The sequence below is a fragment of the Mesorhizobium sp. B2-6-1 genome (assembly GCF_006440475.1).
Classification (GTDB): domain Bacteria; phylum Pseudomonadota; class Alphaproteobacteria; order Rhizobiales; family Rhizobiaceae; genus Mesorhizobium.
Window position 1 is genome coordinate 283927 of sequence record NZ_VFUH01000004.1, and the last position, 57432, is coordinate 341358.

A 57432-nucleotide genomic window follows, 5' to 3' on the forward strand; every position below is an offset into this window, starting at 1 on the left:
GCCCTCTGGCGATGCTCGCCGGAGTATGCCAGCGCGGAAGCCGTCGTTGTAAAAATTGATGTGTTGGCGGGACAGCGCCCCCCTCTGCCCTGCCGGGCATCTCCCCCTCGAGGGGGGAGATTGGCAGCTTCACCGACAACGCTCAGATCATCTCCAGCCCGCGTTTGCGGCTCGGCGGCGGGAAGGCGCGGTCGAGGTCGGCGAGGTCTTCGCGCGTAAGCTCGATGTCGAGTGTCGCGACATTCTGGCGGACATGGTCCTGGCTGCTGGCCTTGGGAATGGCGATGACGCCATCCTGGTGCATCACCCAGGCCAGTGCGATTTGCGCCGGTGTCACGCCATGGCGGGCTGCGACCGCGTCTAAACTGGCGTTGCGCGCCAAGGCGCCCTGCTCGACCGGCGAATAGGCCATCAGAGGAATTCCGCGTTTCCGGCTCCAGGGCGCCAGATCGAACTCAAGGCCGCGCCGGACCAGATTGTAGAGCACCTGGTTGGTCTGGACGTTGCCGCCGTCGGGCAGGCCGACCAGCTCTTCCATCTCCCCGGTGTCGAAATTGCTGACGCCCCAGTGGCGGATCTTGCCGGCTTTCTTCAGCGCCTCGAAGGCTTCGACCGTTTCCGCCAGTGGCACGCTGCCCGGCCAATGCAGCAGATAAAGATCGATGCGGTCGGTCGCGAGGCGCTTCAGGCTGTTCTCGCAGGCGCGCTGCACGCCGGCGCGCGAGGCGTTGGACGGCAGCACCTTCGAGACCAGGAAGACCTCGGCACGCTGCCCGGCAATGGCTTCGGCCACCACCTCCTCGGCGCCGCCGCTGGCGTACATTTCGGCGGTGTCGATCAGCTTGACGCCGAGATCGAGACCAAGCTTGAGGGCATTCACCTCCTCCGCGCGGCGGCGCGAATCCTCGCCCATTTTCCAGGTGCCCTGGCCGAGAACGGGGATGGCTTCGCCGCAAGGCAGCGTGGTGGTTCTGACGCTCGATGGCATGGCAGGCTCCAGTTGAGACGGGATCGCATCACAGGCCGGACGAGAAATTCAGAGGCGTTCTCGCCGAGCCGCGAAAGCTTACTTCACCGGATGGGCGGCGAGCCAGTCCTGCATCTGCTTGATCTCGGCTTCCTGCGCCGCGATGACCGCCTCGGCCAGCTTGCGGATCTCGGGGTCCTTGCCGTTGGCGAGTTCGACCCTGGCCATGTCGATGGCGCCCTGGTGGTGAGGGATCATGCCGCGGACGAAATCGACGTCGGCATCGCCGGTGTATTTGGAGGCCATCATGTCGGCGTGCATCTTGTCCATCGCCGCCTTGTAGCCTGCGGTCGACGGGCCTTCCGCCCCCGTCGCCATGCCGGCCATGTCGTGCTTCATCTCCTCGCTTTGTGCGGGAACGCTTTCGAGAAAGACGGCAACCAGCATTCCAGCCGCCATCAGCAGCAGCACGATTTTCTTGGCCAAGGTCATTGATGGTCTCCTGTTGATCGGGTTTCGTATTTGGGGGATCGGCTCAAAGTTTCAATGTCCTCAGCCGCAACGCATTGGCGATGACCGAGACCGACGACAAGCTCATCGCCGCCGCCGCCAGCATCGGCGACAACAGCGTGCCGGTCAGCGGATAGAGCACGCCGGCCGCGACCGGCACGCCAAGCACATTGTAGAGGAAGGCGAAGAACAGGTTCTGCCTGATATTGCGGATGGTCGCCTGCGCCAGTGTGCGGGCACGCACGATGCCGTTGAGGTCGCCCTTGACCAAAGTGATGCCGGCGCTTTCGACGGCGACATCGGCGCCGGTGCCCATGGCGATACCGACATCGGCGGCGGCCAAGGCCGGTGCGTCGTTGACGCCGTCGCCGGCCATGGCGACGCCGGCGCCCTTGCCGCGCAATTCCTCGACCAGCGCGCCCTTCTGTTCCGGCAACAGGCCGGCGCGGACTTCGTCGATGCCGAGACTCCTGGCGATCGCGTTTGCCGTGCGCTCATTGTCGCCGGTCGCCATGATGATCCTCAAGCCGCTGTCGTGCAGGGCCTTGATCGCCTCGGCGGTGGTCGCCTTGACCGGATCGGCGACGGCCACGATGCCGGCCAATTTCCTGTCCACGACGACGAACATCGCCGTCTTGCCATCGCCTTGTAGCGCTTCGGCCGCGGCCGAAACGGTGGACACGTCGGCACCGAGATCACGCATCATCGCGGCGTTGCCGAGCGCTACATTCCTGCCCGAAACGGCACCGGAAACACCCTTGCCGGTGACCGCCTCGAAGCCATTGGCTTCGGCGACCCTTACACCGCGGGTCGCGGCGCCTTCGACAATAGCCTCGGCCAGGGGATGCTCCGAGCCCTTCTCCAGGCTCGCGGCGAGGCCCAGCAATTCCTCCTCCGAAAACCCATCGGCCGCCACGACATCCGTCAGTTTCGGCCGGCCTTCGGTCAGTGTCCCCGTCTTGTCGACGATCAGCGTATCGACGGAAGCGAAGCGTTCGAGCGCGGCGGCCTCCTTGATCAGCACGCCGGCGTGGGCGCCACGTCCGGTGGCGGTCATGATCGACATCGGCGTGGCGAGGCCGAGTGCGCAGGGACAGGCAATGATCAACACCGAGACCGCCGAGACGATGGCGAAGATCAGGCTGGGCGTGGGCCCAAAGATCGCCCAGGCGACAAAGGCAGCGATGGCGACCAGAACGACAGCCGGGACGAAGTAGAAGGAAACGCGATCGGCCAACCCTTGTATCGGCGCGCGCGAGCGTTGCGCCTTGGCGACCAGCTCGACGATGCGCGAGAGCGTGGTCTCGGCGCCGATCCGCTCGGCGCGCATGATCAGCGAGCCATTCTTGTTGAGCGTGCCGCCGGTGAGGGCATCCCCTTCGGCCTTCTCGACCGGCAACGGTTCGCCGGTGATCATCGATTCATCGATGGAAGAGCGGCCTTCGAGCACGGTACCGTCGACCGGCACGGCATCGCCGGGCCGGATGCGCAGGCGCTCGCCGGCCTTGACGCTGTCCAGCGGCACATCGCTCTCGGAACCGTCCTCTCCTATGCGGCGGGCGGTCTTGGGCGCAAGGTCGAGCAGGGCGCGGATCGCCGAGCCGGTCTTTTCGCGGGCGCGCAGTTCCAGCACCTGGCCGAGAAAGACCAGCGCGACGATGACGGCTGCGGCCTCGAAATAGACCGGCACCGCCCCGCCATGGCCGCGGAACTGATGCGGAAAAATGTCCGGGAACAGCGTCGCGACGACGCTGTAGAGATAGGCCGCACCGACGCCGAGCGAAATCAGCGTCCACATGTTCGGGCTGCGGTTGCGGATCGAGTCCCAGCCGCGATGAAAGAACGGAAATGCGGCCCAAAGCACGACCGGGCTTGCGAGCGCCAGCTCGATCCAGACCTTTGTCCGGTCCTCGATCAGGTTCTCGAACGACAGACCGATCATCGGCGCCATGGCGACGATGAGAAGGGGCACCGAGAGCACCGCACTGACCCAGAACCGCCTGGTGAAATCGACCAGTTCGGGATTTGGCCCCTCATCGCCTGTCGGCACGCCCATCGGCTCGAGCGCCATGCCGCAGACCGGGCAGGAGCCGGGCTTGTCGCGGACGATCTCGGGATGCATCGGGCAAGTGTATTGGGTGCCTTTCGGCATCGCTTCCGGCGCCGGTCTGTCGCCGAGATAGGTTTGCGGCGCCGCCTCGAATTTCGACTTGCAGCCGGCGGAGCAGAAATAGAAGCCCTGGCCGTCATGGCGCAGAAAATGCTTTGCCGTGGCGCGGTCCACGCTCATGCCGCAGACGGGGTCGGTGGCGGTCAGGTATTGTTTCGGCTCGGCTTGGAACTTTGTCCGACAGCCTTCGCTGCAGAAATGATAGAGGCGGCCAGCATGCTCCGATACCGGCTTGCCGGCGGCTGGATCGACGATCATGCCGCAAACCGGATCGCGCGTGACGGCGCCGGCATCCACGGCCGCGCCTTTTGCCGCGCAGCAACCACCATGCGCGTGATGATCGTGATCTGAATGCGTCATTTCGAATGCCTCTATCAAACTGCTTCGAGCCGGAGGTAGTCCTTCCAGTAACTGGAAGGTCAAGGACTGGCTTGAATTTTATTGTCGCGGGTGTCCCGCACCATGGAAACGCGTCAACCCGCCCCCATACCCAGCGCCGCGGAAACGCGCTATAGACGCCGCCCAAAAGGCAAGGCCAACCGGTACCATGGCGAAAATCTCCCTGAAGCTCGATGAACTGATCGACGGCGACGCCTTGCGCCGCGAGATGACCGCGCTGACGGCGGCCACGACCGGGGACGGCTCCGGATCGGCCGCCCGCGCCGGGGTTCTCCAGCTTCTCAAGGGCCGGCTCGCCGCGGGCCGCAAAACAGCCGAGGCCATGCTGAAGCAGGATGGCGGCGGCAATGCCTGCGCCGAGCGGCTGTCGCATCTGATGGATGAGCTGATCCGGGCGCTCTACGATTTTGTCGCGACCCATGTCTACCGGGTAAAGAACCGGTCGGTGGCCGAACGCATGGCCGTCGTCGCGGTCGGCGGCTATGGGCGCGGCACGCTGGCGCCGGGATCCGACATCGACCTCCTGTTCCTGTTGCCCTACAAGCAGACGCCGTGGGGCGAACAGACAGTCGAATACATGCTCTACATGCTGTGGGACCTGGGGCTGAAGGTCGGCCACGCGACCCGCAACATCGAGGAATGCCTGCGGCTGTCGCGCACCGACATCACCATCCGCACCTCGATCCTGGAAGCGCGCTTCCTGTGGGGTGAGCAGAAGCTCTACGACGAACTGATGCTGCGCTTCGACCATGAGGTGGTGCGCACCACCGGACCGGAATATGTGCAGGCCAAGCTCGCCGAACGCGACGAGCGCCATGCCAAGGCCGGCGAAAGCCGCTATCTGGTCGAGCCCAACGTCAAGGACGGCAAGGGCGGCCTGCGCGACCTGCAGACGCTGTTCTGGATCGGCAAATATTTCTACCGGGTGCGCACCGGCGAGGAGCTGGTCGAGAAGGGCGTCTTCACGCAGGCCGAATACCGCGAATTCCAGAAGGCCGAGGATTTCCTGTGGGCCGTGCGCTGCCACATGCATTTCCTCACCGGCAAGGCCGAGGAGCGGCTGCATTTCGACATCCAGCGCGAGATCGCGGAGCGGCTGGGCTACACCACGCATCCCGGCCTGTCGGCGGTCGAGCGCTTCATGAAGCACTATTTCCTCGTCGCCAAGGATGTCGGCGACCTGACCCGCATCTTCTGCGCCGCGCTCGAAGAGGAGCAGGCCAAGCATGTGCCGGGCTTCAACCGCATCTTCCTCACCTTCCAGCGCCGCAAGCGCAAGCTTGCCGGCACGTCGGATTTCATCGTCGACAACCACCGTATCAACATCGCCGACGACCAGGTGTTCGAGCGCGATCCGGTCAATCTGCTCAGGCTGTTCTGGTTCGCCGACAAGCACGGGCTGGAGTTTCACCCCGACGCGCTGAAGCTGCTCACCCGCTCGCTCGGCCTGGTCAACAAATCGCTCCGGCGCGACGAGGAGGCCAACCGGCTGTTCCTCGACATCCTGACCTCGGACCGCAACGCCGAGCTCAATCTGCGCCGCATGAACGAGGCGGGGCTGCTCGGCCGGCTGATCCCCGATTTCGGCAAGATCGTCGCCATGATGCAGTTCTCGATGTACCACCACTACACGGTCGACGAGCATCTGATCCGCTGCATCGGCGTGCTGGCCGAGATCGAGCGCGGCGACGGCGAGAAGGTGCATCCGCTGTCGCATTCGCTGATGCCGGGACTGAGAAAGAGCCGCGAGGCGCTCTACGTCGCCGTGCTGCTGCACGACATCGCCAAGGGCAGGCCGGAGGACCATTCGGAAGCCGGCGCCCGGATCGCCCGGCGCATCTGCCCGCATATGGGACTTTCGACCACCGACACCGAAACGGTGGCCTGGCTGGTCGAGAACCATCTGGTCATGTCGATGACGGCGCAGACGCGCGATCTCAACGATCGCAAGACGATCGAGGACTTCGCCTCGATCGTGCAGTCCGTCGAGCGGCTGAAGCTGCTTCTCATCCTCACCGTCTGCGACATCAGGGGCGTCGGACCGGGCGTCTGGAACGGTTGGAAGGGCCAGTTGCTGCGCACGCTGTACTACGAGACCGAACTGCTGCTCACCGGCGGCTTCTCGGAAGTGTCGCGCGCCCAGCGCACGGCGGCGGCGCGCGAGTGCCTGGCCGAAGCGCTCGCCGGCTGGCCCGACAAGATCCGCAAACGCTATGTCGGCCTGCACTATGAGAATTACCTGCTGACCGTCGACCTGCCGGACCAGCTTCGCCACGCCGAATTCATCCGCGAGGCGGATGCGTCCGGCAACAAGCTTGCCACCATGGTCAAGACGCACCAGTTCGAGGCGGTGACCGAGATCACCGTTTTGGCGCAGGACCATCCGCGCCTGCTGTCGGTGATCGCCGGCGCCTGTGCGGCGGCCGGCGGTAACATCGTCGACGCGCAGATCTTCACCACCTCGGATGGCCGCGCACTGGACACGATCCTGATCTCGAGGGAGTTCGACCGCGACGAGGACGAGCGCCGGCGCGCCGAGCGCGTCGGGCGGCTGATCGAGGACGTGCTGTCGGGCAAGAGCTGGCTGCCGGAGATGATCGAGAAGCGCACCAAGCCCAAGCGCGGCGCCAAGGTCTTCCGGATCGCGCCGCGCGCCGAAATCCGCAACACGCTGTCGAACCGATTTTCGGTGATCGAGGTCGAGGGGCTGGACCGGCCGGGTCTGTTGTCGGAGATCACCGGAACGCTGTCCGACCTGTCGCTCGACATCGCGTCGGCCCACATCACCACCTTCGGCGAAAAGGTGATCGATACGTTCTATGTCACCGACCTCACCGGCCAGAAGATCGACAGCCCGTCACGCACCACCACCATCCGCAACCGGCTGACGGCGACGCTCGAGGGCACGGCCTCCGAACGCGGCAGCAGGACCAAGGCGGCCGCCGAGTGAGCGCCACCATCACTTTGTCCCAATCGCGCAGGCAGTCTCCAAACGCATGAGCCTCGTCAAGAAATTCGCAACGGTCGCTTCCGGCACGCTGATGAGCCGCGCGCTCGGTTTCGGCCGCGAGATGCTGATGGCGGCAGCACTGGGCACCGGACCGGTGGCCGACGCCTTCAACGCCGCCTTCCAGTTTCCCAACACCTTTCGCCGGCTGTTCGCCGAAGGCGCCTTCAACGCCGCCTTCGTGCCGCTGTTCGCCAAGGAGATCGAGACGCACGGCACCGACGGCGCCAAGCGCTTTTCAGAGGAAGTGTTCGGGGTGCTGTTCACGGCGCTGCTGGCGCTGACCATCGCCATGGAACTGGCGATGCCGCTGATCGTGCGCTACCTGGTGGCGCCGGGTTTCGCCGACACGCCGGGGAAGTTCGAGACGACCGTCACGCTGGCGACGATCATGTTCCCCTATCTCATCTGCATGTCGCTGGCCGCCATGATGGCGGGCATGCTGAATTCGCTGCGCCGCTATTTCGCCGCGGCGATCGCGCCTGCCTTTCTCAACATCATCCTGATCAGCGTGCTTGGCTATGCCTGGTATCATGGGCTGGATGCGCATGCCGTCGGCTTCAGCCTGTCCTGGGGCGTTCTGGCGGCGGGCCTCGTGCAGCTCGCCATCGTCTGGGTGGCGGTTCGCAACGCCGGCATCTCGATCGGTTTCCGCCGGCCGAAGATGACGCCGAACGTGAAGCGGCTCCTGATCCTGGCGCTGCCGGCGGCGATCACCGGCGGCATCACCCAGATCAACCAGCTGATCGGCACCGCCATCGCCTCGGCGCAGGACAGCGCCGTCTCCTCGCTCGCCTATGCCGACCGCGTCTACCAGCTGCCACTTGGCGTGGTCGGCGTCGCCGTTGCGATCGTGCTGTTGCCGGAACTGTCGCGGGCGCTGAAGTCGGGCAATCTGATCGAGGCGGCCAATCTGCAGAACCGCTCGGTCGAATTCACCTTGTTCATGACCTTGCCGGCTGCGGTGGCGCTCTGGGTCATGTCTGAGCCGATCGTGCGGCTGGTCTATGAGCGCGGCGCGTTCGCCGCCAACCATTCGACGCCTGTCGTGGCGGCGATCCTGGCGATCTTCGGGCTCGGCCTGCCGGCCTTCGTGCTGATCAAGGCGTTCACCCCGGGCTATTTCGCCCGCGAGGACACACGCACGCCGATGATCTTCGCCGCCATCTCGGTGGCGGTGAACGTCGCCACCGCGCTGACGCTGTTTCCGAGGATGGGCGCGCCCGGCATCGCCGTGGCCTCGGCGGTGGCCGGCTGGGTCAACGCGCTGATGCTGCTCGGGGTGCTGATCCGGCGCGGCCATTGGGGCCGCGACGTGCCTCTTTTGAAGCGCATTCCGCGTCTGGTGCTCTCGGCGGCGGTGATGGGCGTCGCCCTCTATTTCGCCGAACACTGGCTGAGCGCCAGGCTCGGCTCCGGCTCGCCGCTGGTCGTCAAGGCGACGACGCTGCTGGGGCTGGTGGCCGGCGGGGCGCTGCTCTACTTCGTCACGGCCTTTGCCAGCGGCGGCGCCGATTTCGGCATGATCCGCCGCAATGTGAAGCGCGGCTCAGGCAAAGCGACACCACCAGCCGTAAACGCCGAGCTGGACGAGTAGGCCGGGCAGCCCGACTGCAATAGCAGTCTTGATCGCAGCGTCATGTTCGTCCATAAGCGCGCCGTCGCAAGACTTTCGCCGCACGCGGTTTCCAGCCGCGTGATTGGCTCCGAAAAGTCTGCAACTTTTCGGAATCACGCTTATACGGCCCTCCACAAGCCACGAGGAAACCATGTCCGCCTTCAAGCCACTCGTCTTCTCCGGCGTCCAGCCGACCGGCAATCTGCATCTTGGCAACTATCTCGGTGCCATCAAGAAATTCGTCGCCCTGCAGGAGACGTCCGACTGCATCTACTGCGTCGTCGACCTGCATTCGCTGACGGCCCAGCTGGTTTATGACGACCTCAAGGACCAGACGCGCTCCATCACCGCGGCATTCCTGGCCTCCGGCATCGATCCGAAGAAGCACATCGTGTTCAACCAGTCGCGGGTGATGCAGCACGCCGAGCTCGCCTGGATTTTCAACTGCGTGGCGCGCATCGGCTGGATGAACAAGATGACGCAGTTCAAGGACAAGGCCGGCAAGGACCGCGAGAACGCCTCGCTCGGCCTGCTTGCCTATCCCTCGCTGATGGCAGCCGACATCCTGCTCTACCGCGCCACCCATGTGCCGGTCGGCGAGGACCAGAAGCAGCATCTGGAACTGACGCGCGACATCGCCCAGAAATTCAACAACGACTTTTCGGACCGCATCGCCGGTCTTGGCGTCGGCGTCGAGATGCAGGTCGGAGAGGAAATTGTGAACGGCTACTTTCCGATCACCGAGCCGGTCATCGGCGGGCCGGCGGCGCGCATCATGAGCCTGCGCGACGGCTCCAAGAAGATGTCGAAGTCGGACCCGTCGGATCTGTCGCGCATCAATCTGACCGACGATGCCGACGCCATCTCCAAGAAGATCCGCAAGGCCAAGACCGATCCGGAAGCCTTGCCGAGCGAAGTGGACGGCCTCGCCACCCGGCCGGAAGCGGAAAACCTGGTCGGCATTTATGCCGGCCTTGCGGACATATCGAAAGAGGCGGTGCTGAAGGAGTTCGGCGGCCAGCAGTTTTCGGTGTTCAAGCCGGCACTGGCCGACCTGGCAGTCGAAAAACTGGCTCCCGTCGCCGCCGAAATGCGCCGCATTTCCGATGACCGCGCCTATGTCGACGCGGTACTGCGGGACGGCGGCGAGCGCGCCGGCGTGCTGGCCGAAGCGACGATGAAGACGGTGCGCGACATCATCGGGCTGCTGCAGGACTGATCCGCATCCTTATGCCCCGCACCATACCGGCCAAAGACCGGCGGCTTGCCGCCGGTCAGCCGCAGTGGCAGATTGCGGCCGAAATGACATCGAGTAAATAGACATGGTCTCCAAACGCCTCAGCCGCGAAGCCGGACATCGCCGGAAGTTCCTGGCGATCATCGACGATACGCCCGAATGCGAGCGCGCCGTCGCCTACGCCTCGAAGCGGGCGCTGAGCACCAGCGGCGTGCTGGTGCTGCTCTATGTCATCGAACCGGACGATTTCCAGCACTGGCTGGGCGTCGAGAAGATCATGCGCGAGGAGGCGACCGCCACCGCACGCACCGCGCTCGACAGCTACGCCAACAAGGTGCGCCAGAAGCTCGGCATCGAACCCGAGATGGTGGTGCGCGAGGGCAAGCCCACCGAAGAGATCCACAAGCTGATCGAGGAAGACCAGGATATTGCCATCCTGGTGCTGGCGGCCGGCGCCGGCAAGGAAGGGCCCGGGCCGCTGGTCGGCGCGGTGGCCGGCAAGGGCGCCGCCTTCCCTATCCCGGTGACCGTGGTGCCGCAAAACCTTTCGGACGAGGAGATCGACAGCCTCGCCTGAAGTGTATCGATATTCGGGTGATGCCGGCCTACAAATGGCGGGTTCCTGCGCTTCCGGTGCTCACGTACTTCAAGTACGCTCCGCTCCGGTTCTCGGAAACCACCATTTTCGACTCGGCCTGACCCGAATCTCGACACACTTCATAGTGGCAGGAGTCGCAAAAACATTCCGCCAGCCAGCCATTCGGGCGACGCGTTTCGCTTGAATGTCCAGCCGATAGGGCTTATTTAGAATTATTCCAAACTATCTGCCCGAGACGGGCACGGAGACGGCCATGTTCATCCAGACCGAATCGACGCCAAACCCGGCGACGCTGAAATTCCTGCCCGGCAAGGAAGTGCTTTTGGAAGGCACCGCCGATTTCCGTGATGCCGATAGCGCGGCGACGGCCTCGCCGCTGGCCGGCCGGCTGTTCGAAATACCGGGCGTCACCGGCGTCTTCTTCGGCTACGACTTCATCACCGTGACCAAGGACGGCCCCGACTGGCAGCATCTGAAGCCAGCGATCCTGGGCGCCATCATGGAGCATTTCATGTCCGGCGCGCCTGTCATGGCCAACGCCGGCCCGGCCGCGGAGACCAGCCAGACCGGCGAGTTCTATGACAAGGCCGACGAGGAACTCGTCATCACCATCAAGGAGTTGCTCGACACGCGGGTGCGCCCGGCAGTGGCCCAGGATGGCGGCGACATCACCTTCCGCGGCTTCGAGAACGGCACCGTGTTCCTGCACATGAAGGGCGCCTGCGCCGGCTGCCCGTCATCGACGGCAACGCTGAAGCACGGCATCCAGAACCTGCTCCGCCACTTCGTTCCCGAGGTCCAGCAGGTCGAACAGGTCGCCTGACCATTCGTCTTCGCCGAGCGCGGCGACGATTCTCAAAAAGCAAGCAACAAAAAACCGGGCCGAATTGCCCGGTTTTTTGTTGGGGACGTCCGTTGTTGCCTAGACGGTCCGCGTACGAACGGTTTTGACCATGAACCTCGCGGTCACGGTCAGAGAACGATGACCTTGGCGCCGACCTCGGCGCGATCGTAAAGGTCGATGATGTCCTGGTTCATCAGCCGGATGCAGCCCGACGACATCGCCTTGCCGATCGAGTTCCATTCCGGGCTGCCATGCAGGCGATAGCCCATGTCACCGCCCTTGTTGAACAGGTACAGAGCGCGCGCGCCGAGCGGGTTCTTCAGGCCCGGCTCCATGCCGCCGGCGAACTTGGCGAGTTCCGGCTGGCGCTTGATCATCTGCGACGGCGGCGTCCAGGTCGGCCATTCGCGCTTGATGGCGACATGGGCGGTGCCATGCCACTCGAAGCCCTCGCGGCCGACGCCGATGCCGTAGCGAATTGCCCGGCCGTCACCCTCGACGAAGTAGAGGAACTTGTTCTGTGTATCGACGATGATGGTGCCCGGCTTTTCCTTGGTGTCGTAGTTCACCTCCTGCCGGTGATACTTCGCGGGCACCTTTTCGATCGGGATGCGCGGCAGCTGGTAGCCGGCGTCGGTCACCGCGCCATAGCCGTTGGAGAATATCTGCCCGCCAATGGTGCTGCAACCGGCGAGTGCGGTCGACAGCGCCAGTGCGGCAATTACTGCAAGCGACTTCATGCGCATGAGGTGATCCGTGCCCCGCCAAACATCCGCGGCACGAGTCGGCCGCTTTCTTGCCATCATTCATGCTGGCATTTGCTTTGCTTGCCAAGTACGCGATGCCTATATGCAAGACCTCACCTGCCGGTAAGCCAGCAACTGCGGCATTTCGGCAACAGCCTTCACCGGATTGTGAAGGAAATTCAATGGCCATGACTCTCGGGCCAGCAGGAATCGAGGAACAACCATGAATGTCGGCGACGCCGCCCAGCGTTCCGGTCTGCCAGCCAAGACCATCCGCTACTATGAGGAAATCGGCCTGATCGCGCCTGCGCGTGCCGGCAACGGCTATCGCGACTATTCGGGCGACGACATCCATCGGCTGACCTTCCTGCGCCGTGCCCGCAACCTGGGCTTTTCCATCGACGATTGCCGCCAGTTGATGGCGCTTTACCAGGACCGCAGCCGCGCCAGCCACGACGTGCGCGAGATCGCCACCGCCCATGTCAGGGCGATCGAGGAGAAGGTGCGCGAGCTGCAGTCGATGCGATCGACCCTGCAGAAGCTCGTCCAGGCCTGCCATGGCGACGACCGGCCGGACTGCCCGATCATCGATGACATTGCGGGAACCGCGCCGCTCGGCGATAAAGCCGTCACGGTCGCATAGATCCGTGCCGGCCAGGCCCGACGCCTCTCGGCTACGGAGGGAGGATGCCGATGGCCTCGATGACTGTCGAACTGCACAATGTCGAAGGCACCGAAGCCGCCATGGGCTGGGCCGGCGGCCACACGATCGTCGTCGACCGGCCCGAGGGCAAGGCCGGCGGCATGGGCCTGGGCTTCAATGGCGGCCAGCTGCTGGCGCTGGCGATTGGCGGCTGCTTCTGCAACGACCTTCGCTATGTCGCCGACGAGATCGGCGTGAAACTCGGCAGGATCGCCGTCTCGGTGAGGCTTGATCTCGACGGCAAGCCCCTGCTGGCGACCGCAGCAAGGATGACGGTTTCCTGCGAGACCTTGGACGGGTCCGATCCCCAAAGGATCATTGACCGTGCCAGCGCGGTTTCGACGGTCAGCAACTCGTTGCGCCAGGGCGTGCCGGTTACGATCGAAACGACGGGGCCTGGTCGCTCATAAACGCCAGGACTTCTCCCGCGCCGTAGGTCGTCCCGCCACGTTCACCCATCACGGAAAGTGAAGGTGGCCATACGGTTCTCCGTGCCTGCTCATGCCATCGAGCACCCATTGATTTGGGTGGCCACCAAATGAGCGGTACGGGTTCAAATCGTGAACAAAATCTGGCATGGTCCCGTCATGCCAATCATCTCACCGATTCCCCTGAACCCGCTCATCGATGGCCGCCAGTCTGAACGCGCCATGCTGGTGCGGCGCGGGGTGCAGCGCCTGCTCCGCGAAATGGGCGCGCATGTGCTGCCCGAACTGTCCCTGGCGACCGGCCGCCGCGCCGACCTCGTGGCGCTGACCCGCCAGGGCGACATCTGGATCATCGAGATCAAGTCCTCGGTCGAGGATTTTCGCGTCGACCGCAAATGGCCCGACTACCGGCTGCACTCGGATCGCTTCTTCTTCGCCACCCATCCCGGCGTGCCGGCGGAGATTTTTCCCGAAGAATGCGGCTTCATCCTCTCCGACGGCTATGGCGCCGAGATTTTGCGCGAGGCGCCCGAGCACCGCATGGCGGCGGCTACGCGCAAGGCGCTGATGCTGCGCATCGCGCGGGCCGGTGCCGCGCGGCTTTTGGCGGCGGAACTCGCCGGAGTGGCCGTGCCGGCGCTGGAGGGGGAGAGCGAGTAGGCTGCCTCGCAGAACCTGCGCTTGTGGACCTCTACTCCTCGCCTTCATCCGCCCCGCTCGCCGCCGGCGCCATCAGCAGGACGGCCGCGCCGAGCAGCGCTGCGACCAGGGAGCCGGAGAGAATGCCGACCTTGACCGCGTCCTGCAGCGCCGTGTCGCTGGCGAAGGCGAGCAGGCCGATGAACAGGCTCATGGTGAAGCCGATGCCGCACAGCAGCGAGATGCCGATCATGTGCAGCCAGCCGGCATGGGCCGGCAGGTCGGCGAGACCGAAGCGGATGGCAAGCGCGGAGGAGCCGAACACGCCGACCAGCTTGCCGACGACGAGGCCGGCGGCAACGCCGAGTGTCAGCGGCTCGAACAGCGCGCCGACGCTGAGGCCCGCCAGCGAAACGCCGGCATTGGCAAAGCCGAAGATGGGGATGACGACGAAGGGCACTATTGCGTGCAGGCCGTGCTCGAGCCGGTGCAGCGGCGAATGGTCGAGATCGTGTTCGATGCCGGCTGTGCGTTCGAGCGGAATGGTTAGCGCCAGCGCCACGCCGGCAAGCGTGGCATGCACACCCGACTTCAGCACCAGCACCCACAGGATCGCACCGAGCACGAGGTAAGGCACGAGGCTCATCACCCGCATGCGGTTGAGCACGACAAGCGCGGCGATCACCGCGAAGGCGGCGCCCAGATAGGCAAGCGACAGACCGCTCGTGTAGAAGATCGCGATGATGATCACCGCGCCGAGATCGTCGATGATGGCAAGGGCGGTGAGAAAGATTTTCAGCGAGGCCGGCACGCGGCTGCCAAGCAGCGATAGCACGCCGAGCGCGAAGGCGATGTCGGTAGCGGTCGGGATCGCCCAACCGGACAGCGCGCCCGCATTGTCACGGTTGATGGCGACATAGGCCAGCGCCGGCACCACCATGCCGCCGGCCGCCGCGATGCCGGGCAGCACCCTGCGCGGCCAGGTCGAGAGCTGGCCGTCCAGCATCTCGCGCTTGATCTCCAGGCCGACGAGCAGGAAGAATACCGCCATCAGCCCGTCATTGACCCAATGCGACACGCTGAGCGGGCCGAGATAGGCGTGGAGGACGGCAAAATAGGTTCCGGAGAGCGGTGAGTTGGCGACGATCAAGGCCAATGCCGCCGCTACCATCAGCATGATGCCGCCGGCCGCCTCGCTGTCGAGAAATTCGCGCAAGACGGAAACCGGCCGCTGTTTCAAGTCCCGCATGTCACCCTCCGTTGCCTTTCCAAACGCTGGCGCCGCCCCTCACCTGCCTGCCGGCATCCTCTCCCCGTATAGTGACGGGGAGAGGGACGCTGTCATCGCCGGTTTCGCCAATCGCCAGCGTTGCGGAATGGGCGCCAGCGTTGCGGCCAGCCTCTTTCTCCCCGTCACTATACGGGGAGAAATGCCCGGCAGGGCAATGAGGGGCGGGGCCGAGTTCGACAATTGGATGCTTCCCCGTAAGCAGAAACCGGTCCGAAGGAATGCTCAGCGCATCGCGCTCCTAGCGCGGCGCGCGCTTGGCCAGGATGCGCTGCAGGGTGCGGCGATGCATGTTGAGGCGGCGCGCGGTCTCGGAGACGTTGCGCTCGCACATTTCGTAGACACGCTGGATGTGCTCCCAGCGCACGCGGTCGGCCGACATCGGATTTTCCGGGGGTGCGGCGCGCTCGCCGGCCGTGCGGGTGAGCGCGGCAAAGACGTCGTCGGCGTCGGCCGGCTTCGATAGATAGTCGACGGCGCCGAGCTTCACCGCCGTCACCGCGGTGGCGATGTTGCCATAGCCGGTCAGGATAATCGCGCGGGAATCCTCGCGCTTCTCACGGATGGCGGCCACGACGTCGAGGCCGTTGCCGTCGCCAAGCCGCATATCGACCACCGCGTAGGCGGGCGGATTGGCGCGTGCCTTGCCGACCGCCTCCTCGACGCTCTCGGCCGTTTCGACCACGAACCCCCTGGTTTCCATGGCGCGGGCCAGACGGGTCAGGAACGGTTTGTCGTCGTCGACGATCAGAAGCGAGGTGTCCTCGCCCTCAACCATTGCGCCACTGTTTTCATCGCCTGTCATCGTCTTGAAATTCCTGCTGCCTTAATTTTACGCAGATATAGTTTTGCGTCGCGATTGTCCAATTTACGCGGTGTCAAACATCGTCGCGGGCGCCGATTCCGGGTTCAGGAAAACATTTCTGGGCCATGAAATCCGCACCATGGCGCCCTCGCCCAGTCCGCTCGAATTGCGAAAGTCGAGCGTGGCGCCCGATCGCTCGAGCAATGTCTTGGCGATGAACAGGCCCAGCCCCAGCCCGCCGCCGGCCTCCGTGCCCTGGCGTGTCGACATATAGGGCTCGCCGATGCGGTCGATGATCTCGGGCGGAAAGCCGGGACCGTCATCGATGATCGAGAAGGAGACGGTGGCCTCGTCCCAGTTCCAGCGCACGGTGACGCTCTCGCGGGCGAAATCGACGGCGTTCTCCACCAAATTGCCAAGGCCGTAGATGACGCCGGGATTGCGGCGCCCGACCGGCTCGGGGCCGCTGCGCTCGCCGGGCCTGAGCTTGATCGAAATGCCGAAGTCGCGGTGCGGCGCGGTGACCTCCTCGACCAGCGAGGTCAGCGGCAGGCGGGACAAATGCGCCTCTCCCTCGGACGACAGGCTGGTCAGGCGCTTGAGGATCTCGCGGCACCGCTCGCTCTGGGAGCGCAGCAGCGTCACATCCTCCCCGTATTTCGCGTCCTTGCCGAGCGCCTTTTCCATCTCCTTGGCGACAAGCGCGATGGTGGCGAGCGGTGTGCCCAGCTCATGCGCGGCGGCGGCGGCCAGCCCGTCGAGTGCCGACAGATGCTGCTCGCGCTGGAGCACCAGTTCGGTGGCGGCGAGCGCATTGGCCAGGAGGCGGGCTTCCGCGGCCACGCGGAAGGCGTAAATGGCGGTGAAGGCGATCGAAGACAGCACCGCCATCCACATGCCGGCAACATAGATGAAGGGCATCGCCAGCGGCGCGCCTTCATGCCAGGGCAATGGCAAGTGGAAAAAGACCAGCAAGGTCGCCGTCGTCATCACCAGCCCCCCAAGCACCGCGGTCAGGCGCAAGGGCAGCGACGTCGCCGAAATGACCACGGGCACCGTCATCAGCAGCGAGAACGGATTGGTAAGGCCGCCGGTCATGTAGAGCAGGCCGGCAAGCTGGAGGCTATCAAAGATCAGGATGCCGAAGGCGGCGAACGGCGTGAGCCGGTGCGCGGCCGGGAACCGAAAGGCAAGGAGCAGGTTCATCCAGGCCGAACAGGCGATCAGGGCAAAGCACAGGCTGACCGGCAGTGGGAATTTCAGGCCGTAGGCGACGAAAAGCACCGTCACGCTCTGGCCGACAATGGCAAGCCAGCGCAGCCGGATCAGCGTGTTGAGGCGCAGTCGCTGGCTCTGCTGGAAGTCGGGAGAACGCAATACGTTGATCATGGCCATGAAATACAGCCGCGAAGCGGCCAGCGCTAGGTGGATGACGAAGCGATGGCGTTTGCGCCAATCGCCAAGCAACTACGTCCCGCGCGGCTTGGCGCGGCTGGTGGCGGCGGCGAGCAGCGGATTTTCCGGCCATACGTGTTTGGGGTAGCGGCCGCGCATGTCGGCGCGCACATCGGCCCAGGAGCCGCGCCAGAAACCGGGCAGGTCGCGCGTCGTCTGGATCGGCCGGTGCGCGGGCGACAGCAGTTCGAGCGTCAGCGGCACGGTGCCGCCTGCGATTGCAGGGTGCCGGTCGAGGCCGAACAGTTCCTGGACACGAACCGCCAAAACGGGCCATTCGCCGTCATAGCGGATCGGCACGCGACTGCCGGACGGCACGTCGAAATGGGTCGGCGCAAGCGCGTCGATCCGGCGCTGCAAATCGTGCGGCACAAGCGCCGTCAGCCCGGCCGGGACGACACCCGGATCGATGGCCGAGAAGGATGCGGCACCCGACAGGAACGGCAGCAGCCAGTCGTCGAGGCGATCGATAAGTGCCGTGTCGGACATATCGGGCCACGGCGCCCCAAGGCCGCGATGCAGCCAGGACAGGCGCTGGCGCAGCGTCTCGGCCTCCTTGCTCCAGCTCAGCAGCGAAAGTCCATGTTCGCGCAAGGCGTCAAGCATGGCGCGGTCGGCCTCATTGCCGGTTGGCGGAGGCAGCATGCGCTCGGCCAGCGTGATAGCGCCGAGGCGTACGGTTTCGCGCACGCGCACGGCGCGGCGCTCGCGATCGAAGCTCGTTTGCCTGCGGGTTTCGATCCTTTCCGCCAGTGCTGAACGAATATCGTCCTCGCTGATCGCCGCCGCCGCCGTGATGCGCGCATTCTGCGCCTTGCCCTGCAGGTCGGCGACAACCAGAAACGCCTCGCCGGCAAGCGGATCGGCAGCATCGAGCATGGCACCGGAGCCGTTGGCCAGCACGAAACGCCCGCGCTCGCCGCGCGCCTTGGCGACGCGGTCGGGCCAGGCATGGATGAGGAGAGGACCAGCGCTGCCACCCTCCCCCTTGTGGGGAGGGTCGGCGCGTAGCGCCGGGGTGGGGGTGCGGCGCCAAAGCCCCCCGCCCCGCTCCGCTTCGCGGATCGACGTTCCGGGGCGAGCCACGGGTCTCGCCCGTCCTTCGGACCCCCATAAGGGGGAGGGTGAAGAGGCCTGCCTCGCCAGGCGTTCGGCGAGTTGCCGCGCGGCGGTGGCGCGCGGCGATCTTTCCTGGCGAAAGCGCATCAGCCGGCGTTCGAGATCGGCGCCGTCACCGCCCAACCCGCGCTCGGTCAGCAGCACCGCGAGCATGGCCGCCTCGCCGGCATGGCCGCCGCGGGCCGCCTCGGCGACCATATGCGCCAGCCGCACCGGCAGAGCGAGCTTGCGCATCGCGGCGCCCGCTTCCGTCAGCCGCCCCGCCTCGTCGATGGCATCAAGCGCGCGCAGCAGCGCCCTTGCCTCGTTGAGCGCCGGGGCCGGCGGCGGATCGAGGAAGGCGAGGCTCGTCGGATCGGCGACGCCGAAGGCGGCGCAGTCAAGCAGCAGGCCGGAAAGGTCGGCCTCGAGGATTTCCGGCGGGGTGAAGGCTGGAAGCGACGCCGTCTGTTCGGCGCGCCACAGTCGGATGGCGACGCCGGCCTGCGTGCGTCCGGCACGGCCGGCGCGCTGGTCGGCGGAGGCCTTGCTGGCGCGCACCGTCTCCAGCCGCGTCAGGCCGCTGGCCGGCTCGTAGCGCGGCAGCCGCGACAGGCCGGAATCGATGACGACCCGCACGCCGTCGATGGTGATGGAGGTCTCGGCGATCGACGTAGCCAGCACCACCTTGCGGCGGCCCGCCGGCGCCGGCCTGATCGCCGCGTCCTGCGCCTTGCCATCGAGCATGCCGTAGAGCGGCACGATATCGGTGTCGGCGCCGACCTTGCCGGCAAGCCGCTCGGCGGTGCGCTCGATCTCGCGCTGGCCGGGCAGGAAGGCAAGCACGCTGCCGCTCTCGTCGGCAAGAGCGGAGCGGATCGCCTTGGCCATGGCATCTTCGATTGCGATGCCGGCCGGCCGTTCGTCGTAGCGGATGTCGACGGGAAAGGCACGGCCTTCGCTTTCGATCACCGGCGCGCCCGACAACAGCTTCGCGACACGGGCGCCGTCCAGCGTCGCCGACATCACCAAGACGCGCAGGTCCGGCCGCAGCGCGCCTTGCACGTCGAGCGCCAAAGCGAGGCCGAAATCGCCGTCGAGCGAGCGCTCGTGGAATTCGTCGAAGATCACGGCCGAGATTCCGGGCAGTTCGGGATCGTCAAGGATCATCCGCGCCAGCACACCTTCTGTGACGACCAGTATTTTTGTCCGGGCCGAAGTGCGGTTCTCCATGCGCATGGCATAGCCGACGGTGGCGCCGGGCTCCTCATCAAGCAATTCGGCCATGCGGCGGGCGGCGGCGCGGGCGGCGAGCCGGCGCGGCTCCAGCAGCACGATCTTGCCCGTGCCCAGCCATGGCGCATCGAGCAGCGCCAGCGGCACCAGCGTCGTCTTGCCGGCGCCGGGCGGCGCCACAAGCACGGCGCCGTTGCCGGAGCCGAGTGCATGGCCCAGCGCCGGCAGCACGGCGGATACCGGAAGCTCCGGCAAGACTTTTGTCGTCATCGCGCCCGCATATCAGCGCTCGTGGTCGCCATGCAACCGGCGCCAGATCAAAGCCGGGTGCGCGAAAATGGGTTCCAGCGCACCGTGCCCAACCGTACTTCCTCGCGCACCATGGTGAGCAGGCCGGACCCACCGACGACCGCGAGGCCGACCAGCGACAGCCAGTCGGGATATTCCCGGAAGAACAGCGCACCGAGGATGACCGCCCAGACCATCTGCGAGTAATGCGTCGGCGCGATCCGGTTGGCGGGCGCGTATTTGACGGCCAGCAGCTGCAGCAATTGTCCGCATGCGGTGAAGGCGCCGGCCATTATCAGCCATGCAAGCTGCCTTGCGTCGGGAAGCGTGAACGAGGTAGCGGCGATGCCGATGCCGTTGAACAACAGGCCGTAGCCGATCAGCACGCCGAGCATGGTCGTGCGCTTTTCCTGCTTTGCCAGCGAGCGCATCAGGATGACGCTGGCGGCTGCCAGAAAGGCCACGCCAAAGGCGGCGAGGTGTCCAAGATTGAGTTCGCGAAAACCCGGTCTCACCACCAGCATGACGCCAGCAAAACCGGCGACCACCGCCAGCCAGCGCCAGGGCCCGACCTTTTCCTTGAGGACGACCGTGGAGAGGATGGTGACGCAGAGCGGCGCCAGGAAGACGAGCGCGTAGACTTCGGCCAGCGGAATGGTGGTGAAGGCATAGACGCTGAGCACGCCCGAGGCGATACCCGCCCAGGCGCGCGCCTGCACCGCCCAGGGTCGTTTGGTGCGCCAGAAATCACGCCAACGCTCGTCCGCCGGCCGGGTGAAGAAGAGCAAACAGCCGGCGAACAATATCGAGAAGAAACCGATCTCGAACACCGTGAACTGCCCGCCCAGGCTTTTGACAACGGCATCGCTGCCCGAATAGCTTGCATAGGCGATCAGGGCGAGCAGGATTCCGTTCGTCACGTTTTTCCATTTCCGGGGAGAGAAGCGTTGAAAATACTGGCGCTCGGCGCGCATCCTGACGACATCGAGATATTCATGTTCGGTACGATGGCGGCCTATGCGGCGCAAGGCGCAGAACTGACTTTTGCCATAGCCACGGATGGTGCCAGGGGCGGCAAGAGCGATCCCACGGTTCTCGCCCGTGTCCGTCGCGAGGAGGCAACGGCCGCGGCCGCGCTGCTCGGGGCGGCGCCGCGCTTCCTCGACTTTCCCGACGGCAGGCTGGTGGCGGATAACGCGCTGATCGGCGCGCTGAAGACGCTGATTGGCGAAACCGGACCGGATCTGGTGATTACCCATGCGTCCAACGACTATCACGCCGACCACCGCGCGCTGTCGGACGCCGTGCGCATCGCGGCGTCGTTCGCCGTACCGGTGCTGCATGCCGACACGATGGGCGGCACCGGATTCTCCCCGACCCATTATGTCGAGATATCAGCCCAGGCCGAGATCAAGGCCAAGGCGATCCGCCTGCACCAGTCGCAGGATCCGGAGCGCTTCGTCGACATCGCCCGCACGCAGAATTTTTTTCGCGCCGGCCAGTGCAACGGCGCGCCGGGATCACAGGCCGAAGCCTTCCGCTTCGAGCCGATGTTTCCCTTTGCAGACATTCGCGACCTGCTGCCGCCGGCGCCGCCGATCCGACCGGTCATCGTGAGCACCAAAAGGGTCGACTGAGCCGGGAGACGGCTGCTCCATCGCGGTGACAGTGCCCGACGACGAGACCACCGGCTGACGCACCGGTGCACACGGCCACATGGGCGGGCCGGACCGTTGCTTTTCTTCCCGGAGGCCACGATGTCGCACCTTTGCGGCCAGGACCGGGCCGGATCAGACGAATTGAGGGAAGACATCGCCGGAAAAAACAGCATAGGCTATCGCCGGAGCGGCAAATCTTCCCGGGGAGGAAACGGATGGCTTCACGCTATCACGAGGTCTATGACGGCTGGAAACGCGACCCGGAAAAGTTCTGGGCGGATGCGGCGAACGCCATCGATTGGTACACGCCTTACGACAGGGTGTTCGATGCGGAAGCCGGCGTTTATGGCCGCTGGTTTACCGGCGCCACCTGCAACACCTGCTACAATGCCCTCGACCGGCATGTCGCCGGCGGGCGTGCCGACCAGATCGCGCTGATCCATGACAGCGCCATCACCGGCACCGTGAAGACATTCACCTATGCCGAGCTCAAACGCGAAGTGGTGGCGCTGACCTCGGTGCTGAAGAACCGCGGCGTCGGCAAGGGCGACCGCGTCATCATCTACATGCCGATGGTGGCGGAAGCGGCCATCGCCATGCTTGCCTGCGCCCGCATCGGCGCCGTGCATTCGGTCGTCTTCGGCGGTTTTGCCTCGCATGAGCTCGCCACCCGCATCGACGACGCCAGGCCGAAGGTGATCATTTCGGCCTCCTGCGGCCTGGAGCCCGGCCGCGTCGTCGCCTACAAGCCGCTGCTCGACAAGGCGATCGAGATATCCCGCCACAAGCCGGACGCCTGCCTGATCCTGCAGCGCGACCAATTGCGCTGCGAGCTCAGGGACAATTACGACATCGACTATGCGGACGCGGTCGCGCGCGAGCGGGCGGCCGGCGCCAATGTCGACTGCGTTCCGGTGCTTGCCACCGACCCGCTCTACATCATCTACACGTCAGGCACGACCGGCCAGCCCAAGGGCATCGTTCGCGACAATGGCGGCCACATGGTGGCGCTCGAATGGACGATGGAAAACGAGTTCGGCGTCAAGCCCGGCGAAGTGTTCTGGGCGGCGTCCGACGTCGGCTGGGTGGTCGGCCATTCCTACATCGTCTACGGGCCGCTGCTGCATGGCTGCACCAGCATCCTGTTCGAAGGCAAGCCGGTCGGCACGCCCGATGCCGGCACCTACTGGCGGGTGATCGCGCAGCATGGCGTGGTCGCCCTGTTCACCGCGCCGACGGCGTTCCGCGCCATCAAGGGGCAGGATCCCAGGGGCGAATTCGTCGCCAGATACGACCTGTCGAAATTCCGAACGCTGTTCCTCGCCGGCGAGCGCGCCGATCCCGAAACCATCAAATGGGCGGAGCAAAAACTGAACGTGCCGGTCATCGACCATTGGTGGCAGACCGAGACCGGCTCGCCAATGACCATCAACCCCGCGGGCCTTGGCCTGCTGCCGGTAAAATACGGCTCACCCGGCGTGCCGATGCCCGGCTACGACATCCGCGTGCTCGACGATGCCGGCCACGAGGTGCCGCGCGGCACGCTCGGCAATGTCGTGGTCAAGCTGCCGCTGCCGGCGGGCTGCCTGCCGACGCTGTGGAACGCCGACGCCCGTTTCCGCCAGGCCTATCTCGACGAGTTCCCCGGCTTCTACAAGACGGCCGATGCCGGCATGATCGACGAGGACGGCTACCTCTACGTGATGGCCCGCACCGACGACATCATCAATGTCGCCGGCCACCGGCTGTCGACCGGCGCCATGGAAGAGGTGCTGGCAACGCATCCCGATGTCGCGGAATGCGCCGTCGTCGGCATCGCCGATTCGATGAAGGGCCAGGTTCCGCTCGGCTTCGTCGTGCTCAACGCTGGTGTCTCGCGCGAGATCGGCCTCATCGAGAGCGAAGTGGTGGGGCTGGTGCGCGAGCGCATCGGCCCGGTCGCCGCCTTCAGGACGGTGGTGACGATCAAGCGGCTGCCGAAAACGCGGTCGGGAAAGATCCTGCGCGGGACCATGCAGAAGATCGCCGACAAGGAAGACTGGACCATGCCGGCGACGATCGACGACCCGGTCATCCTCGACGAGATCACGGCCGTGCTGAAGGAGCGCGGCATCGGGGTCTAGATGATCGGGCGCAGCAGACCCGATCCTTCCGTTTGTTGAGCGGTCGGCGCCAACTGTCACATCTGGCCAATCTTTTGTTGTGCAATGCAACAACAGACTCTAGGGTTTGGCTTGGGGGGCCATTCCAAAGGCACGGCATGGCTCAGCACAAGGCGACATTCGGCGGCGTCGACATATTGCGTTTCCTGGCCGCCGTCATGGTGATGTTCTATCACTATGGCTTCTGGGTATGGGCATTCCCTGACGGGGTTTCGGCGCGCGCGACCGGCGGCATCCCGCCCCATCCCGAAATGGCCTTGGTCGGCTCCGGCTGGGTCGGCGTGCAGATATTCTTCGTCATCAGCGGTTTCGTCATCGCCTTCAGCGCCGAGAATTCGACGCCGCTGCGGTTTTTCGAGGCAAGGGTGAAAAGGCTGGCGCCGGCGGTCTGGATCTGCGCGCCGGTGACCGCGGCGGTGCTGCTGCTCACCCGTCTGAGCTGGCCAACCGATGCCGTGATCAGGCTCGTTCGCACCGGCCTTTTCGCGCCCTACGGCCCTTGGGTGGACAGCGTCTACTGGACGCTCGGCATCGAGATCGCCTTCTACGCTGTCGTCTGGATCCTGTTGCGGCTTGGCCGCTTCCACCTGATGGAGACGGTGGCAGTCGTGATCGGCCTCGTCAGCACGCTGTTCTGGTGCCTCTATTATCCGCTCGGCTGGTCCGACCTCGCCGAGACACGCTGGCTGCAGCTCGTCCTGGTGCACCATGGCTCTTTTTTCGCCGTCGGCGTGCTCATCTGGCTGATGCGGTTCAAGGCGGTGACGGCCTCGCGCCTGGCCTTCTGCCTGCTGTTCCTGGGCGGGGGCGTGCTGCAAATCGCCAGTTCGGTCGATGTCCACAGCGCCAAGGTCGGCGCCGCGATGCCCTATGCGCCGCCGATCCTTGTCTTCCTGGTCGCCATCGCCCTGATGGCGTGGTCACTGCGGCTCGACCTCAGCTGGAGCGGCTGGCGCCGGATCGGCTTGATGACCTACCCGCTCTATCTGATCCACGACGTCATCGGCGCGGCGATGCTCGGCGCGATGATCCGCGCCGGGCTGCCTTATCTGTTGTCCATGGCAACGGTCGGCGCGACCATGATCGCGGCAAGCTGGCTGGTGGCGACCGAAGCTGAACCGCGCATCCGGCTGCTGCTCGACCACACGGTGTTCCGCTACCGGCTCAGGGCCGCGTAGTCGCGATCTTGTTGACCAATAAAGATTGACCAACGGGCACCTCGGTGCCTTCCTCACAGGAGCGCACTGTCCAGCCGCAGGGTTCCGAGGCCTGGATGGGGAGTCGCGGCCCTGTACAAAGCTAGGGACCAATCGATGCGGATCGTCAGGATAGCCGAACTGGAAATCGATCCTGACCAGATCGACAGCTACAAGGCCCTGATTGCCGAAGAGATCGAGGCCTCCGTGCGAATCGAGCCGGGCGTGCTTTTCCTTCATGCCGTGTCGGAAAAAGGTGCGCCTGAAAAGGTGCGCGTGATCGAATGCTACGCCGATCAGACGGCGTACGAAGCCCATCTGACCACACCGCATTTTCTCAAGTACAAGACGCAAACGGCGAACATGGTGCGGTCGCTTCGGCTTATCGAAACCGACCCGATCGCGCTGTCTGCGAAACCCGGTCAGAACTCAAACTGACCAGGGCTTGGACCGACACCGCCGTCCATCCAGAGCGGACGATCGACCTGCCGTCGAAATCGCTCGCAAGCGAAATAGACTGATCTGCTCTGGGGCCGACCTGCTTCCAATCCATGTCGCCAACCTCAAAGCGCGTCGATTCTGCGCAATACAATATTGCTCCGGATGTCATTTCATAGACATCGCCAATCAGCCAAAGAAACCGGGCGTCACGGGCTAGCATGGGTCTTTGGATCAGGCGCGGCTGCTTGAATCCGCCAAGCAGTACGGAAGCTACCTCGTTATAAATTCGACCCTTGAAGATGCCCGTACTTGTTTCGCCGGCTTGTTCGCTTTACGAACGGCAATGACCCTCATCTCTCGCATTGCCGCCCTTGCTTTGCTCGCCGTCATTGTCTTCGCGACGCTGTCGCCAATCCAGATGCGGCCCCACCTGGGTGACCCAGATTTCGAACGCGCCCTCGCCTACGTTCTGTTCGGCGTGGCAATGGGGCTCGGCTTTCCAAACCGCTTGGCTGGCACTGTCACTATAGTTGTCGTCGTAGCCACTGTGCTGGAGCTGATGCAGCTCCTCGAACCCGGTCGGCATGCGCGCCTTTCGGACGGCTCACTGAAGGCTTTGGCAGGCATCCTCGGAATAGTTGTCGTCCATCTCAGTCTTTTGGTGGCGAGCCGCTATTGGCCGCGTAAGCTGACATTGCCTGCCGGATGATGCCCGGGTTTAGACTCCCATTGTAGCCCGCCGCAGCCACATAGGCGATGACCTGCCTCGTCACTCAGGCACGGAAATCGCCACGGTTGAACTCAGACCGTTGTCTTGCTGCGCACTTCGGTCTTGTCGAGATAATAGCTCGAGTACTGGCCGAAGAATTTTTCGGACGCTCCGAACGAGCCGTATTTGGCGAGCTTCTTGAGATCGACCTTGTTCAGCACCGCGCCGACGATCTTGTTGGCGACATAGGGTTCGGATTCGAGCATCGATCTCACCATCGCGCGCGGCGTGCGGCCCCATTCGGTGACCAGCACGAAGCCGTCGACAAGCGGCGCGAAGGCCTTGGCGTCGACCACCGGCCCCAGCGGCGGCAGATCGACGACGATGTATTCGAAGGTCTCCTTGGCGTTGTCGATGAAGCGCCGCATGCCGGCCGAGGAGAGAAGCTCGCTGGTATGCGAGAAATTGCCGCGCAGCACGGCCGGAATGATCGCCAGCTTGGTCTGCCGGTCGATCTTGCCGACCGACTGCCAGGTCTGGCCGCTCACCACCGCTTCCATCAGTCCCTGCTCGGCCTCCATGCCGAGGCTGCGGCTCAAGCCCGGATTGCGCAGGTCGCCGTCGATCAGCAGCGTCCTGGCGCCGTTGGCGGCGAGCAGTCCGGCCAGATTGGCCGCGACCGTCGACTTGCCTTCGCCGGGAAGGACCGAGATGACGCCGATGACGCGGCTGCCCTGCCCTTCCATGACGACGTCGAAGGCGATCTTTGCGCTGCGCAGCGTCTCGGAGAACATCGACGCCGGAGCATCGACGCTGACGCGCATGCGCGCGCGCTTTTCGGCCGCGGCCGGCGATTTGGCGGTTTTGAGATCCGGGTCGGCCGGCTTTTCCTCCCTGGCGGTCTTGCCGCCGATGACAGGCAGATAACCGAGGAATTTGAGGCCGACGCGGTCGCGGACATCCTCGCCGGTCCTGAAGAAACGCTCGTTGAATTCGTTCAGGCCGCCAAGCCCGGCACCCATCAACGTGCCCAGCACAAGCGAGAGCGCCAGCACAACCACCGTGCGCGGGCTGGAGGCGCTGAGCGGCGTCGATGCATCCGAGATGATGCGGATCTTGCCGACCGGGAAGGATTGCTGCTGGGCGGCTTCCTCGTAGCGGCCGAGGAATGTCTGGTAGAGCGTGGAGAGCGCCGTCGCCTTCTGGTCGAGTTCACGCAGCTTGACCTGCGACTGGTTGTCGATGGCGCTCTTGCCTTGCGCCGCGGCGACATTGGCCCTGAGCGCGGTCTCGCGCGCCAGCGCCACTTCATATTCGTTGCGATAGCTTTCGGTCAGCTGCTTCAGCTCGCCGAATATCTGCGCCGATATGTCGGCCTTCTCCTTGGCGAGCGCCACCGCCTGCGGATGCTGCGGCCCAAAATTGGCCTCGACATCCTGCTGCCGCTTGGCGACGGCGAGATAGCGCGTCTTGAGCGCCGCGATGACCGAGCTGCTCGGCTGGTCGCTCGATATGGCGGCATCCTTGAAGGCGTTCTCCGAACCGCTTTCAACGATGGACTTGTATTGCTGGTAGCGGGCGCTGGCCCGGGCCGTATCGGCCTGCGCCACGATAAGCTGGGCGTTGAGGTCGGCAAGCTGCTTGGCGCTCATCAGCTGGCCGTCGCTGTTGGCGGACAGGCCGTGCTCGGCCCTGAATTTCTCGACCGCGAGCGATGCCGCCTGCGAGCTTTCGCGCAGTTCCGTCAGCCGGCCCTGCAGCCAGACCGCTGCGCGCTCGGTGGCATCGAAGGAGGCGTCGAGCTGGTCGGCGAGATAGGCATCGGCATAGGCCTTGGTGATCGCGGTCGCCAGTGCCGGGTCCGTCGCCTGGTAGCCGAGCGCGATGACATAGCTTCGCCCGACGCGCTCCGCCTGCACCTCGTTCTGCAATTTGAGGATCGCGTAGTCGCGACGTGAGGTCGCGATCAGCGCATCGCGGGTGGCGGGGTCGAGCTTGGTGACGTCGCCGACGCCCGGCATGGGAGGACTAGGGCGAACATACTGGATCAGGCCGCGGATCAGGCCGATGCCCTGGGCGAGCGCCGACTGGGGCGGGTTCATGAATGCGTCGTTGCGGTCGAGCTTCAGCTTGTCGACGACCACGGCGGCAAGCCTCGTCGAGGTCAGGATTTCGATCTGGCTCAGGATGGCCGAATCGGTCTGCATGGTCGTCGACGCCGCCGAAATGTCGTCGACGATCTTGTTCAGCCCCTCATCGATCAGCACGCTCGAGACCGATTGGTATTTGGGCGGCGTGGTCTGCAGATAGAGCAGGCCCAGGACAAGACCAATGACCGCGCCCAGGACAACCACCTTGGCCTGCCGCGCTGCCATGCCAAGCAGCCGCTCGACATCGATGAAGTCTTCGCCGTCTCCTGCTTCCGAATTCGGCAATGGCATCCTCTTGTCGAGAGGAAAGTTGGCATAGTTCATCTTCGGTCCAATTCCAGAGCCCGTCCATCCCAATCATCGGGATGGGCTCTATCTCACTGTTTGAACATGATCTTTTCCGAAAACCGCCTTGCGCTTTCCGGGATCATGCCTTGGCTCCCAGGCACTTCGAAGATCGGGAGCATTGCCAAAAAGCAACGCAAGTTCCATGCCGGACGCCACAGGGCGTTGCGCGCATCGCACCGTCAGCCGTCCGACAATGCTCCCGAAACATGGGCATTATGCGGCTTCTTCCTGTCGTTCATGCGACCGGACGAACTCCTGGAGCATCTCGAAAACCGGACCCTTCATGTCGTCGCGCGCCAAGGCGAAGGCGATGTTGGCCTGGATAAAGCCCTCCTTCGAGCCGCAGTCGAACATGCGGCCCTTGAAAGGCTGGGCAAAGAAGGACTGCTCCTGCGCCAGGCGGACCATGGCGTCGGTCAGCTGGATCTCATTGCCCGCGCCGCGCTGCTGGTTGCCGAGCAGGGCGAAGATCTCGGGCTGCAGGATATAGCGGCCGTTGATGTAGAAGTTCGACGGCGCATTGGCCGGCGCCGGCTTTTCGACCATCGCCGTCACCTCGAAACCGCCGCCAATGTCGGCGCCGCGGCCGACAATGCCATATTTGTTGGTCTCGGTCGGGTCACAGCGCTCGACCGCAATGACGTTGCCGCCGGTCTCGGCATAGAGGTCGGCGACCTCGGCCAGGCAGCCGCGGCCGCCGAACGAAACCATATCAGGCAAAAGCAGGGCGAAGGGCTCGTTGCCGATGACCTCGCGCGCGCACCAGACGGCGTGGCCAAGGCCTTGCGGGGATTGCTGGCGGATGAAGCTGGTGGCACCGGCCACCGGCAGCAGGCTTTCCAACGACTGCAATTGCGCCTTCTTGCCGCTCTGCTCCAGTGTTCCGATCAATTCCGGATGCAGGTCGAAATAATCCTCGATGACCGCCTTGTTGCGGCCGGTCACGAACACGATGTGCTCGATGCCGGCCTCGAAGGCCTCATCGACGGCGTATTGCACGACCGGCCTGTCGACGACGGGAAGCATTTCCTTGGGCATCGACTTGGTCGCCGGCAGGAACCGCGTTCCAAGCCCCGCCACCGGTATCACGGCCTTCCTGATTTTCTTCATCGCAAATTCCTTCTGAGGAGATCGACTTCAGTCCATTCGCAGGCCAGGAAAAATCCCTCCATGTGCCTGCATCTTCACCTCCCCGCCCCCACGGCAAATTGTGCCGCTACTCGTCGCAACCGCACGGCGATCGGCATGCCCATATGCCTGACCGCCGCCGGGTCGCTGAGCGCCGTCCGGATCGCCTTGAGCGGGGACCGCGCCTTGATGTGCTGGACCATCGACAGGAACGAAGCCGCCTTGCGCAGGCTGCGGCTGCGCCGGGCGAAGGCCGCTTGCGTGGCCGCGTCCATCTGATGGCTTTGAGCGAAAATCGCATCGGCCTTGCGCATCGCCTCGACGTGATGAGGCTCGAGCACGCGCGAAATGGAGCCGCTGCGGATGTGATAGACATAGCCGATGTCAGGCTCGACCACACACCTGCCGCCCTTGGCCAGGGCGTTGGCCAGGAAAATGTAATCCTCGCCGATGATCAGGTCCTCGTCGTAGCGAAGTCCGTTTTCTTCCAGGAAGCGGCGCTCGAAGATCGGCTTGAGATAGCCGAGATTGAACTTCGATTCGAAGACGATGTTGCCGGCGATATAGCTGGCCAGCGAGATCTCGCCCAATTCCTCCAGATAGCGCGTCGGGAACATCGCATCCTCGATCACGCCGTCCTCGCGGACGACCTGGAGGTTGTCGACGGCGATTTGCGCGCCCGCCCTTTCAGCCCGCGCGATCATGGCGGCGATGCGGCCGGGATAGACCGCGTCGTCGGAATCGAGGACCGCGACCCAGCGGCCGCGGGCAGCCTCGAGGCCGGCGTTCCTGGCGCCGCCGGGGCCCCTGTTCTGCGCGAGCGCCACGACGCGCACGATGTCTTGCGGATAGGCCCTTGCCACGTCGAGCGTTGCGTCGCGCGACTTGTCGTCGACGACGACGACCTCGACGCTGACACCCTTCTGCGCGATGGCGCTGGCGATCGCCCGGTCGAGGGTCGCCTCGGCGTTGTAGGCTGCAATGACGAAGGAAACGTCCGGGACGAAGCTGACGTCAGGCTGCACGCTTGCCTCCTTCCTGTGGCGAGGGCTGGCCGTAGAGACGAATCTCGCGGATGCCGACAAGGCCGCTGACGACGCCGACATGCATAATGCCGCGCAGCACGCTGCGGTTCCGCCGCACGGGGCTGGCAAGGAAGGGAAACGCCGCGGCGAAGCAATAGGCTGCCTTTGCCGAGGCAATGGCGACCTGTTTGAGCAGGCCAATGCCGCTCGCATTGCGCCCCAGGAGATGGCCATGCGTCTGCCCGACGCGGAAGCGGCGGCGGCCAAGCCAGTCGAACGCGGCCCTGGTCCGTGGCACGACCTCGTCCACCCAAGCCTCCGGAGAAAACGCGATCGTGCCGCCTGTCTTGTGCATCTGGTCGAAGAATTCGGTGTCCTCGCCGCCGGTCTGGCCACGCGCCAGGCTGAAGCGGCGCCCGCGCAGGCTGTCCGACCTCATGTCGAGCAGCACGTTGCAGGTGTAGCCGGTGCGGATCTCGCCGCGCACCCAGACCGGCAAGGTCGAATGGAAGTCGCCACGCCGCATCCAGTCCGGCGCATCGGCCCCATAGCGCGCCTTGACCGGGCCCAGCACGGCGGCGGCGCGACTTGCCTGGGCTGTTGCGACGAGCTCGGCAAGCCAGCGCGGCGAAGCCGTCTCGTCGTCGTCGATGAAGGCGACGAAATCCGACGTGCTGGCGTCAAGACAGGCATTTCGGGCGATCGAGATGTTGCGCGCCGGGCAGTGGTGATAGCTGATCGGCAGCGTCAGTTCCCGCGCCAGCGTCGTCACCAGATCCCTGGCGCTCGGCGTGTCGTCATTATCGGCGACGATGACCCGGACGTCGAAACCGGCCGGCCTATCTATGGCATCGAGCGAGCGCAGCGTGTCGGCCAGTTCCGGCCGGCGGAACGTGCACACGCCGATATCGATGCTGCGGTTCTTGCCTGGAACCGCCATCACGCGACCCCGCGCTGTTTGCCAAGGCCGAGAAGCTGCAGCCAGAAACCGACGGACCAGCCGAAATGCATGACCATCGCCGAGACGCCAGCAAGCGCGATGTCGGCATTGCGCTGGCTTACCGCCGTCCACAGGCCATAGCCGAGGCATACGGATGCCCAGATCAAAAGCGGCACCGCCGCCAGCCAGTGCACGAAGGAAAAGGCCGCGAGCACCACCACCGGGAACACCAGCAGCGGCACCATCTGCCGGACCTTCGGGATGACGCGGTGCTTCAGGACATTCTTGGCGCGTCCGCGGCCGTAGCCGAGATACTGGAAATAGAGGCCGCTGAGCGACGCGCGCGGATAGTAGACCATCTGCGTCCTGCCGCTCATCCAGATCCTGTAGCCGGCCTGTCTCAGCCGGTAGTCGAGCTCGGCGTCCTCATTATGGCTGAACGTCTCGTCATAGCCGCCGACGGCCTGGAAGGCAGAAATCCGCATCAGCGCGTGATGGCCGTGATCGACCCATTCTCCGGCGGACAGATGCCTGTGCTTGGAACCGCCGGTGCCGAGCTTTGAATTCTGTGCCGCCGCGGCCGCCTTCTGCACGGTGCCGCTGCCGCTGGTCAGCATCGAGACCACGACCGAATCGGCGCCCGTGGCCAGCGCTTCCTCGACCAGCCGGTCGCAATAGTCGGCGGGGTAGCCGCCATGGGCATCGATGCGGATCAGATATTCGGCACCATCTCCGAATCTGGCGACGGCAAGATTGATCGCCGCGCTCTGGATGCGCTTTTCATTGTGGAGCAGGATGATGCGGGAATCCTCTTTCGCGCGTTCGCCGACAATGGCCGGGGTACCATCGGTGCTGCCGCCATCGGCAACGACGATCCTGGCACCGAGCCTCGCCGCCGCGGGGCTGAGCTGGTCGAGCAGCACACCGATATGGGCTGCCTCGTTGAGGCAGGGAATCACGATCAGGCTGGAGGGGAACGCTTGCATCATCGGGCGATCTCCATCCTAGGCCAAGGCCTCGGCCGCGAAGGGTTGGCGTATGGCGGCCAGGCTGCGAAGCTTCTCGACCAGCGCCCGGCAATCGCTGCGATCATAGCTCCATATCCTGGGGTTGCGCGACAGAACGCGCTCCTTCAACGTGCTGAAGCGGCGTTCCTCCATCTTGCCGATGGCGGCCTGGAGTGCGTCGGGTGAGGCTTCGGGCAACAGAATGCCGATGCCCTGCCGGCCGAGGAACCGCCCGGTTTCCGTGTTGGCCATCGAGATCGGCACCGCGCCGAATCGGCAGCCTTCATAGAGGCGATTGGGCAGCAGCCATTCGGAATTCTGGCCCGCCTCGAAGAAATCGATCGCCCAGGAGAAATGCACGTCCCGGTAGATCGCCGCCATGTCCTCCGGGTTGCGGTAGGGTCCGCGAAACGAAAGCCAGGGCTCGGCCTCGACGAAGGCGTGGAAATCCGGGAATTCGGTCAACGCCGGGCGGCCGCGCAGCACGATCTCGAACCGGCCGTCGGCGCGGCGCGAGAAATCGGCCAGGAGTTCGAGCGAGCGGCGGCAGCGCAATGCCCCGAACCAGCCGATGCGCCAGGGTGGCGCGACAGGCGCCTCGGCCATCTCATGCTCGGCCGGCAGGATCGCCGCTGCCTCGAAATATTTGTTTTCGACCAGTTCGACCGGCGCCGTCACCTGGCCGAACGGTTCGAAATAATTGGCGGTGAACGCGGGCGAGCTGGTCACCAGCAGCTTTACGTCCCTGGCAAGGTAACGTTCCGTGGCACGCAGCGCCTTGCCGACCGCATCGCTGCGAAGCATCAGGCGATGGATATCGAGGCATTCATAGACGATCGGCACCGCGGCGCCGAATATCGTGTTGGCGCGCCGGGCGAGCGCCAGCATTTCCAGGTTGCGCGCGATGATGAGATCGGGCCTCGGCATGCCGCGGAGCCTGGTGCCGATCGAAACCGCCGCCTTGGCGACTGCCGTCAGGCGCTGGGCGAATCGCCCGTCACGCGTCGCGCCGAGATCCAGCGGCCGCAAACCCTCGACGTCGGCAATGGGATTTGCCGTGCGGCGGAAGCCTGCGAGCGTGACCTGGGCGCCACCTGCCCTGAGCATTGTAATCCGCCGGCGCACTGCCGGGTCGGAAACGTCATGCACAAGGTACAAGACATTCAGCATGAAAACTCGACCGCTGTTGGCCCACCCACGGCGAACCTAGTACAGGTCTTGCTGCATCGCAACATTTTTGGTGCAGCGTAGCAAAATCCACGTTTTTTGTTGCACTGCAAAATAAATGCCGTAATTTGGCCGCGGCGGCGGTTGCAGGGTTCCTGGTCGGAACCTGCACAAGAATCAGGAATCCTGAATTTGGAAGCCAATCCATTCGATCCGCCAGAAGGCTCGCTGCGCAAATCGGTCGGGCGTGGCGCGGTCGTGACGGCCTTGTCGCAGTCCGTGCGGGTCGCCACGCAGATCATTTCCGTCATCGTGCTGTCGCGTCTCCTGTTGCCGCAGGATTTCGGCGTCGTGGCGATGTGCGCGCCGGTGCTGGCCTTCATCGCGCTGTTCCAGGATTTCGGCCTCACCCAGGCGACCATCCAGAAATCGGGCATACGGCACGACGAGGTGAACTACCTGTTCTGGATCAATGTCGCCGTCAGCGCCATCCTGGCCTGCGTGCTTGCCGGCGCGGCACCGCTGGTCGCCGCCTTCTACGGCGAACCGCGTGTGGCTGGCCTGGTGGCGGCGCTGGGCCTGCAGATCATGGCCTACGGCCTCGGTGCGCAGCATCTGGCGCTCCTGACCCGCCGCATGCAGTTCGGCCGCCTGGCCATCATCGATGTCGCAGGCGCCGTGGCTGGTCTTGCCGTGTCGATCGCCTGGACATTCGTCGACCGCTCCTACTGGGCACTTTTCGCCGGCACCTTGACCGGAGCCGTGCTGCCGACGCTGTGCTACTGGGCCAGTTCGCGCTGGCGGCCCAGCCTGCCCCGCAAGGTCGCCGGGATCAGCGAGCTGATCAATTTCGGCGCCGGCATAACCGGCTTCAACTTCGCCAATTTCTTTGCCCGTAATCTCGACAACGTGCTGATCGGAAAATACTGGGGCGAGGCGCAGCTCGGCCTCTATGACCGTGCCTACAAGCTGCTCCTGTTCCCGCTGAGCCAGATCACGAACCCGCTGTCGAAGGTGATGGTGCCGGCCCTTTCCAGGCTGAAGGACGAGCCCGACCGCTACCGCAGCGCCTATCTTCGCGTCATGCCGCTGATCCTGCTGGTGGCGCTTCCCGGCGTCGCTTTCGCCACCGCCATGTCCGACATACTCATCCCCTTCGTGCTCGGTGAGCAATGGCGCGCGAGCGCCGGCATTTTCCTGGCGCTGGGCTTCGCCGGGCTGCTGCAGCCGCTCAACAATCCGGCCGGATGGCTGTTCGTCAGCCAGGGCCGCTCCGGCGACTTCATGCGCTGGGGCATCATCACGGCGGTGACGTCGGTGCTCGCTTTCGTGCTGGGCCTGCCTTATGGCGCGCTCGGCGTGGCGATCGCCTATGCCGTCAGCGAATATCTGCGCACGCCTTTCCTGTGGCTCTATGTCGGCAGGAGCGGGCCGCTGCGGGCAAGCCACGTGCTTCGCGCGGCGACGCCGTTCGTGCTCGGCGCGCATGTGGCGCTGGCGGTGGTCTGGTTGGTCAAGCCGCTGCTGCCGCAGCAGCATGTCATTGCCTTGGCCAGCGGCGCGATCCTTGCCTATCTCATCACCATCGTCATCGCGCTGGCCTTCGCAGCCGGCCGTGAAGCCTTGCGCGAGGCCTTGAAAATGCTGCCGGCAAGGCCGCCGGCGGCAGCACCGCGCGAGGCGCAATAATTTTGGCGCTTTCGACCCTTACCGTTCACCCGAGCATCAGGCCTGATCCATGCATTACCGATCGATCTCAGACATGAACGACGCGATCGTGAGCAACCTTCACCGGTTGCCGCGCGACATCGACCTGGTGGTCGGCGTCCCCAGAAGCGGGGTGCTGGCAGCGACGCTGGTCAGTCTCGCGGCGAACATACCGATGACCGACCTGGACTCCTTCCTCGAGGGTCGCGTCTACACATCGGGCATCACCAAGCGCCGTGCGGTGCTCGACCGCAAGGTCGCGGAAATGCGCAAGGTGCTGGTGATCGACGACAGCGTCTCCGGCGGCAACGCCATGCGCGACGCCCGCGCCCGCATAGAGGGTGCCGGCATCGAGGCAGCCTACACCTTTGCCGCCGTGTTCGGGCTTGAGCCGGAGCATGCCGAGACCGATGTCGTCTTCGAGGTCGTGCCGCACCCGCGCATGTTCCAGTGGAACTTCATGCATCATAAATTCCTGGCGCAATGCTGCGTCGACATAGACGGGGTGCTGTGCCTCGATCCGACCGAGGCGGAAAACGACGACGGTCCGGCCTACGAGAAATTCCTCAGCGAAGCGCGGCCGCTCCATACCGCGACCCGCAAGATCGGCTGGCTGGTGACCAGCCGGCTGGAGAAATACCGCGCCTTGACCGAGGCATGGCTGGCCAAGCACGAGATCAAGTACGATCATCTGATCATGCTCGACCTGCCGAGCAAGGCGGAGCGCCAGCGGCTTGGCGCGCATGGCAGTTTCAAGGCCGAATTCTACCGCAAATCCGATGCCATCCTGTTCATCGAGAGCGAGCACGAGCAGGCGCTGAGGATCACCGAGCTGTCGGGCAAACCGGTGCTGTGCGTCGAAACGCACATGGTCAGCTTTCCCAACGCGCTGTCGCTCCCGGCGCTCGGCCAGGCGGCGCGCAACCTGCCGGCCAGGTTGCGACAGGCCAAATCACAGGAAGGCCGCAAGGGCGCCGCCAAGGCCCTTGCCCGCGCGCTGCTTGGCGCCCGCGGCTACGAGACGCTGAAAAGCCGGGTCAAGCGCCTGGCCTGATCCGCCAAGGCTGCAAGTTCAGATTAACGGGTTCCTTGGAGTGTTCGCCGGCGCGTCTGTCGAGAAGCATCAAACGAAAAACCCGCCTGTGCGGCGGGCCTCCGGCGCAACTCAGCACCATAACCCAAAATCTATCATAGCTGCCTTCACCCTGTCAAGAAAAAATTCCTATCACAAGGCTGCCGGGCTGGCCGTCATCAGGCCGCCTGCCGCGAGCGCTGCTGTGTGGCCTTGTCCAGTATGGAAAAGAAGGTGAGGAACTGGCGGTCAGGATCGAGCTCCGGACGCTCGGAGAAGCTGCGCGCCGTGGCCGAGAGCCGGTCATATTCCTGGCGGTCGTTCCACAGCAGCCTGACGGCCGCGACCCAGTCGGCGAGCGGGGCATCGTAATCCAGCACCACGCCGCCCGGGCCGATCGCTTCGGGCAGCCCGCCGCGCCGCGAGCCGATGACGGGAATGCCGCTGCAATGGGCTTCCGAGGCCACACGGCCCCAGGCCTCTTCCCATTTGCTGGGCGCCAGCAGGATCCTGGTGCGGCCATAGACGGTCTTCATGTCGCCGGTGCGGTTCTCCAGCCTGATGTTGGAGAACGGGGCGATGGTCTGCTCGATGCGGGCGCGATGATCGTCGGCGAGCTTCCAGCTCTCCACGAACAGGAACGGAATCTCGGGGCAGGCGCTGGCGATGCGCACGGCGAGCTCGAAGCCTTTCTCCTCGTACGGGTTGATCAAGGTGACGAACTGGCCCGTGGTCGGCGTGCTGTAGAGCGCGGCATTGATGGTCGGCGGCAGCACCGCCGCATCGATGCCGAACTTCTGTTTGTAGGCGCGCGCGGTGAATTGCGAATTGGCGATGTAGAGCGCCGAATGCAGCTCGCGCAGATCGCCGCCCAGCTCATGGAACTCGACGTTCCTGAGATAGACGACCAGCGGCACGCCTTCGGCCTGCAGCGCCTTGCCCACCGGAACCGACTTATGGCACTGGACGACGGCCACGTCCGGCTTCAATCTGCGGACGGCAAAGTCGGCCGCCTTCCAGGGAAACCAGGCCCGCACCACCGGATAGCCGGGAAAACTGTCGATGACCGCCGGCTGACGCAGCAGCTTCATCTTGGCGCGCGCCTTGAAGCCGAAGACACCGTCGCCGAACAGGGCAGCCAGTACGGCCGCCTCATGGCCGTGCTCGATCAACTGTTCCGCCAGATGATGGGTGCTCGACTGGACGCCGCCGCTGAATTCGGGCGTATATCCGTTGCCGCCTGCAAAAAGAACTTTCATGGTTCCTGGCTCCTGGTTCTTTCGCGTTTCGTTCAATGTGGCCCGAGAGCTTGCTCCGACACCGCCTCAGGCACTCTGTTGCTCGAGATTGGCGAACGGATTGGTGCATGGCTGCCATCCGGTGAACCGGATCGGATCGCCCGGCGAACTGCGCCAGGCGTAGTCGGTCAGCATGTGGAATTCGGCGATCAGCCAGCGGTCGAAATGCAGCAGGTCCTGCTTCTTCTGCTCTGGCAGCAAGGCGCGGGCTTTGCCCAGCCTTGTCTCCTCGAGCAAGGTGACGGCGTCGCTGAGTTTCTTGCTCGGAAATATCCATGGGTTCCTGTCGCGGAACGCCAGGACGAACTGCTGCAAATGCTCGATGCGCATGTTGAGCTTGCCGAAATATTTCTCGAGCGTGACGCGCACCAGATCCTCATCCGAAAACGAGGATACTGCCGCGTAGGCAATGCCGGTCGACACCACCCCGCCCGCCATGACGGCCAGTGCGGAGCGTCGCGAGATCTCTGTCATCTGGTTTGCTCCTCTCACGCCATCCGGCTCGCCGCCCGCAGGGACAGCGCTGCCGCGGTCAGGCTCGGATTGGCGCATGAACAGCTCGGATATGTGCTGGTTCCGACCACGACCAGGTTCCTGAGCTGGTGATGAATCATGCAGCTGTCGACCACCGAATCGGCCGGGCCCGTTCCCATCCGGAGCGTACCCTGGACATGCGATTCGGTTGGCCGGATGCCGCGATCGAAAAGCTGTTCGACCGGTAGCGGGGCGAGCAGCCCGGGCAGTTTCTCCAGCGCCCGCGCCATGCCCTTGACCGCGTAGTCCGACGGCGCCTTGAAGCTGACGAAGGCGTTGTCGTTCTCGTCGAGCGTGACGAAATTTTCATGGTCGAGCAGGTTCTCGGTCACCACGACAAGGGGCAGCGCCTGGCGCAGCCGCCCTTTCTCGGCGCGCATGCCGTGTTGCCAGCGGTTCTCGAAATAGACCAGCGCCGCGGCGTGCTCGGACCGGTGCGGACCGTCATAGAGGCCGAAATTCAAGCCGGTGGTGATGGTGCTGCCGTCGAAATTGTCGACACCGTCGAGATAGACCTCGAAATTCCAGCCATAGGATTCATGCAAGCCGCGGCCGACGAATTCGCCTCCCAGGCCGGAACGCAGCATGATCGCGGCGCTCTGGATAGCATTGGCGCCGAGAACGAAGAGGTCGCCGCTGACCTGATATTCCTTGCCGCCATGGACGAAAGTGACCGAGCGGACGGTCCCGCCGACATGGTCGAGCCGGCGCACTTCCGAACCGAGGCAGACCGACACGTCGGGATGTTCGAAGACATGCATCAGGCCGTTATTGGCGGTGAATTTGGCGTCGACCGGGCACAGCCAGCATCTGAGGTTGGCACAGCACGAGGTGCGCTGCGCGGTCGGCACGCGGGCGCGCGCGGTCGGCATGACGAAATGCTGGCCGGGCTGCGCCGCCTTCATGATCCGGTCGGGCGTCGACATGCGGTGCGGCGGCTGCGGAAAAGGCTTCGAACGCGGCAGCATCGCCGCCATGTCGGGATCGCCCGAGATCGACATGATGTCTTCGGCGTCGCAATAGAACGGTTCGACGTCGTCATAGCTGATCGGCCAGTCATTGCCGATGCCGTAGGTGCTTTTCAGCCTGAAATCGTTGGGATGGAACCTCGGCGTCTGCGCGAACCAGCAATTGGTGCCGCCGCCCAGCCCGATCGTGTAGTTCCAGGGCTTGTCGGAATTGGTCTTGTAGGTCGACTCGTCCTCGATGTCGGTGTTGACGTTCTGCTTGAGCTGCCATTCATGCGTGTTGTGGCGGCCCCATTCCAGGAGCAGGATGCGCGCCTTACGCCGCTTCGTGAATTCGTGCAGGAAGAAGGCCGAACCGAAACCGGAACCGATCGCGACAACGTCGAAGTGGTCCTTGGTGATCTGCTCCGGCTTTACGTCCAGCACCATCAGCCGCAACTCCTTTCCGGGTCTTGTGCGTTCGTCATGGCAAGCGCACCGGCCGGCCGCCGCGATCCCACATTGGATTGCCCAAACCCGGTCTCATGCCGCCATCCTGCCGATCGAGTGATATTCGATGCCGTGGCGGGCGATGACCTTGGGATCATAGAGGTTGCGGCCGTCGAAGATGATCGGCGTGGTCAGCGCGTCCTTCAGCGCGTCGAAGGAAGGCGCACGAAAACTCTTCCACTCGGTGGCGATCAGCAGCGCATCGGCGCCGCGCAGCGCCGCTTCCTTGGTGCCGCACAGAAGCAGGTCGTCGCGCAGCCCATAGATGGCTTGGCATTCCTGCATCGCCTCGGGATCATAGGCCTGCACGGTGGCCCCGACGTTCCAGAGTGCCTCCATCAGCGTGCGGGCGGGCGCCTCGCGCATGTCGTCGGTGTTGGGTTTGAAAGCGAGGCCCCAGAGCGCGAAGGTCTTGCCCTTGAGGTTGCCCTTGAAATAGCGGTTCACCTTGTCGAACAGCACGGATTTCTGCTCGTTGTTGCGCTCCTCGACGGCGCGCAGCAGCTTGGCGTCGAACTTGACGCCTTCGGCGGTCTTGATCAGGGCGCGCACGTCCTTGGGAAAGCAGGAGCCGCCATAGCCGAGGCCCGGATAAATGAAGTGGTAGCCGATGCGCGGATCGCTGCCGATGCCCTTGCGCACCTCCTCGATGTCGGCGCCGAGCTGTTCGGCCAGATTCGCCATTTCGTTCATGAAGCTGATCTTGGTGGCGAGCATGCAATTGGCCGCGTATTTGGTGAATTCGGCGCTGCGCACATCCATCACGATCATCTTCTCGTGGTTGCGGTTGAAGGGGGCGTAGAGCTCGCGCATCACCGCCTCGGTGGCCTCGCTCGACGTGCCAACGATGATGCGGTCCGGCCTCATGCAATCGGCGACGGCGGACCCTTCCTTGAGGAATTCCGGATTGGAAGCGACGTCGAAGGTCAGGTCCTCGCGGCCTCTTTTCTTCAGCGTTTCGGCGATCCTGGCCTTGATCTTCTCGCAGGTGCCGACCGGCACGGTCGACTTGCCGACGACGATCTTGGGCGCATCCATTTCCCGGCCGATCGCCTCGGCGACCGCCAGCACATATTTGAGATCGGCCGAGCCATCCTCGCCGGGAGGCGTGCCGACCGCGATCATCTGGATTTCACCATGCCTGACGGCGGCGGCCGCGTCGGTGGTGAACTTGATGCGGCCGGCGGCATGGTTCTCCCTCACGATGCTTTCCAGGCCCGGCTCGAAAATCGGGACGAGACCTTGATTGAGCCGCTCGACCTTGTTCGCGTCGATGTCGACGCAGACGACCTGGTGGCCCACTTCGGCAAGCACAGCAGCCTGCACGAGACCGACATAGCCGATACCAAACACCGTCAAATTCATTCTGTTTTGTTCCTGTCCAGGGCAGCGGACCGTGTTCGGCCCGGCCGGTTCAAATCGACTTTTCCAATAGGTTCTATTTTACGCTGCATGCCAGCGATTCCGGAAACTGGCAGGGTTCGCCCTGCGCGGTGAAGGCGACGCGCTCGATCTGCAGCGAAAGCTTGCGTCCGGGATCGGCGAATGCGCCCAACCATCCGGTCATCGTATCGCTGCCCCAGAGGCTGAAGAAGATCTTCTGAGCATGGCTGGGCAGCTTTGCCGGATCGGTGATGGTGTTCACCAGTTGGCCGTTGACGTACCAGCGCAAACTGTCCTTCTGCCAGACGAAGGCGTAGTCGTTGAAGGCCTTTTCCGTGCCGCCCGGCACGTCGACCAGCTTCTCGTTCTTGCCCTTGCCGGCGATGTAGGCATTGACCTGCACCTTGGACGTGTCCTTGGTCAGGATCTCGAAGTCGATCTCGTCCCAGGGCTGCTTGTCCGACGGGCCGATATAGGAGAAGAAAGCCGCGTTGAGGCCGGGACCGGTGTCGGTTTTCATGCGCGCCTCGTAGGTGCCGTAGCCGAATCGCTGCTTGGTCTGGATTTCGCCGCAAGCGTAGTCGCGATCCTTCGTCTTCTGCTTCTCGAAACCCAATGACAGCACGCCGTCCGCCAGGCTGACCTGCCCCTTCGCCCAGGTGCAATTCTGATGGCCGCCATTCGTCCAGCCATCGGAGACATACCAGCGCTGGCGGTTGAAGCTGGTGAAATCATCGACGAATGAGGGCGCCGACTTCAGATCCTGCGACCAGGATGGCGCCGGCCCGGCGAACAGGCCAGCGAGAGCGGCCAGCGCGACCAGGGCAGCCCTGCGTCCGGTGGAACCGCCCGGGCGGGCTTGCCTGGCCTGGCGCGTTGACGATATGCCGCGAACTGCGACGGTGAACGTGGTTCTCGGATCCGCATTCATACGAAACTCAACCTTTGCGCTGTGCATCCCCAACCCAAAGTAGCCATTCGAGCCGTTGCCAAACGGCGCTTTCTTTCTCTCGTCAGCCCCTCCCCAAGCTGCCTTCTCGCCTCGCGCCAAATCCACCCTTCAGCCTTCACCCTCTGCCGGCGCCTGCCGGTTTGGCGAGCCCCTCGCTGGCCGTCATATCGGACGACCCGTCCTCATCGAAAACCATATCCAGCGAATGACGAAGCTCCCGGACCATGCCGTTCTGGCGCGACAGCGCCGCGATGCGGCGCTCGCAATTCAGGATCGACGTCGTCAATTCATCGACCTCGGCGGAACGGCGCGCAGACGCCGAGCCGTTCTCCATGGCCTCGACCAGAAAGGCGGCGTTGGTGGCCGTCGCCTTGTAGCGATTCTCCAGCCCGTTTCGCTCGGCCTCGATCTCGGCCGCGATCTGCTCGAACAGCTTCGCCAGGCGGTCGAGGCGCGAGATGTCGGTCTGGCGGTCGCGGGCCGGATTCCTTGATCTGAAGCCGAATATCGAGGCCATGCGTTCAAAGTCCTGTGGTAGTCCGGCCGTCGGCCGGGCCCCTTACCGGTTCAATATCGGGCAGTCCGATCGGAGGCCGGTTCATTGGCCATCCTAATTGCTGCACCGCAACATAGACTGCCATCCTCCGGCCGGCTAGGCAACCACCCAATTCGTAAACTCATAAATCCGCCGGAAATGCTTTGCGCGACGGGCTGGCAAGAGCGCGGCCGGACGCCCGCATTCAAGGCTGCTTGCCCGTGCTGGTGCCGGCCATGAGAAAACGCATTGGCGGCACATGTTGACGACGGGAGGCGAACCCGACGCGGCGAAACAGCGCCTCGAGCTTGTCGGACGCCACGCCCTGGACGATGGGAACCAGGTTGGATTGGCTTGCGAAGGCATAGGCCGCGGCCGACGCCAGGCCCCGCTCGGCCTTGACGTCGAGGAAATTGCGCAGCCGGTATTTGTCGCGCACGTGGCGCTCGTGGCGGCGCAGCACCGCTTTGGAACCCTCAGGCAGGCTGTCGATCGCCAGCAGCGCCAGGTCGGCGTCGGCAAGACGCTTCAGGTCCTGGGTCTTGTGGCGGCCGCTCAGCGAATCGGCCCGCACGATGGCGCCGTAACCGCAGGAGCGGATGACCTTGAAGCGCGCGCCGCTGGCGACCGCGCGCGCGTAGAGTTCGTAATCCTCGCCCAGACGCAAGCTCTCGTCATAGCGCAAGCCGTGCCTGTCGAGAAAAGCGCGGCTGATCACCGGCTTGAGGAAACCGAGTTCGCCTCTGCGCACGTTGCGCCTGGAGATGTTGCCTTCGACGAAGCGCTCCAGGTCGAGGAATTCCGGCTCGGCCGCGAACTGCGGTGCGACGATCTGGGTGACATCGCTCAAGGCGTCGTCCCTGATGAGCATGATGTTGTCGGCCGCGAAATCCCAGTCCGCGCCGGCAAACAGATTGTGAAATCTGCCCGCGAGAAAGAAGTCGTCGGCGTCCAGAATGGCGATGAATGGCGATTGCGAGGCGGCGATGGCGGCGTTGCGGGCGAAGGAGGGGCCGCGATTGACGTCGAGACGGATCACCGCGAGCCGGTCGCTGCCGTCATCGGCGGCGCGGGCGACTTGGGCCGTGTCATCGGTGGAGGCGTCATCGACGACGACGACTTCGGCCACTTCCGGTTCGCGCAGCGCGGACGCGATGGCGACCGCGATTGTTCGCGCCGCGTTTCGGGCCGCGATGATCACGCAGACCTTTGATTTTGTCATCGACATGAATTTGCCTCTTGCACAGGTTCCATTCTGCCCTCGCCCTGTACGTGTTCGATGCCCGACAGGCTTCCCGTCACGGGCTGCCCTGCCGTTCGAAGATGCGGCGGCTGATGTCGGCCGATGCCGCCCAGCCGGCTTCCGCCAGATAGCGGACCGGCGCACGACCGCACAACTCCCACAGCACGGTGCGCCGCTGCGGCCATCGCAGGGATGACAGCCATGGCGCGATGACCATGTTGAGCAGATCCTCATTGCCGATGCGCGACAGCATCCGCGCGGCGCGCTGCGACAAGAGCGTGTCGGCGCCGCCGAGGAGCACGTCGGCGGCGCGCAGGCCAAGCAGCAGCGTGTCGTCCAGCCCCTGCGCCGCGGCGGCGTCGAGCAGGCGCTGCTGCTCGGCTTCGTCCAAGCGGTCGGCGCTGGCGCGCACGTCGCAGACGTAACCGGCGCAGGGTTCCCGGTTGAAAAGCGCCTTGGCGACGCTGATGCAGGACAACAGCAGAGTGTCGGCCGCCGATGTGAACGGCACCTCGACGCCGGTGATCTCGACCTGCCGTTTGCGCCGCAGGAAGCCATCCGCGTCGCGCGGGCTGGGCGAGCCGGGTTGCTGGAGCCGATAATGCAGATCGACAGTGGATTGCGTCGGCCCGTCGCCGCGGATCATGTGCTGTTCGCCGAGGAAACGGACCCACCAGACGGAGCGCGACTTGCCGGCGATCTCGTATCCGATCGAGCGGAGCGCCTCGCGCGCCCTGAAAAACCCGGCCGGCGCCACCAATATGTCGACATCGCCCGAAGGCTTCATGAAATGATCGTCGTAAAGCAGATGCTGCTGGAAGGGACCTTTCAGGAAAACGAAATCGATCTGCCTGTCGCGCAGCGCCGCCTGGATCGCCATCGAATCCATGATGCAGGACGCGTTCATCGAAACGGTCTTCCGGCGGTAGGCGTCGAGCCATTGGGAGAACTGAGCCGGCGGCCCGTTCGCGGGTGCGCTCGACAGCACCTTGAGGATAAAGGTCGCGACCTTGTTCAACCTGGCTATGTCGGTGACATTGGCCACGGAGAGGCCGGAGGCATCGCCGGGCGCGGCGCCGGATCGCGCCGCGAAGAACAGCCGCAGACAGGCCTGCACATAGGCGATCTCGCTGGCGCAATCGGCGGCGCGCAGTCGCTCATATGAACGTTCGGTCAGGGCCATCGGGCGCACGGTTCTCCAGAAGCGATCGGCGCGACGCCTATGCTGCAGGTGCGAAGCAAAGCATCGCCAAAAACTTTTGCGCCGTCCAGTTTTTCCTTTTGCAGCGCAAAAATCCGGCCCCGACGTTTATCGAAACCGGCTCGGGCGAACGATGAGGAGAACTGCTGGACCACAAGGGACGAGTGGCCTTTTCGGCGTTCCGTAGCAAACCTACCGGGAGACCCGGTGCTACGGCATTATTGTCGCCATGCCTTGAAGTGACAGGGCTTAAAAAGTTTATATATGCAAATCAATTTCTTATGCTGACCTAGTGCATTAGGCCCATATGCAGGGATCTCGAGGCGATCAAGGCCAAAGCTTGAGATCGTTACTCACGACTGTGTCTGCGCGCGCAGTCCATAATTGATTAATGCGCGGTAAATCAGGCTTGACTCATAAATGCTGCCATGCAGCTATTGCATCGCAGCATGAAAGTGCCGCCGGCAATCGACAGGCCGTTTCCAGTCCTTGATGGAGTGTAAAATGGAACAGAATGTTGAAAAACAGGAGTACGAAACGCCCAGCCTGACGGTTCATTGTTCGATTGAAACCATCACTCAGGGCGGTGGCGGCAACACGGCGCTCGACGCAGCATTTCCTGCGCACACGCCGATTGGCGACCTGACGTTCTCCTGAACCTGTCCTGATTCTGGAGGGACACGTTGGGCCTCTGGAATCCAAGAACCATACAGGGAGTCGGGGTGAAAATCCCGGCTTCTCTTCATTGCCTGACCCGGCTTTTCTTCATCGCCAGAATGGTCGGCACGCATTGCGGACAGTGTGTAGCAAACGAGGTTTTCGGATGAACTGGAACCCATCTGACCACGATCGCGTAAGTGCGACCAAGGAAGCGGTTGCCTGCGAATTCGGCAATGGCCTGGCGCTTCTTAACCTGAAATCCAACATCTACTACAGCCTCAACGGGGTGGGCACGTTCATCTGGGAGTTGATCCAGGAGCCGAAACCAATTGCCGAAATCCACCGGGCCGTGCTCGCGCGCTATGATGTCGACGCCGAGCGCTGCAGGGCCGATGTCGACGCACTGTTGAAAGGTCTGGCCGATAGCGGACTTGCGAGGCTGCATCATGAGGAACCTGTGTAAGCAGGTTCCGCAAAAGCGGGTCACGGTTTTGCGGCAAGAACCTGCGACGGAGAAAAGTCCCGGCCAGACGAAGCACCGGCGGCGCCTGCTTCGAGCTCTCTCCCTGAGCGGCCCGGAAATGCTGTTCCTCTGCCGCTGCCTGCTGGTGGTCGCGGCCGTTCGCCTGGGGCTGACCCTGTTCTCCTACAACCGCCTTCGCGGCATCGTCACCCGGCTGGAGGCGCGTGAATGCGCCAGCACGGGAGAACTGCGCCGTGTCGCCTGGGGCGTTGCCGCCGCGGCCCGCCTGGTGCCGCGCGCAAGCTGCCTCACCCAGGCGCTCGCCGGCCAGTACATTCTCGCCCGCCAGGGCAACGCCTCGAAGATCCGCATCGGCATCGAGCGCGACACCGGCCGGCAGCTGAAGGCGCATGCCTGGCTGATCAGCGGCAACCATGTCGTCCTTGGCGGCTCGATAGACAGGTTTGTCCCTCTCGTCGACTATGGTCAATGACCGATGAGCGGCGTGGCCGGTATCCTGCACGGGCACGAGGCGCCGGAGTCCGCAGCCGATATCCAGCGCATGCTGGCCCGCATGCGTCATCGCGCCCGCGACGGCAGTTCGTGGTGGACCGACAAGGCTGTCGCGCTCGGCCACGCCTGGCTCAACACGACCGATGAAGCCGGCCCCGGCCCGCTGACGATGGCGGGCGGCAAACTGGCCGTCACCGCGGATTGCCGCCTGGACAATCGCGACGAGCTGACGGCACGGCTCGGCGTCCGCGACGCATCGGTTGCCGACGCCGTGCTCCTGATGCGGGCCTATTTACGCTGGGGCGAAGCCTGTCCCGTGCACCTGCAAGGCGATTTCGCCTTCGCCATCTGGGATGCCGAGCGGCAGGTGCTGTTTTGCGCGCGCGATCATTTCGGCGTCAAACCGTTCTACTATCACGCGGACGGGCAGCGCTTTGTCTTTGCCTCCGAGATCGGCCCGATCCTTGGCGTCACCGGGGCCGGCGCCCGCCTCAGCGAACATCAGATCTCGGGTTTCCTGGCAGGGCTGCCAGACGATCCGCAAGCGACGCCTTATACCGATATTTTCCGCCTGCCGGCGCGCCACAGCCTCACTGTGACGGGGCAGCGCGTGACGCTGCAGCGATACTGGCAGATCGAGCCGTCGTCGCGGCCTATGCGGCCGGACGCCGCCGAGGAATTCGCCCACCTCTTCTCGCAGTCCGTGCGCAACCGCATGCGCGGAAGCGCGGCGGTCGGGGCCATGCTGAGCGGCGGCCTGGACTCCTCTTCGATCGCCTGCGTGGCGGGCCGGCAAAACCTGTCCGAGGAAAAGCCGAGGCTGCCCACCTTTTCGCTGGTTTTCGAACGCGGTTCGGCGATGGACGAAACCCCCTTCATAGACGCGGTGCTGGAACAAGGGCGCGTCGACGGCACGCTGATCCCGGTCGGCAACTACGCGCCGTTCGCGGAATTCGAACGGGTGCTGGAAGAGCAGGAAGGAACGTTCCTGGCGCCGGGCCTTACGCTCACCCGGGAGGTATACAGGACGGCGGGCGCCAAAGGCGTCAAGGTGCTTCTCGACGGCCATGGCGGGGACGAAGTCGTATCGCAGGGGCACGGCCATCTGCACGAGCTTGCCAATGCAGGCAAGTGGCTGGAGCTGTGGCGCGAGATCCGCAGCGCTTCCAACACCTATGGCGACGGCATGCTCGGCATGTATTTCCAGTTCCTGACCATCTACGGGCCTGCCTGGCGCGTGGCCAGGCTCAGGCACGCCGCGAACCGGCTCCTGCACAGGCTGCGAAAGCCGGCCCAGGGCGGAAGCTGGCGCGACCTGATCAATGCCGATCTTGCCGGCCGCACCGAGCTCATCGAGCGGGTTCACCGAGCCGGCTACAAGCCGCCCGACGTCAGCGCCAGCGAGGCGCTGACCCACCGCTGGATTCTTTCCAACGGCTATGTGCCGCATGCTTTCGAAGTCCTCGACAAGGCGGCCGCCAATTTCGGCGTCGAACCTCGTTATCCCTTCTGGGACAAGCCGCTGGTCGAGTTCTGCCTGGCATTGCCGGGCGAGGAGAAGCTCAGCCGCGGTTTTGGCCGCTACGTGCTGCGCCGCGCCATGCAAGACGTGCTGCCGGCGGCGGTCCAGTGGCGGCGCGACAAGATCGATTTCACCGGCAATCTCGTCAACGGCATGCTGCGCAACCACCGCGACCTCCTGGAACAGGTGCTCGGCCCGGACGCCGGCCGCATCGAGCCCTATATCAACCTGCCGGCCGTGAAGGCTGCCTATGCCCGGCTGCTCAGTCGGCCCGACCGGCCGGCGCCGCTCGACGTCCAGTATGTCTGGCGCTCGGCGTCGCTGTCGCTGTGGCTGCGGCAGGTGCAGCGTGCCGGGAGTGCCGCATGACGCCGTTGAACGAGCCGCTGGCCCTCCGCCCGCGCGCGCAAGGCTGGCCGCGCGGACAGCGCCGTTTTTATCGAGCCTACGGCCTGACCATCGCTTCCGAGGTGACATTGCCAGAACTGGAGCCGGCCGAACCCGCAGCGGCGGATATCGTGATCAGCGTCGGCGCGATCGATATGCCGAAGCCTTCGCCCGAGGCCGCGACCATTTTCCGCTTCGAACCGGATCGGCAATATCTGGCATGGCACGCTGTCGCCGCGTTCCTGATCAGCGACGCCTGCCGCATCGAGGTCGAGCCGGCGCCCGGCATCGACGACGCGCTGATCGCGTTCCCGCTGCTGGGACCGGTGATGGCGCTCATCCTGCACCAGCGCGGCCTGCTCGTGCTGCATGCCAGCGCCGTCGCGATTGCCGGCAAAAGCGCCATCTTCATGGGCGACAAGGGCGCCGGCAAATCGACGACGGCAAGCGCCATGATCCGTGCCGGACACGAACTGCTTACCGATGACGTCGTGGCGCTCGATCTCAGCCATCCGGACGAGCCGATGATCGTGCCGGGTTTTCCCCAGATCAAGCTGGCGGCCGACGCGGCTGCCGCGATTTCGCTCGAAGGGGCACAAGTGCGGCCGCAGGTGCATCCGGCTATCAACAAGGCCCAGCACCGATTGCACGGGGCGTTTTCGCGCGACAGGGTTCCGGCGACCTGCATCTATATTCTCGAGCGCGGCCAAAAGGCTGAGATCTCGCCCATGCCCGGCATCGCCGCTTTGCCGGCCGTGATCAGATTTTCATATGTCACGCGTTTCGGCCGCGCCGCCCTGGTCGGCGATTTCGCGGCGGCGCATCTCGGGCATTGCGCACGGCTCGCCGATCGCGTCGGCGTGTGCAGGCTCGAAGTGCCGACGGGGCTCGACAGGATCGGCGAGGTCGTGAGCCTCGTCGAGCATGACCTGATGGCCGGACAGGGATAGCAGGAACAGGGATAGCAGGAGATGTCGAAATCATCGCTCCTTCGCCCGTCATTGTTTCGGGAAATCGCCGGGTTCGGCGCCGTTATCGCCCAGATAGGCGGGCGGCGGGCCTGGACGGCGCTGCTCTTCCTGATCCTGGGCAGCCTGACCGAAGGCATCTCCATCCTGTTGCTGGTTCCGCTGTTGCAGCTGGTCGGACGCTCCGGCCAGGACTTCGCGATCAAGCTGCCCGACAATGATTTCATGCGTTGGCTGGTGCCGGACGGCACGCTGAAGCTGACCACGATGCTGTGCATGCTGGTGGCGCTGGTCGCGCTGCAGGCCGCCTTCAACCGCTTCAAGTCGGTCTACATGGCCAGGCTTCTCTTCGATTTCATCAACCGCCTGCGCATGAACCTGTTCGAAAGCATCGGCAAGGCACGGTGGGGCGTCTTCACGCGCATGCGCGGCTCCGACCTCGACCATGCGCTGACCGGGGACATAGACCGCGTCCAGGGCGCGGCCTTCTCGCTGCTGATGCTGGTGCAGATCGCCGTGCTTCTGGCCGGCTATCTCGTGATCTCCATGTTCATTTCGCCGGTCATGACGCTGTTCGCCGTGGTCATTGGCATCCTGATGTTCCTCGCGCTGCGGCCATTCCGGTCGCGGGCGACCGCCTTTGGCCAGGTCCTGACCACCAACCGGCAGGATCAATACCGGACGGTCTCGGAATTCCTCGGCGGCATCAAGGTGGCCAAGAGCCTGAACATCGAGGCGACCTATTTCGCGCAGTTGCAGGCGACACTCGAAAGGATGAAGGCCGACAACATCGCCTATGTGCGCAACAGCTCGACCGGCACCGCCCTGTTCCAGGTGGCGAGCGTGATCGGCTTGAGCCTGTTCATCTATGTGGCGCTGGTTCGCTTCGACCTCTCACTGGCCGAGATCGTGGTGCTGCTGCTGGTCTTCATGCGCATCGCGCCGCGCTTCATGGACATGCAGACGCAAGCGCAGCAGGTCCTGATCAACCTGCCCGCCTATGCCGCGATGCGCAGCCTGCAGATGCGTTTCGACGCCGAGCGGGAACCTGGCCATGCCGGGATCGAGGACGCTCGAAAGCTGTCGCTCGATTTCGGACTGAATGTTCGCGGCGTCTCCTTCGCCTACGAGGACGGCGCCGCCAAGACGGTGGTGAGCGACATCACCTTCGGCCTTCCGGCCGGCAAGGTCACCGCCCTTATCGGCCCTTCGGGATCAGGCAAGAGCACGATCGCCGACATGCTGCTCGGCCTGCTCGAGCCGACAGCCGGCACGATCCTCGTCGATGGCGTCGAGATCGACGCCGCCAATCGCCGGGGCTGGCGCGACCAGGTCGCCTACGTGCCGCAGGACGTGTTTCTCCTGCACGACACGATCGCGGCGAACCTGCGCCTGGCCGCACAGCAAGCAAGCGACGATGAACTGTGGGCCGCATTGCGATCGGCCCATGCGGCCGAATTCGTCGAACGGCTCGACCTCAAGCTCGAAACGGTGGTCGGCGACCGCGGCGTGCGGTTGTCGGGCGGCGAGCGCCAGCGGATCGCGCTGGCGCGCGCCTTGCTGCGCAAGCCGTCGCTGCTCATCCTCGATGAGGCGACCAGCGCGCTCGACTGGCAAAACCAGGCGCTGATCGCGCAATCGATCGACGGGCTGCGCGGCTCGATGACGATCCTGACCATCGCGCACCGGCCATCGATGATCGCCTTTGCCGACTGGGTGGTGGCGATGGAAAACGGCCGTGTCGTCGAGGCCGGGCAATATCGGCGGCTGAAGGCGAAAGCAGGAAGCCGGTTGTCCCGGATGCTTTCGGGCGAACAATCTCAGTCCGAACCCGCCGACGTGGCCTGAGGCCAGCCCGGTCTGGGTCAGTGAAGGCTTCGCCCGGCGCCGCCGAGCTTTTCACCCTCGGCCACCTCGGCCGAACTCAGCTTTCTTTCGGCCTCGCGTGTCCTGTCGGCCGGCGTCGGCGCGCTTTTGACGATCATGGCATAGACGAGCACGAAGTAGCCCGCCTGGATGACCACGGCACAGATGATGACGCGCAGCAGCGTCGTGCCTATTGAAGCGCCGCCCAGCCATGACCAGCCAACGACGATCGCAAGAGCGAAAATCATCCCAACGATGAATTTTGGAAGCGACATACCCAACAGCCCACAAACCGGCCCGGGTATATTCCAATCATTGCCCCACCCGAGCGTCGTCCCTTGTCATGCGGGCTTGTTAAGTCGCCCGCTCCCGGCCGGTTGCTTCCGGCCTTTCAACCTGTCGCCACTTTGACAGGTATAATTTGCAATTCTATTAAGGCGAGCAAAAGGCCGCAAGGGCAACTGCATTTATTTTTAGGTGAGCTTTTGCGCTCGACTCGCTCATGCTGCAACGCACACGACGGGATTACGCGCAACTTCGGCTCTTTGGTGTTTTTCAGTAGAATCTACAATATTGAATAGTATTTTATATGAATACCACCGAATATCGTGCCGCGCTAAAGCACCAACGAGCTCCATTCAAGGGCATAAAGAACGCCCCGCCTAGAAGTTGCCCCAAAAGCGCCTCTATTTTTCCGGCTATGCCCATTTATTGTCATAAATGTGCTAAATATTCCGAAATTTGTGCAGGGCACGCTTATTATTTAGTCAATTCATGACGTGACTATTTCAAAGGTGCGGGAAATTGTGTGTTGCGCTGCAACATTTTTTTGATATCGTGCCGTAAACCATCCGGTCAACGCATGGAGTTTTGGCATGAGGGATGTTGCCAAGTCGGCCACAGCGGAGTTTTCGCAGGCTGGCGTCGATTTTCCACCGCCGATCGGCGGCCTTATCAAGCGCAGTTTCGATATTGCCGGTTCACTGGCCGCCCTGATCGCTCTCAGCCCGCTGTTCGTGATGATAGCGCTGCTCGTCAAATTCTCCGATGGCGGATCGATTTTTTACGGTCACCGGCGAATCGGGCGTGGCGGACGGGTTTTCCCTTGTCTCAAGTTCCGCACCATGGTGCCGGACGGCGAAAGGGTGCTGGCTGCCTATCTGGCGGCCAATCCGGAAGCCAAGGCGGAATGGATAGCCACCCGCAAGCTGAAGAACGATCCGCGAGTCACCCGGGTCGGCGCGGTCCTGAGGAAACTCAGTCTCGATGAGTTGCCGCAGGTCATCAACATTCTTCAGGGCGACATGAGCCTTGTCGGACCTCGCCCGGTCGTGCGCGACGAACTGGAGATCTATGGCAGCGCCGCCGTGTATTACCTGAAGTCCCGCCCCGGCCTGACCGGCCTGTGGCAGGTCAGCGGCCGCAACGACGTCTCCTATGACAGCCGCGTCGCGTTCGATCGCCACTATGTCGAGAATTGGTCACTTTTTGAGGATATTCGCATCATCATCAAGACAGTTCCGGCTGTCTGGATGTCGCGCGGCTGCTACTGAGCGGTCGCGAACCGGATCGCACGCGGGAGATTTCTCCCGGCAGGCATCGGGCGCAGGCTCATCGGGCTGGTGGGGCCAAAGCGGATCGGAACATTCAGTTGAAGATAGACATGTTCGAAGTTTTTTGCAGCGGCCCGCATTCGGGCCGCTCGCGGCGTTTGCGGCTCGTGGCCAGCTGCCTGGCCCTGTCGCTCGCCCTGCCTCGGATCGCCCTTGCCGACGAGTACCATCTCGGATCGCAAGACAAGCTCACCATCCGTATCGCGGAGTGGCAGACCGTCGAAGGCACGTTCCGCGACTGGTCGGCGGTGAATGGCGTATACACGGTCGGGCCGGCCGGAATGCTGTCGGTGCCTTTCGTCGGCGAGCTGCCGGCATCCGGCAAGACAACGGCCGAAGTCGCGGCGGCGATCGGCGAGGCGCTGCAGCACAAGCTCGCCTTGTCGGACCGGCCCGAGGCATCGGTCGAAATGGCGCAGTTCCGGCCGTTCTATATTTCGGGCGAGGTGCAGAACCCCGGCCAATTCCCCTATGTGCCCGATCTTACGGTGCTGAAGGCGGTCAGCATCGCGGGCGGCATCCGGCGAAGCGCCGACTACGGCCCGCAGCTCGGCAAGGACCTGGTCACCGCCAAAGGCAATTTCGACATATATGACGATCAGCGCGTTCGACTGATCGTCAAGCGCGCGCGCATCGATGCCGACCTTGCGGGCAAGTCCAGCTTCGACGTGCCGAAGGAGGTCGAGGGCGATCCGAGACTGCAAGCCATCGTCGCGGACGAGATGACGATCCTCACGGCTGACCAGAAGGCGCTGAAGCTGAAGCTCGAGGCGCTCAGCGACCTGAAAGGGGTCCTGCAGGCCGAGATCGAATCGCTGCAGAAGAAGATCGTCAACCAGCAGAAGCAGGTCGACCTGGCGCAGCAGCAACTCACCAGCATCGGTCCGCTGGCCCAGAAAGGCCTGGTCGCCAACGCAAGACTGTTGGATTCGCAGCAGTCCGTCACCGACCTTCAGGGCAAGATCCTGGACTACGAAACGGCCATCCTCACCGCCAAGCAAGCGATCAGCAAGGCAACGCAGGATGCCATCGATGCCCAGAACACGCTGAGCTCGAGCCTCGCCGCCGACCGGCAGCAGACCGAAGCCGACCTGAACGAGGCCGCGCTGAGGGTCAACATGCAGAAAGGATTGATGGCCCAGGCCACCGATCCCGCCACCGTGGCCGCCAGCGCAACCAACGAAGAGCCCACCCTGATCTATTCACTGCTGCGCGCTGCCGACGGCAAGACGAGCGAGATTGCGGTCAAGGAAGACACCCCCGTGTTGCCGGGCGATGTGATCAAGGTCAAGCTGGCGCCAATGCCCAGCCAGTAAGTGGTCGAACGGCCGGAGATAAGAGCAGCTCACCGTTCACGAAAACGGTGAGCTGCTCTATCCCTTTGTTTTTGCGCAATTCCGGACGGAAAGCGCTGCGCGCTCTTCCCGGTACACACTTTTCCTGAAATCACCCTGGAGCGGGGCGGCGTTTGAGCGAATCGCCAGCGCTCTATCGCCTTGTCTTGACGCAAGCCCAACAGGAAACCGATCCGCACTCATCGAGCCGCGTCGATGCCAGGCTCGGGGCCGCTCCAGCCTCTGGCGGCATTTGCCTCTTCGATCCTTGCCGCAGACAGGCGAGGACGGGCAACGGGCAGTCGCGCCAGCTTGAAGAAGCTGAAATACATCAGGAAGGAACCCATGATGTAGGGGTTGAGGATCTCGACCTCGACGAAGGAGCGGATCAGGAGCAGCACCATGACGCCGGCTAGAACGACCGAATCCGCCCGCCATGTTCCGAACGCGACCGCCGAGACATGGCCGTAAAGCGTGCGCAGGATGACCAGCGAAACCAGCGTCGCCCCGACGAAGCCGAGTTCGACAAGGGCTTCGATGTAGGTGTTGTGGAAGTGGAAGCCGGTGCGGGTGGTGATGTAGAACTCGTTCCACAGGCGCTCGGCCTCGGCAAAACCCTGGACCCAGTATGCGGCATAGCCGACGCCGAGCATGGGCGCCCTCTGCGCGGCGTTCCAGCCCTGCTCCCACAGATAGGTGCGCCCGGTGAGCGTCGAATCCTTGCCGAACAGGCCGAGGACGAAGTCCATGAGGCCAAGATTCAGCGCCACAAGGATAGCGACGACCAGCATGCCTGTGCCGACCAGGAAGATCACCCGGCGGTAGCGTCGCGACAGCACCTTGCTCATGGCAAGCAGCATCACCAGCGCCAGCACCGCCGGTGTCGAGGCCATCGAGGTGGCCGAATGCGAGATGACCAGCAGATAGGCCGACAAAAGCACCACCGGCACGGTCAGGAACAGGCTTAGCCGGCCGTGCCTGAGGAAGGCGATGAAGACGACGCTGAAATAGATACCGAGCGAGGCGACGAAGCCGATCTGGTTCTTGGAGGCGAAGGCGCCGACGAAATTATAAGTGCCGTCGAGGACGTCCTCGGAATAGGCCCCGACCTTGAGAGAGTAGAGCAGGACGACGAATATGCCGACCAGGGCGCCTATCGTCAGGGTCCGCACGCTAACGGCGCGCGCCGCGACATAGGCGCAGGCGATGTGGGAGAAGTACTGGACGGCCGTTCTCGCGGTGATGCCGGGAGCGTCCGACCAGAAGACGGAGAAGCATACATAGGCCGCGAACGACAATGGCAGCCAGGCGCTGGACAGATGCCGCAGGAACCGCCTGTAATCGACCATGATGAGGGGCAGCCACACCGCATAATAGGCCAGGATCAGCACCTGGCCGAATATGACGGAGTAGGAGAATGCCCAGACCGAGACGGCAACGGCAAAACTGCCGTAGACCGAGTTCCTCTCGGGATCGACCAGCAAGGACTTTGGAATCTTCATCTCAGGTTCTCGCCGAGCCTACCCCGGACCGCCGCGTAGCCGGCAGGCATCTCCGTAAGAAGGGTGCAATCGACGGCATCTCCATTGTGCAGTGCAATATAACCTATCGCGCCCTGCGCTCAATGGCAAATCCGGTCACCTTGTCTTACAGACAGGCGAGCGCCGAGAGATCAAGTCCGGGACACGCCCGGACGGGATCGGACTTCTCTTTCCATTACCGGCCTCTCCATCGAGGCCGCAGCCAGCCGTGTGCGCTACCAAAGTGCTCCGCCGGTGACCTGTATGTTTTCCATGGTGATGCCCTTGGCCATATCCGAGCAGAGGAACACGGCCAGCGCCGCGATCTCCTGCGGCTGGAGAATGCGCTGCTGCGGGTTGCCCCTGGCGATCTCGGCCATCGCGTCCTCGGCCGTGCGGCCCTTGCCCTCGCGCTCGACGACCTGCGCCACGTTGCGGCGCATCAGTTCGGTCTCGACCCAGGTCGGGCTGATCATGACGCAGGTGACGCCATGCGCCGCCCCTTCGAGCGCCACGCAACGGGTGAGGCCGAGGAGACCGGCCTTGGAGGCGCAGTAAGCGGGATTGTCCTTCCAGCCGACCGAGGCGGCGGTCGAGCCGATGTTGACGATGCGGCCCCAGCCGCGCTCGATCATGCCGGGCAGCACAGCGCGGGTGGCGCGGAAGGCGCCGGTGAGATTGGTGTCGACGATCTTGTCCCACAGCGCGTCGGAATGGCCGCAGACCGGCTGCTCGGCCGTGGTGCCGGCGGCGTTGACCAGGATGTCGACAGGACCCACCGCCGCCTCGGCGTCGGCCGCGAAACGGTTCGTCACGCCGCTGTCGCGCACATCGAGATGGGCGGCGTAAATCCTCGTTCCATGCGCGCCGAGAGCCGAACGCACGCGCTCTATCTCGTCGGCGCCGGGATAGTAGGCGGCGTCGGATCTCTCCACGCCGCCAGGTGCGACATAGGAGCCGACGGCGACATTGGCGCCGGCCTGCGCCAATGTCGTGGCAATCGCCAGGCCCATTCCGGAGAAGCCACCGGTGACGATTGCGCCGCGGCCGGAAAGGTTTGTCATCGGGCATGGCCTCCGCGCGGCACGGGACGGTCCATCAGTCCCGAGAGTATCTGAACTTCATAGGCCAACATAACCTTCGGAGCCGGTGACGAAACTTGTGTCCTTGCCATCAGCTTTCCTTGTCCATCGGCTCCAGCGGCTCCAGCGGCTTGCCCAGCCAATCGCGGTAGAAA

Annotated in this window: 50 protein-coding genes (1 of these 50 only partly in view); 23 read left to right on the top strand and 27 right to left on the bottom strand. The window is 64.2% G+C overall.

Going from position 1 to position 57432, the window contains the following annotated elements; translation table 11 throughout:
- Positions 1–142: 142 nt before the first annotated feature.
- From FJ443_RS11755 to FJ443_RS11765, 3 genes are all read right to left on the bottom strand, one after another.
- Positions 143–988 (bottom strand): aldo/keto reductase, encoded by an 846-nt coding sequence (locus FJ443_RS11755; RefSeq protein WP_140512968.1) that lies wholly within the window; start codon positions 986–988, stop codon positions 143–145.
- Positions 989–1066: 78 nt separating this feature from the next.
- Positions 1067–1459 carry a DUF305 domain-containing protein gene (locus tag FJ443_RS11760; protein WP_140512966.1) on the bottom strand — a complete coding sequence of 131 codons (393 nt, stop codon included), beginning with the start codon at positions 1457–1459 and terminating at the stop codon, positions 1067–1069.
- A 43-nt stretch (positions 1460–1502) separates the two neighbouring features.
- Positions 1503–4007 carry a heavy metal translocating P-type ATPase gene (locus FJ443_RS11765; protein WP_140664125.1) on the bottom strand — a complete coding sequence of 835 codons (2505 nt, stop codon included), beginning with the start codon at positions 4005–4007 and terminating at the stop codon, positions 1503–1505.
- A 187-nt stretch (positions 4008–4194) separates the two neighbouring features.
- Between FJ443_RS11765 and FJ443_RS11770 the strand changes: the two genes are divergently transcribed.
- From FJ443_RS11770 to FJ443_RS11790, 5 genes are all read left to right on the top strand, one after another.
- On the top strand, positions 4195–6996 hold the full coding sequence (locus FJ443_RS11770) for a [protein-PII] uridylyltransferase (RefSeq protein ID WP_140664128.1): 2802 nt from the start codon (positions 4195–4197) through the stop codon (positions 6994–6996).
- Positions 6997–7042: 46 nt separating this feature from the next.
- Positions 7043–8650: a murein biosynthesis integral membrane protein MurJ gene (murJ, locus tag FJ443_RS11775; protein WP_140556847.1), complete on the top strand. Its 1608-nt coding sequence runs from the start codon at positions 7043–7045 to the stop codon at positions 8648–8650.
- 172 nt (positions 8651–8822) lie between these two features.
- Positions 8823–9890 (top strand): tryptophan--tRNA ligase, encoded by a 1068-nt coding sequence (gene trpS, locus FJ443_RS11780; RefSeq protein WP_140497129.1) that lies wholly within the window; start codon positions 8823–8825, stop codon positions 9888–9890.
- A 103-nt stretch (positions 9891–9993) separates the two neighbouring features.
- Complete coding sequence (locus FJ443_RS11785; RefSeq protein WP_140497131.1) at positions 9994–10485, top strand: universal stress protein; 492 nt, start codon at positions 9994–9996, stop codon at positions 10483–10485.
- 274 nt (positions 10486–10759) lie between these two features.
- Positions 10760–11329 (top strand): NifU family protein, encoded by a 570-nt coding sequence (locus tag FJ443_RS11790; RefSeq protein ID WP_140497133.1) that lies wholly within the window; start codon positions 10760–10762, stop codon positions 11327–11329.
- 149 nt (positions 11330–11478) lie between these two features.
- On the opposite strand, the gene FJ443_RS11795 is transcribed toward FJ443_RS11790, so the two are convergent.
- Positions 11479–12096, bottom strand: a complete 618-nt coding sequence (locus FJ443_RS11795) for a L,D-transpeptidase (protein WP_140664131.1) — start codon at positions 12094–12096, stop codon at positions 11479–11481.
- 223 nt (positions 12097–12319) lie between these two features.
- Here FJ443_RS11795 and cueR point away from each other — a divergent pair, with 223 nt between their 5' ends.
- The 3 genes from cueR (at position 12320) to FJ443_RS11810 (ending at position 13887) form a co-directional block, all read left to right on the top strand.
- On the top strand, positions 12320–12739 hold the full coding sequence (gene cueR / locus FJ443_RS11800) for a Cu(I)-responsive transcriptional regulator (protein WP_140497137.1): 420 nt from the start codon (positions 12320–12322) through the stop codon (positions 12737–12739).
- Between the two features lie 50 nt (positions 12740–12789).
- Entirely contained in the window at positions 12790–13209 is a 420-nt protein-coding gene (locus tag FJ443_RS11805; RefSeq protein ID WP_140512955.1) for an OsmC family protein, read from the top strand.
- A gap of 177 nt (positions 13210–13386) precedes the next feature.
- Positions 13387–13887, top strand: coding sequence for an MmcB family DNA repair protein (locus tag FJ443_RS11810; protein WP_140513550.1), 501 nt, complete (start codon positions 13387–13389; stop codon positions 13885–13887).
- A 31-nt stretch (positions 13888–13918) separates the two neighbouring features.
- Here the strand turns inward: FJ443_RS11810 and nhaA are convergent, their stop codons facing one another.
- The 5 genes from nhaA to FJ443_RS11840 all read right to left on the bottom strand — a co-directional run bounded on the left by nhaA (position 13919) and on the right by FJ443_RS11840 (position 20956).
- On the bottom strand, positions 13919–15115 hold the full coding sequence (nhaA, locus tag FJ443_RS11815; RefSeq protein ID WP_140497141.1) for a Na+/H+ antiporter NhaA: 1197 nt from the start codon (positions 15113–15115) through the stop codon (positions 13919–13921).
- Between the two features lie 280 nt (positions 15116–15395).
- On the bottom strand, positions 15396–15959 hold the full coding sequence (locus tag FJ443_RS11825) for an ActR/PrrA/RegA family redox response regulator transcription factor (protein ID WP_140497143.1): 564 nt from the start codon (positions 15957–15959) through the stop codon (positions 15396–15398).
- A gap of 63 nt (positions 15960–16022) precedes the next feature.
- The gene (locus FJ443_RS11830) at positions 16023–17354 is read right to left on the bottom strand and encodes an ActS/PrrB/RegB family redox-sensitive histidine kinase (RefSeq protein ID WP_140664243.1); all 1332 of its coding nucleotides are present in this window, start codon (positions 17352–17354) and stop codon (positions 16023–16025) included.
- Between the two features lie 72 nt (positions 17355–17426).
- Positions 17427–20018, bottom strand: coding sequence for an ATP-dependent helicase HrpB (gene hrpB / locus FJ443_RS11835; RefSeq protein ID WP_140559745.1), 2592 nt, complete (start codon positions 20016–20018; stop codon positions 17427–17429).
- A gap of 47 nt (positions 20019–20065) precedes the next feature.
- Positions 20066–20956 (bottom strand): DMT family transporter, encoded by an 891-nt coding sequence (locus FJ443_RS11840; RefSeq protein ID WP_140624886.1) that lies wholly within the window; start codon positions 20954–20956, stop codon positions 20066–20068.
- A 27-nt stretch (positions 20957–20983) separates the two neighbouring features.
- Between FJ443_RS11840 and FJ443_RS11845 the strand changes: the two genes are divergently transcribed.
- From FJ443_RS11845 to FJ443_RS31140, 5 genes are all read left to right on the top strand, one after another.
- Complete coding sequence (locus tag FJ443_RS11845) at positions 20984–21673, top strand: PIG-L deacetylase family protein (RefSeq protein WP_140523588.1); 690 nt, start codon at positions 20984–20986, stop codon at positions 21671–21673.
- A 236-nt stretch (positions 21674–21909) separates the two neighbouring features.
- Positions 21910–23817 carry a propionyl-CoA synthetase gene (locus tag FJ443_RS11850; RefSeq protein ID WP_140624887.1) on the top strand — a complete coding sequence of 636 codons (1908 nt, stop codon included), beginning with the start codon at positions 21910–21912 and terminating at the stop codon, positions 23815–23817.
- A gap of 137 nt (positions 23818–23954) precedes the next feature.
- Positions 23955–25034, top strand: a complete 1080-nt coding sequence (locus FJ443_RS11855; RefSeq protein WP_140664133.1) for an acyltransferase — start codon at positions 23955–23957, stop codon at positions 25032–25034.
- A gap of 135 nt (positions 25035–25169) precedes the next feature.
- The gene (locus FJ443_RS11860; protein WP_140497155.1) at positions 25170–25490 is read left to right on the top strand and encodes a putative quinol monooxygenase; all 321 of its coding nucleotides are present in this window, start codon (positions 25170–25172) and stop codon (positions 25488–25490) included.
- A gap of 229 nt (positions 25491–25719) precedes the next feature.
- A complete protein-coding gene (locus FJ443_RS31140) occupies positions 25720–26202 on the top strand; it encodes a hypothetical protein (protein WP_181175097.1) in 483 nt (160 codons plus the stop codon).
- A gap of 92 nt (positions 26203–26294) precedes the next feature.
- Here the strand turns inward: FJ443_RS31140 and FJ443_RS11870 are convergent, their stop codons facing one another.
- From FJ443_RS11870 to FJ443_RS11895, 6 genes are all read right to left on the bottom strand, one after another.
- Positions 26295–28676: a polysaccharide biosynthesis tyrosine autokinase gene (locus tag FJ443_RS11870; RefSeq protein ID WP_140497157.1), complete on the bottom strand. Its 2382-nt coding sequence runs from the start codon at positions 28674–28676 to the stop codon at positions 26295–26297.
- Positions 28677–28913: 237 nt separating this feature from the next.
- The gene (locus tag FJ443_RS11875) at positions 28914–29810 is read right to left on the bottom strand and encodes a UTP--glucose-1-phosphate uridylyltransferase (RefSeq protein ID WP_140512943.1); all 897 of its coding nucleotides are present in this window, start codon (positions 29808–29810) and stop codon (positions 28914–28916) included.
- A gap of 74 nt (positions 29811–29884) precedes the next feature.
- Entirely contained in the window at positions 29885–30853 is a 969-nt protein-coding gene (locus tag FJ443_RS11880; protein WP_140556866.1) for a glycosyltransferase family 2 protein, read from the bottom strand.
- A complete protein-coding gene (locus tag FJ443_RS11885) occupies positions 30843–31793 on the bottom strand; it encodes a glycosyltransferase (protein WP_140664138.1) in 951 nt (316 codons plus the stop codon). The genes FJ443_RS11880 and FJ443_RS11885 overlap by 11 nt, the downstream gene beginning before the upstream one ends.
- Complete coding sequence (locus tag FJ443_RS11890) at positions 31793–32782, bottom strand: glycosyltransferase family 2 protein (RefSeq protein ID WP_140664141.1); 990 nt, start codon at positions 32780–32782, stop codon at positions 31793–31795. The genes FJ443_RS11885 and FJ443_RS11890 overlap by 1 nt, the downstream gene beginning before the upstream one ends.
- 15 nt (positions 32783–32797) lie before the next feature.
- Complete coding sequence (locus FJ443_RS11895; RefSeq protein ID WP_140664144.1) at positions 32798–33970, bottom strand: glycosyltransferase family 4 protein; 1173 nt, start codon at positions 33968–33970, stop codon at positions 32798–32800.
- Positions 33971–34159: 189 nt separating this feature from the next.
- Here FJ443_RS11895 and FJ443_RS11900 point away from each other — a divergent pair, with 189 nt between their 5' ends.
- Together FJ443_RS11900 and FJ443_RS11905 are read left to right on the top strand one after the other, a co-directional pair.
- Positions 34160–35656, top strand: a complete 1497-nt coding sequence (locus FJ443_RS11900; RefSeq protein ID WP_140664147.1) for a lipopolysaccharide biosynthesis protein — start codon at positions 34160–34162, stop codon at positions 35654–35656.
- 49 nt (positions 35657–35705) lie between these two features.
- Positions 35706–36728, top strand: a complete 1023-nt coding sequence (locus FJ443_RS11905; RefSeq protein ID WP_140664150.1) for a phosphoribosyltransferase family protein — start codon at positions 35706–35708, stop codon at positions 36726–36728.
- Between the two features lie 197 nt (positions 36729–36925).
- On the opposite strand, the gene FJ443_RS11910 is transcribed toward FJ443_RS11905, so the two are convergent.
- The 8 genes from FJ443_RS11910 to FJ443_RS11945 all read right to left on the bottom strand — a co-directional run bounded on the left by FJ443_RS11910 (position 36926) and on the right by FJ443_RS11945 (position 45331).
- Complete coding sequence (locus tag FJ443_RS11910) at positions 36926–38005, bottom strand: glycosyltransferase (RefSeq protein ID WP_140664153.1); 1080 nt, start codon at positions 38003–38005, stop codon at positions 36926–36928.
- 66 nt (positions 38006–38071) lie between these two features.
- A complete protein-coding gene (locus FJ443_RS11915; protein ID WP_140523560.1) occupies positions 38072–38518 on the bottom strand; it encodes a hypothetical protein in 447 nt (148 codons plus the stop codon).
- Positions 38519–38532: 14 nt separating this feature from the next.
- Positions 38533–39975 (bottom strand): GMC family oxidoreductase, encoded by a 1443-nt coding sequence (locus FJ443_RS11920; protein ID WP_140664155.1) that lies wholly within the window; start codon positions 39973–39975, stop codon positions 38533–38535.
- 93 nt (positions 39976–40068) lie between these two features.
- Entirely contained in the window at positions 40069–41400 is a 1332-nt protein-coding gene (locus FJ443_RS11925; protein ID WP_140556874.1) for a UDP-glucose/GDP-mannose dehydrogenase family protein, read from the bottom strand.
- Positions 41401–41473: 73 nt separating this feature from the next.
- A complete protein-coding gene (locus tag FJ443_RS11930) occupies positions 41474–42349 on the bottom strand; it encodes a family 16 glycosylhydrolase (RefSeq protein ID WP_140497181.1) in 876 nt (291 codons plus the stop codon).
- Positions 42350–42485: 136 nt separating this feature from the next.
- Complete coding sequence (locus tag FJ443_RS11935; protein WP_140512927.1) at positions 42486–42887, bottom strand: hypothetical protein; 402 nt, start codon at positions 42885–42887, stop codon at positions 42486–42488.
- A gap of 223 nt (positions 42888–43110) precedes the next feature.
- Entirely contained in the window at positions 43111–44133 is a 1023-nt protein-coding gene (locus tag FJ443_RS11940) for a glycosyltransferase (protein WP_140559754.1), read from the bottom strand.
- A 70-nt stretch (positions 44134–44203) separates the two neighbouring features.
- Positions 44204–45331, bottom strand: a complete 1128-nt coding sequence (locus tag FJ443_RS11945) for a nucleotidyltransferase family protein (protein ID WP_140523548.1) — start codon at positions 45329–45331, stop codon at positions 44204–44206.
- A gap of 522 nt (positions 45332–45853) precedes the next feature.
- Here FJ443_RS11945 and FJ443_RS31145 point away from each other — a divergent pair.
- From FJ443_RS31145 to FJ443_RS11970, 6 genes are all read left to right on the top strand, one after another.
- Complete coding sequence (locus FJ443_RS31145) at positions 45854–46006, top strand: hypothetical protein (protein ID WP_181175098.1); 153 nt, start codon at positions 45854–45856, stop codon at positions 46004–46006.
- 166 nt (positions 46007–46172) lie between these two features.
- A complete protein-coding gene (locus FJ443_RS11950) occupies positions 46173–46472 on the top strand; it encodes a PqqD family protein (protein ID WP_140564960.1) in 300 nt (99 codons plus the stop codon).
- A 118-nt stretch (positions 46473–46590) separates the two neighbouring features.
- Positions 46591–46965 carry a lasso peptide biosynthesis B2 protein gene (locus FJ443_RS11955; protein WP_224618327.1) on the top strand — a complete coding sequence of 125 codons (375 nt, stop codon included), beginning with the start codon at positions 46591–46593 and terminating at the stop codon, positions 46963–46965.
- 3 nt (positions 46966–46968) lie between these two features.
- A complete protein-coding gene (locus FJ443_RS11960) occupies positions 46969–48876 on the top strand; it encodes a lasso peptide isopeptide bond-forming cyclase (RefSeq protein ID WP_140512920.1) in 1908 nt (635 codons plus the stop codon).
- Positions 48873–49844: a serine kinase gene (locus tag FJ443_RS11965; protein WP_140664158.1), complete on the top strand. Its 972-nt coding sequence runs from the start codon at positions 48873–48875 to the stop codon at positions 49842–49844. The genes FJ443_RS11960 and FJ443_RS11965 overlap by 4 nt, the downstream gene beginning before the upstream one ends.
- Before the next feature lie 21 nt (positions 49845–49865).
- Entirely contained in the window at positions 49866–51710 is a 1845-nt protein-coding gene (locus FJ443_RS11970) for an ABC transporter ATP-binding protein (protein ID WP_140559757.1), read from the top strand.
- A gap of 17 nt (positions 51711–51727) precedes the next feature.
- Here the strand turns inward: FJ443_RS11970 and FJ443_RS11975 are convergent, their stop codons facing one another.
- Positions 51728–52003, bottom strand: coding sequence for an exopolysaccharide production repressor exox (locus FJ443_RS11975; RefSeq protein ID WP_140512914.1), 276 nt, complete (start codon positions 52001–52003; stop codon positions 51728–51730).
- Positions 52004–52603: 600 nt separating this feature from the next.
- Here FJ443_RS11975 and FJ443_RS11980 point away from each other — a divergent pair.
- Together FJ443_RS11980 and FJ443_RS11985 are read left to right on the top strand one after the other, a co-directional pair.
- Positions 52604–53281, top strand: coding sequence for a sugar transferase (locus FJ443_RS11980; protein WP_140497203.1), 678 nt, complete (start codon positions 52604–52606; stop codon positions 53279–53281).
- A gap of 110 nt (positions 53282–53391) precedes the next feature.
- Positions 53392–54657 carry a polysaccharide biosynthesis/export family protein gene (locus FJ443_RS11985; RefSeq protein WP_181165291.1) on the top strand — a complete coding sequence of 422 codons (1266 nt, stop codon included), beginning with the start codon at positions 53392–53394 and terminating at the stop codon, positions 54655–54657.
- 218 nt (positions 54658–54875) lie between these two features.
- Here FJ443_RS11985 and FJ443_RS11990 read toward each other — a convergent pair whose 3' ends face one another.
- From FJ443_RS11990 to FJ443_RS12000, 3 genes are all read right to left on the bottom strand, one after another.
- Positions 54876–56177, bottom strand: a complete 1302-nt coding sequence (locus FJ443_RS11990; protein WP_140664161.1) for an O-antigen ligase — start codon at positions 56175–56177, stop codon at positions 54876–54878.
- 254 nt (positions 56178–56431) lie between these two features.
- Positions 56432–57259, bottom strand: coding sequence for an SDR family NAD(P)-dependent oxidoreductase (locus tag FJ443_RS11995; RefSeq protein WP_140559760.1), 828 nt, complete (start codon positions 57257–57259; stop codon positions 56432–56434).
- A 109-nt stretch (positions 57260–57368) separates the two neighbouring features.
- Positions 57369–57432, bottom strand: partial view of an acetone carboxylase subunit gamma gene (locus FJ443_RS12000; RefSeq protein WP_140512904.1) — the 3' end only. It continues 452 nt past the right edge of the window; only the last 64 of its 516 coding nucleotides appear in the window; the start codon falls outside the window, past its right edge; it ends in the stop codon at positions 57369–57371.

What these genes read in the sequence shown, in the direction of transcription:
- FJ443_RS11915 (WP_140523560.1), bottom strand. Translation starts at nt 38,518, where the DNA reads ATGACAGAGATCTCGCGACGCTCCGCACTGGCCGTCATGGCGGGCGGG.
- FJ443_RS11795 (WP_140664131.1), bottom strand. Translation starts at nt 12,096, where the DNA reads ATGCGCATGAAGTCGCTTGCAGTAATTGCCGCACTGGCGCTGTCGACC.
- FJ443_RS11940 (WP_140559754.1), bottom strand. Translation starts at nt 44,133, where the DNA reads ATGTCGATGACAAAATCAAAGGTCTGCGTGATCATCGCGGCCCGAAAC.
- FJ443_RS11860 (WP_140497155.1), top strand. Translation starts at nt 25,170, where the DNA reads ATGCGGATCGTCAGGATAGCCGAACTGGAAATCGATCCTGACCAGATC.
- FJ443_RS11755 (WP_140512968.1), bottom strand. Translation starts at nt 988, where the DNA reads ATGCCATCGAGCGTCAGAACCACCACGCTGCCTTGCGGCGAAGCCATC.
- FJ443_RS11855 (WP_140664133.1), top strand. Translation starts at nt 23,955, where the DNA reads ATGGCTCAGCACAAGGCGACATTCGGCGGCGTCGACATATTGCGTTTC.
- FJ443_RS11950 (WP_140564960.1), top strand. Translation starts at nt 46,173, where the DNA reads ATGAACTGGAACCCATCTGACCACGATCGCGTAAGTGCGACCAAGGAA.
- FJ443_RS31145 (WP_181175098.1), top strand. Translation starts at nt 45,854, where the DNA reads ATGGAACAGAATGTTGAAAAACAGGAGTACGAAACGCCCAGCCTGACG.
- FJ443_RS11985 (WP_181165291.1), top strand. Translation starts at nt 53,392, where the DNA reads ATGTTCGAAGTTTTTTGCAGCGGCCCGCATTCGGGCCGCTCGCGGCGT.
- FJ443_RS11885 (WP_140664138.1), bottom strand. Translation starts at nt 31,793, where the DNA reads ATGGCGGTTCCAGGCAAGAACCGCAGCATCGATATCGGCGTGTGCACG.
- FJ443_RS11785 (WP_140497131.1), top strand. Translation starts at nt 9,994, where the DNA reads ATGGTCTCCAAACGCCTCAGCCGCGAAGCCGGACATCGCCGGAAGTTC.
- FJ443_RS11925 (WP_140556874.1), bottom strand. Translation starts at nt 41,400, where the DNA reads ATGAATTTGACGGTGTTTGGTATCGGCTATGTCGGTCTCGTGCAGGCT.
- FJ443_RS11760 (WP_140512966.1), bottom strand. Translation starts at nt 1,459, where the DNA reads ATGACCTTGGCCAAGAAAATCGTGCTGCTGCTGATGGCGGCTGGAATG.
- FJ443_RS11935 (WP_140512927.1), bottom strand. Translation starts at nt 42,887, where the DNA reads ATGGCCTCGATATTCGGCTTCAGATCAAGGAATCCGGCCCGCGACCGC.
- FJ443_RS11830 (WP_140664243.1), bottom strand. Translation starts at nt 17,354, where the DNA reads ATGGCCATGATCAACGTATTGCGTTCTCCCGACTTCCAGCAGAGCCAG.
- FJ443_RS11965 (WP_140664158.1), top strand. Translation starts at nt 48,873, where the DNA reads ATGACGCCGTTGAACGAGCCGCTGGCCCTCCGCCCGCGCGCGCAAGGC.
- cueR (WP_140497137.1), top strand. Translation starts at nt 12,320, where the DNA reads ATGAATGTCGGCGACGCCGCCCAGCGTTCCGGTCTGCCAGCCAAGACC.
- FJ443_RS11825 (WP_140497143.1), bottom strand. Translation starts at nt 15,959, where the DNA reads ATGACAGGCGATGAAAACAGTGGCGCAATGGTTGAGGGCGAGGACACC.
- FJ443_RS11970 (WP_140559757.1), top strand. Translation starts at nt 49,866, where the DNA reads ATGTCGAAATCATCGCTCCTTCGCCCGTCATTGTTTCGGGAAATCGCC.
- FJ443_RS11975 (WP_140512914.1), bottom strand. Translation starts at nt 52,003, where the DNA reads ATGTCGCTTCCAAAATTCATCGTTGGGATGATTTTCGCTCTTGCGATC.
- FJ443_RS11980 (WP_140497203.1), top strand. Translation starts at nt 52,604, where the DNA reads ATGAGGGATGTTGCCAAGTCGGCCACAGCGGAGTTTTCGCAGGCTGGC.
- FJ443_RS11955 (WP_224618327.1), top strand. Translation starts at nt 46,591, where the DNA reads ATGCTGTTCCTCTGCCGCTGCCTGCTGGTGGTCGCGGCCGTTCGCCTG.
- FJ443_RS11870 (WP_140497157.1), bottom strand. Translation starts at nt 28,676, where the DNA reads ATGAACTATGCCAACTTTCCTCTCGACAAGAGGATGCCATTGCCGAAT.
- FJ443_RS11905 (WP_140664150.1), top strand. Translation starts at nt 35,706, where the DNA reads ATGCATTACCGATCGATCTCAGACATGAACGACGCGATCGTGAGCAAC.
- FJ443_RS11930 (WP_140497181.1), bottom strand. Translation starts at nt 42,349, where the DNA reads ATGAATGCGGATCCGAGAACCACGTTCACCGTCGCAGTTCGCGGCATA.
- FJ443_RS11960 (WP_140512920.1), top strand. Translation starts at nt 46,969, where the DNA reads ATGAGCGGCGTGGCCGGTATCCTGCACGGGCACGAGGCGCCGGAGTCC.
- FJ443_RS11790 (WP_140497133.1), top strand. Translation starts at nt 10,760, where the DNA reads ATGTTCATCCAGACCGAATCGACGCCAAACCCGGCGACGCTGAAATTC.
- FJ443_RS11945 (WP_140523548.1), bottom strand. Translation starts at nt 45,331, where the DNA reads ATGGCCCTGACCGAACGTTCATATGAGCGACTGCGCGCCGCCGATTGC.
- FJ443_RS11810 (WP_140513550.1), top strand. Translation starts at nt 13,387, where the DNA reads ATGCCAATCATCTCACCGATTCCCCTGAACCCGCTCATCGATGGCCGC.
- FJ443_RS11765 (WP_140664125.1), bottom strand. Translation starts at nt 4,007, where the DNA reads ATGACGCATTCAGATCACGATCATCACGCGCATGGTGGTTGCTGCGCG.
- trpS (WP_140497129.1), top strand. Translation starts at nt 8,823, where the DNA reads ATGTCCGCCTTCAAGCCACTCGTCTTCTCCGGCGTCCAGCCGACCGGC.
- FJ443_RS11875 (WP_140512943.1), bottom strand. Translation starts at nt 29,810, where the DNA reads ATGAAGAAAATCAGGAAGGCCGTGATACCGGTGGCGGGGCTTGGAACG.
- murJ (WP_140556847.1), top strand. Translation starts at nt 7,043, where the DNA reads ATGAGCCTCGTCAAGAAATTCGCAACGGTCGCTTCCGGCACGCTGATG.
- hrpB (WP_140559745.1), bottom strand. Translation starts at nt 20,018, where the DNA reads ATGACGACAAAAGTCTTGCCGGAGCTTCCGGTATCCGCCGTGCTGCCG.
- FJ443_RS11770 (WP_140664128.1), top strand. Translation starts at nt 4,195, where the DNA reads ATGGCGAAAATCTCCCTGAAGCTCGATGAACTGATCGACGGCGACGCC.
- FJ443_RS11850 (WP_140624887.1), top strand. Translation starts at nt 21,910, where the DNA reads ATGGCTTCACGCTATCACGAGGTCTATGACGGCTGGAAACGCGACCCG.
- FJ443_RS11805 (WP_140512955.1), top strand. Translation starts at nt 12,790, where the DNA reads ATGGCCTCGATGACTGTCGAACTGCACAATGTCGAAGGCACCGAAGCC.
- nhaA (WP_140497141.1), bottom strand. Translation starts at nt 15,115, where the DNA reads ATGCGGGACTTGAAACAGCGGCCGGTTTCCGTCTTGCGCGAATTTCTC.
- FJ443_RS11990 (WP_140664161.1), bottom strand. Translation starts at nt 56,177, where the DNA reads ATGAAGATTCCAAAGTCCTTGCTGGTCGATCCCGAGAGGAACTCGGTC.
- FJ443_RS11920 (WP_140664155.1), bottom strand. Translation starts at nt 39,975, where the DNA reads ATGGTGCTGGACGTAAAGCCGGAGCAGATCACCAAGGACCACTTCGAC.
- FJ443_RS11890 (WP_140664141.1), bottom strand. Translation starts at nt 32,782, where the DNA reads ATGATGCAAGCGTTCCCCTCCAGCCTGATCGTGATTCCCTGCCTCAAC.
- FJ443_RS11995 (WP_140559760.1), bottom strand. Translation starts at nt 57,259, where the DNA reads ATGACAAACCTTTCCGGCCGCGGCGCAATCGTCACCGGTGGCTTCTCC.
- FJ443_RS11910 (WP_140664153.1), bottom strand. Translation starts at nt 38,005, where the DNA reads ATGAAAGTTCTTTTTGCAGGCGGCAACGGATATACGCCCGAATTCAGC.
- FJ443_RS11895 (WP_140664144.1), bottom strand. Translation starts at nt 33,970, where the DNA reads ATGCTGAATGTCTTGTACCTTGTGCATGACGTTTCCGACCCGGCAGTG.